Genomic DNA, 54050 nt, shown 5'->3' with positions numbered 1-54050 from the left:
GGGCAAGCCCGGTTGGGGCTGGCACCCTGGCCACGGCGGCTGGGATCCGGACGACGGCAAGTCGGACGGCTGCTGAGCCCTTGCAATGACACCGTGGCCGTCGCTTTCGCGGCGGCCACGGCTTCCTGACGCTAATTCAATACTTCGTCGAAGAACGACAGCATCGCGTTCCAGCTCTGACGATCGGCGCTGGCATCGTAGCCGATCGCGGCCATTCCCCGCTCATCGCTTCCCGGATCGGTGAACCCGTGACGGACGCCCGAGTAGGAATGGAAGTGCCAGTTGGCCCCGGCACGGTCCATTTCCTCCCAGAATCCGATCACCTGCTCGCGAGGGACGAGGGGATCGGCATCGCCGTGACAGACCAGGATACGCGCCTTGATCGCGCCCGGTTCGGCGGGAGTGGACGTCGAAAGTGTGCCATGGAAACTGACGGCGGACAGCAGATCCTCGCCGGCACGGGCCGCTTCGAGAACGGCCTGACCGCCCATGCAATATCCGATGCCGAGCAACGGCAGCCCCTCGGCCTCCGGCACGCCACGCAATGCGGCGATGGCGGCGGCAATTCGGCCACGATAGTGGCCACTGTCGGCGCGCAGCTTCTCGGCCAGCGGGAACGAGGCTTCGAAGCTCGCCACCGGTTCTCCGTAGAAGTCCGCGATCAGCGTCAGGTAGCCGAGACCGGCGAGCATCTTCGCGCGCCGCTCGGTGGCTGCGGTTGCGTTGGCGATGGTCGGGAAGATGACGACGGCCGCGCGCGGCGTTCCTGCGGGGCGTGCCAGGTGGCCGGTCAGATCCTGACCGGCGTGGCTGTAGGCGATCGTTTCGAGCATGGTCATTCCGGCAGGAAGTCCGGTACCGAAAGGTAGCGCTCGCCGGTATCGTAGTTGAAGCCGAGCACCCGGCTGCCCTCGGGAAGCTCCTTGAGCTTTTGAGCGATGGCCGCCAGGGTGGCGCCGGAGCTGATGCCTACCAGCATGCCTTCCTCGGTGGCGCAGCGACGCGCCCATTCCTTGGCGTCGGCGGGATCGACCTGCAGCGCGCCGTCGATCGACTGCGTGTGAAGGTTGGCGGGCACGAAACCGGCGCCGATGCCCTGGATCGGGTGCGGGCCGGGCTGGCCACCGGATATGACCGGGGAGAGCGTCGGCTCCACGGCATAAGCCTTGAGCGAGGGCCAGGACTTCTTGAGCGTTTCCGCGCAGCCGGTGAGATGGCCGCCGGTGCCGACGCCGGTGATCAGCACGTCGATCGGAGTGTCGGCGAAGTCTGCGAGGATTTCCTTCGCGGTCGTCTCGACGTGGATTTCCACGTTCGCCGGGTTCTCAAACTGCTGCGGCATCCACGAACCGGGGATGGTTTCCAGCAGTTCCTTGGCGCGCTCGATCGAGCCCTTCATGCCCTTTTCACGCGGCGTCAGGTCAAAACTGGCGCCATAGGCCAGCATCAGGCGGCGACGCTCGATCGACATCGATTCCGGCATCACGAGCACTAGCTTGTAGCCCTTGACCGCGGCGACCATGGCAAGGCCGATGCCGGTATTGCCCGAAGTAGGCTCGACGATCGTGCCGCCCGGCTTCAGGGTGCCATCGGCCTCGGCCGCCTCGATCATGGCGAGGGCAATGCGGTCCTTGATCGAGCCGCCGGGGTTGGTGCGCTCTGCCTTTACCCAGACTTCGTGGTCCGGGAACAGGCGCGAGAGGCGGATATGCGGCGTGTTCCCGATCGTGGCGAGAATGCTGTCGGCCTTCATTGTTCAAGCTCCCATCGTGGTGAGAAAGTTCGGGCGCGGCGGATCTCGGGAAAGGTCCAGGCCCAGATTGCAGTGATGACTATGGCAGCGCCGCCACCGAAAACAACAGCCCCGGTCGCGCCGAGCAGGGCCGCCGCGATGCCGGATTGCATCTCGCCCAGCTCGTTGGAGGCCGAGATGGCAAGGCCGGATATGGCCGAAACCCTGCCGCGTTTGTCGTCAGGCGTGCGCAGTTGCACCAGCGAGCTGCGGATGAAAACCGAGACCATGTCCGCCGCGCCGAGCAGCGCCAGGAAGCCCAGCGACACCACGAAGCTCCGCGACAGCCCGAAGCCTACCGTCATCGCGCCGTAGGCCGCCACCGAAAGCAGCATCTTCACGCCGACATCCTTGGCGAGCGGCTTGAACGACAGCATCACCGCGACGATAGCGGCGCCGGCGGCGGTTGCGGCGCGCATCTGCCCGAGCCCCTCGGGGCCGACGTGGAGGATATCTCGCGCGAAAACCGGCATCAGCGCCGTCGCACCGCCCAGCAGCACCGCGAAAAGGTCCAGCGTGATGCAGCCGAGCAGAAAACGCTCTTTCCAGATGAAGTGGAAACCGTCGATGATCTGGCGCACCGGATGATCGCGGCGGGCTTCCTTCGGGACCGGCGGCAGATTGCGGATGTTCGTTATGCTGAAAGCGGCCAGCGCCATCAGCACGGAAGCTATCCAATAAGGCGTGGCGTGATGCCGCGCGAACAGGAAGCCGAAGGCGGCGGGGCCGATGATGGTGCCGGCCTCGATGGCGATCGAGTTGAAGGCGATGGCGCGGGGGATGAGTTTGACCGGCACGATGTTCGGCGCGATCGCCGTCATCGATGGGCTGACGAAGACCCGCGCAATGCCGTGCAGCGCCGCAAAGACGTAAAGAACCGGCAGGCTGCGCAAGTTCATTTCGGTGACGAGCGCAAGGCCGATGGCAACCAGCACGTCCACCGACATGGCGATCCCCGCAACCTTGCGCCGGTCGAACCTGTCGGCGATGACCCCCGCGACCGGGGTCAGCAGGAAGATCGGCAGAAACTGCGCGAAACCCAGAAGTCCCAGCTGGAACGAGGCTTCCGCGATCGACATGCCGTAATCGGAGCGGGCGACGTCATAGAGCTGATAGCCGATGATGACGACCATGCCGGTCGAGGCGAATACCACTGCGAAGCGGGCAAGCCAGAACTTGCGATAATCGGCGATGCGCAGCGGGGAAGTCGGCTCTGCCGACGCCGGGGGGCTGGGGGTCTCTGTAGTGCTCACGGATGGCTGCATGGCAGCATGTCAAAGCATTGCCAAGACATGCTGCTTATGAGAATTTTTTGCAGCTTCGGGTTTTCGTTCAGTACGTGAACCGCGCGGTGAGGCGCACGTCACGACCGGCGATGGGCACGAAGTCCCGCGTTTCCGAAGCGGCGAGGCGGCCCGTCACGTCCAGCAGGTTGTCCGCCGCCAGGATGAGCGAGAGCGGGCCCTTTTCGCCCCACGGGCGCCAGGTCGCGCTGGCATTCACCAGCGTGAAGGCGTCGGTCGGGTTCTCGTTCTCGGTGACGCGGGTCTGCTTGGCGTTCCATTCCACTTCGCCGCGCAGGGTGAAGGCGGACGAATCGAATTCCAACCCGCCGCGAGCGCGCAGCGGCGGGATGCGGGGCACGGGGCCCATGTCGACCAGACGGGCACGGGTGTAGTCCACGCCGCCATCGGCCTTGATGGCCTTGTCGCCGCCCCATCGCGCGAAGGTCACGCCGCCTTCCGCCTCGATGCCACGGAAGCGGGCAGGGGCCTGGAGGTACTGATAGACCGGGAAGTCCTCGATCACCTCTCCCGTGGGAACGGCGGTGATGAAATTCGAGAAGTTGGTGCCAAACACCGTCACCGAACCCGCGATATCGCCGCCATTGTAACGGAGCCCGGCTTCGATGCCGTCGCTCTTCTCCACCTTGAAGTTCGGATTGCCGCGCTCGTAGGACTGGGTGGCGTCATGCATGCCGTCGACGAAGAGTTCCTCGGCCGATGGCGCACGCTCGCCGTGCGAATAGTTGACCGACAGCGTGACGGTATCGGTAGGATGCCAGGCCACGCCCGCTACACCGGCATATTGGTCGAAGTTGCGACGCTCGCTGGCTGGAACCGTGCGGATCTGCGTGTTCTCGTAGCGCAGCGCACCTTCGAGGTCGAACTGCCCCACTTCCAGGCGTTGCAGGGTGAACACCGCGAAGCGATCGGTGTTGTTGTTGGGCAGCAGCTTTTCATCGCCGGAAATGTCGAGTTGCGAGGACGAGAACTGAACCCCGCTGGAGCCGCTCCAGATGCCGCGCTGGTTCTGGTCCGCCTGAAGCCTGACTTCCATGGCCTTGTTGTGGAACTGGGTGCCGATCTCGCCGCCCTCTATTTCGGCATGCTCGTAGTCCCCGAAAGCGCCGCGTACTTCGAGACGCTTCAGGAAGCCTTCGAGGTTGAGCCCGGCGCGCAAGTCCACGCGGGTCTGCCGCAGGGAAATGCTGGTCGCTTCGGGATCGGCCGAGGGGCGGGGCGGAATGCCGTAATCGTTGGCGAGGCGCTGCACGGAAACGCCGATATCGCCGCCGTCGTCGATGAAGGCCAGACCGCCGCCGAAGGTCCAGCCTTCGGTTCCGCTGTTGGCGATCTTGCCGCGCTGGTTGGCCTGTGCCGTCAACGTTGCTGCGCCGGTAAGGTCACCGGCGTCTGCCAGAGTGCTCGCCTGCGCCAGGGTTTCCGCTCGCAGTTCCGGCGAGAGCACATTGCCACCGACATGAAGGTCGTCGCTGTGGAAGTAGGACGCATCGAGATGGGCAACGAGGCGGCTCGCCAGGCGCACGTTCGTGGCGATGCCGCCGTTCACCATGTTCGCGGCGGTGCCGAAGGAGCCTAGTGCGTCGAGGGTGAAAGCCTTGTCAGGCACTTGCCGGGGAATGCGCTTGTCGATGGCGTTCACCGCGCCGCCCGAAGGGTCGCTGGCGTAAAGCAGGACGCGGGGACCATGGAGAACTTCGATGCGATCGACGTTCAGCGTATCGAGGGAAACGGCGTGGTCGGCCGAAACCGAAGAAGCGTCGAGCGAGCCGATACCGTCGAGAAGCACCTGCACGCGCGGGCCGTCGAAGCCGCGAAGGACGGGGCGCGACACGCCCGGCGCGAAACCGGTACTGGAAACGCCCGGCAGGCTCGCCAACATCTCGCCGATCTGCGGCTTGAGGTCGCGGGTGAGCGCTTCGCCGGAGAGGATGACGGGCGCCGCGATCGGATCGGCGTTGCCCGATATCAGGCGACCGGTAACGATGATTTCCGGCCCGGCTTCCTGCGGGTGGTTGCCCTTGTCATCGGCAGGCGCGACATTTGTCCCAGGCGCGGTTTGCGCGATGGCGGTTCCAGGAATGAGGGCAAGGCTGGAGCTGAGGGCACTGGCCGCTGCCAGCAGGGCGATTCGGGCTACCGGGAAGTTCATGTCGCCTCGCTAATTGCGAGGATATAACATATCAATGCTGAAGTGTTTCCGTCCGGTGAGCCGTTACCTGCGTGAGGCAGGCCGAATTTATCCGGTTAACGGCGCGGACGAAGGCGTGGGTTGGGCTGAACGGTGTCCACCAGCTTGAGGAAATCGTCGATGCGGATGATACGCTCGAACTGGAAACCCGCGCGGCCTTCGTGAGACCAGATCATGTGCGCTTCGATCCGCCCCACCACGGGCAGGCGCATGACCAGCCGCTCGCCGCGATCCAGCGGCAGTTCGCCCTGGGACATGAAACCCTGAGCCGAAAGGTTCACGATGTGGAGATGCAGGTCGCCAAGCTGGCGGTGTTCCGCAATCACTTTGTGCTCGACAGGATGCCGCGCCGCGCGACGTTTGTCGGTTACAGTGAGCTGCGCTCCTGCAGTCATTTCTTTCGCCTCTGTTCTGGTCGTGAGCAGGAACAGTGCATCAAAATGGCAAAGAAACGGTAAACCTGTTCACTTCTGAGCGCAGGAAGGCGGCAAAACGTGCCTACCTAGCGGCAGAACGCCTCGGTTCCGGGGAACCGAGGCGTTTTACTTAGGGAGTGCGCTTTGCCGGACGGGGCTGCGTGGCCCTTACGCCGACTTCAGGACCGCGTGCTTCTTCTTGCCGAGGCTGAGCTTCCGGGAGGCGCCGGGCGACACTTCGATCAGGAAGGCCGGATCGTCCATCGTCACGTCGTCGATCTTCACCGCGCCCTCGGCAATCTTGCGCTTCGCTTCGCCATTGGAGGCGGTGAAGCCCAGTTCGGTAAGCGCCGCGCCGAGGCGGATGCCGTCTGCTGGCACTTCCAGGGTCGGCAGGTCTTCGCCCAGGCCGCCGCCAGCGAAGGTGGTTCGCGCGGTAGCTTCCGCCGCGACGGCGGCGTTCTCGCCGCGGCACAGCTTCGTCACTTCGTTGGCAAGGACGACCTTGGCGTCGTTGATCGCCGCGCCCTCCAGCGCTTCGAGACGCACGATCGCGTCGAGCGGCAGATCGGTGAACAGGCGCAGGAACTTGCCGACATCGCGGTCGTCGCAATTGCGCCAGTATTGCCAGAAATCGTAGGAAGGCAGCATTTCCTCGTTCAGCCACACCGCTCCGGCAGCGGTCTTGCCCATCTTGGCGCCGTCCGCCGTGGTGAGCAGCGGCGTCGTCAGGCCGTGGACTTCCTTGCCATCCATGCGGCGCGTCAGTTCCATGCCGTTGACGATATTGCCCCACTGATCGGAGCCGCCCATCTGCAGAAGGACGCCCCGTTCCTTGTTGAGATGGCGGAAGTCGTAGCCCTGGAGGATCATGTAGTTGAATTCCAGGAAGGTCATCGGCTGTTCGCGCTCGAGGCGCAGGCGCACCGAATCGAACGAAAGCATGCGATTGACCGTGAAGTGCGTGCCCACTTCCTGAAGAAGCTGGATGTAGCCGAGCTGGCCGAGCCAGTCCTGGTTGTTGACCATTACCGCGTCGGTCGGCCCATCACCGAACTTCAGCAGGCGCGAGAAGACCGAGAAGATGCCCTTGATATTGTCGGCAATGGTTTCGTCCGACAGCATCTTGCGGCTCTCGTCGCGGCCGGTGGGATCGCCGATGCGCGTGGTGCCGCCGCCCATCAGCACGATCGGCTTATGGCCGGTCTGCTGGAGGCGGCGCAGCATCATGATCTGGACCAGACTGCCGATGTGGAGCGACGGCGCCGTGGCGTCGAAGCCGATATATCCAGGCACGACCTGCTTGGCGGCAAGAGCGTCGAGGCCCTCGGCGTCCGTCATCTGGTGGATGTAGCCGCGCTCTTCGAGCGTGCGGAGCAGGGATGAATTGTAGGTCATGATGGCCCAGTGCTTCTTGGCTTGGATGGATCGGAGGGGCCGCCTAGCACGAGGGGCGCACAAGATGAAGCGGTTGGTCGCCGGCATCCGCATTTCGGCCGAATCCGGATTGCCAAGATCCGGCCGCTACCTCTAGGCCTCACGCATGGCCGACCTGACCTGCCACCCGGCACATCCTCCCGCCCTTGTCCGCTCCATCGAAACCCGCGTTATCGGGTTCGACGCAAGTTGGCTGCGCATCCGCTGGCGCATACTCGGCGCACAGAAGCTGGTGGTCCCGTCCTTCGCCGGCAAGGGCAGGGCGAACGACCTGTGGCAGACGACCTGCTTCGAACTGTTCCTCCAGCAACCGGGAGGCAGCGGCTACATCGAGTTCAATCTCTCCCCTTCGGAGCGCTGGAACGCCTACGATTTCTCCGGGCGGCGCGAAGGCATGACCGAGCGGCCGATGCCGCGCGAGCCGGAATGCACGATGCGCAAGGGTTCGGATATCGCGGTTTTCGATGTCGCCATTCCCGCCGCCGGCCTGCCGGAGGGACCAATGTTGAGCGCAGTTACGGCGGTCATCGAGGAAGAGGGCGGCGTGAAGAGTTATTGGGCCATGCTCCATAGGGCCGATGTTCCGGACTTCCATGATCCGGCTTGCTTCACGGTTCCGCTTGCGGCACCCACCGGCACATGAAATTCGGTATCGATCGCCTGCTGGCGGACCCTGAACTGCGTAAGCCCCTGGAAGGCCGCCGCGTTGCGCTCGTAGCCCATCCCGCATCGGTGACCGAGGATCTCGTCCATTCGCTCGATGCCCTGATTTCCGCAGGCGTCAACGTGACGAGCGCCTTTGGTCCGCAGCACGGGCTGAAAGGCGACAAGCAGGACAACATGGTCGAGACCGCCGACGAGCGCGATCCGACCTACGGCATTCCGGTCTACAGCCTTTACGGGGAAGTCCGTCGCCCAAGCGCGGCGATGATGGACAGTGCCGATGTGTTCCTGTTCGATCTCCAGGATCTCGGCTGCCGCATCTACACATTCGTGACCACGCTGCTCTACTTGCTGGAAGCGGCGGAAAAGCAGGGCAAGAGCGTGTGGGTGCTGGATCGCCCCAATCCTGCCGGTCGCCCGGTCGAGGGGTTTACCCTGTTGCCGGGACAGGAGAGCTTCGTCGGCGCCGGGCCGATGCCGATGCGTCATGGATTGACGCTGGGCGAGATGGGGCTCTGGTTCATACGGCACTTCAAGCTCGACGTGGATTACCGCGTCATTGCGATGGAAGGCTGGGAGCCCGAAGGTCCGGGTCATGGATGGCCGCTGGACCGGGTGTGGATCAATCCCAGCCCCAATGCCGCCAACCTCAACATGGCTCGCGCCTATGCCGGTACGGTGATGATCGAAGGGGCCACGCTTTCGGAAGGCCGTGGCACCACCCGGCCGCTCGAAGTGCTGTTCGGCGCGCCGGATATCGACGCCAAGGCCGTACTGGCGGAAATGCAGCGCTTCGCTCCGGAATGGCTGACCGGTTGCGCCGTGCGGGAATGCTGGTTCGAGCCGACCTTCCACAAGCATGGCGGAACCTTGTGCAGCGGCCTGATGATCCACGCCGAAGGCAAGTTCTACGATCATCACGCCTTCCGGCCGTGGCGCCTCCAGGCCCTGGCGTTCAAGGCGATCCGGAACCTTTACCCGGATTATCCGATCTGGCGCGACTTCCCGTATGAATACGAGTTCGAGCGCCTGGCCATAGATGTGATCAACGGTGGACCAGGCCTGCGCGAATGGGTCGATGATCCGGCCGCGCTTCCGGCCGATCTCGATGACGCTGCTCGCCGGGATGAAGCCGCGTGGAAAGAGGACGTCGCGGACCTGCTGCTCTACTGAGTTCCGCTAATGGGCCGGTGACTGGCGTGCCGGCCCATCGTTGAACGCCGGCGGCGCCTTGAGCTTGCCGTCGGCCATCATCAGCACCGGGCACCCATCCAGCCGCTTGTCCACCGCGCGGATCAGCGCTGGCTTGCCGTCGTCCGCCTTTGGAGTCGTTCGCCCAGCCGCCGCATTGGCGAGCTGGATGACGTAGCCGCACTTCACTTTGGTGTTTGCGGCGGCGTCCGACTCGTTCGGCGGAGCAGCCGCGAGACTCAGAACGCCCATCGTCAAAATCAGTGCAACCTGCTTCATCGTCGCGCTCCCTTCAAGGGTTGATACGATGATCGCGCAGAACCGAGGGGCCGTAAAGCGTTCCTGTTCTTCCGTCGTGCGAGCGTCAGGGTCGGTCACCCCTTCTTTCGCGTCAGTTCGCGCATGGCGGCGTCCAGGCCGTCCAGCGTCAGCGGGAACATGGCGCCGCCCATGATGTCGCGGATCATGCGGGTCGAGGACGAATAGCTCCACTGGATTTCCGGCGTGGGATTGAGCCACGCCGTGGCCGGATAGGTCTGCGCAACGCGGCCTAGCCAGGTTGCACCGGATTCCTCGTTCATGTGCTCAACCGAGCCGCCCGGATGGCTGACTTCGTAAGGGCTCATCGCCGCATCGCCCACGAAGATAACCTTGTAGTCGTGCCCGAACTTGTGAAGCAGATCCCAGGTCGGAGTACGCTGCGACCAGCGTCGGCGATTGTCCTTCCAGACGCCTTCGTAAAGGCAATTGTGGAAGTAGAAGAATTCCATGTTCTTGAACTCGGCGCTCGCGGCGCTGAACAGCTCTTCCATCAGTTCGATGTAAGGATCCATCGATCCGCCGACATCGAGGAAAAGCAGGACTTTCACGGCGTTGTGCCGTTCGGGGCGCATGCGGATATCCAGCCAGCCCTGCCGGGCCGTGCCCTGGATCGTCTCGTCGAGGTCGAGTTCCTCAGCGGCGCCTTCGCGGGCGAAGCGGCGCAACCGGCGCAGCGCGACCTTGATGTTGCGCGTGCCGAGTTCGCGGGTGTTGTCGAGATTGGCGAATTCGCGTTTCTCCCAGACCTTGACCGCGCGCCCGTGCCTGCCTTCCCCCCCGATGCGGATGCCTTCCGGATTGTAGCCCGAATGGCCGAATGGCGAAGTGCCGTTGGTGCCGACCCATTTGTTACCGCCGGAGTGACGTTTTTCCTGTTCTTCCAGACGCTTCTTCAGCGTTTCCATGATCTCGTCCCAGGATCCGAGCCCTTTGACCTGCTCCATTTCCTCCTGCGAGAAATAGCGTTCGGCAACCTTGCGGAGCCAATCCTCGGGTATCTCGACGGGCTGCTGGCCGTAATCGGTCAACACGCCCTTGAAGACTTTCTGGAACACTTGGTCGAACCGATCGAGCAGGCCCTCGTCCTTCACGAAAGTGGCGCGGCTGAGATAGTAGAACGCTTCGGGTGTACGTTCGATCACCTCGCGTTCCAGCGCCTCCAGCAGCACGAGATGCTCCTTGAGCGAGGCCGGTATGCCAGCGGCGCGCAGCTCTTCCACGAAGTTCAGCAGCATGTGACATCTCGATCGGCAAGAAAACGGCAAGTCATGCCCCTGCATACCCCAGGCCGCACGTCACGGGAAACGCCTGCCCGATCTTCAGAGGGTAAGCGGAGAGCCGGCATGCTGCTCGTTTCTGGTTCGGGGACGATGGACCAGCGCCACCAGCACGAAGGATATGTACATAAGCAGGTACCATGCGCCGAGCTTGCCCCAGTGAACCATCGCCCAGCCATGCTTCTGGCTCGGATAAACCCAGGCGCGCGAGAACGTGGCGAGGTTTTCCGCGAACCAGATGAAAAGAGCCACCAGGAACCAGCCGAGGAGAAGCGGCATCCATCGGTCTTCCCGCCAGACCCGGAACCAGATGCGGGTGCGCAGGAAAAGAACGCCCAGCGCCGCGAAAAGCGGGATGCGCAAGTCGGGCAACCAGTGATGCGCGAAGAAATTGACGTAGATCGCCACGGCCAGCGCCACTGAGATCTTCTCCACCGGATAGCCAGTGAACCGGAAATCGAAGATCCGCCAGACGCGCGCGATATAACTGCCGACGGCTGCGTACATGAAGCCCGAGAACAGCGGAACGTCTCCGATCCGCAGGAAACTGGCTTCCGGATATTCCCATGAGCCATGCGCCGTCTTGAACAATTCCATCACGGTACCCACCAGATGAAACGCCAGGATGACCTTGGCTTCGTCCAGCGTTTCCAGCCGCAAGGCCAACATGGCGATCTGGATCGCAAGTGCCGCGCAAGTCAGGAAATCATAGCGGGCGAAGGCAGCATCGGCGGGATAGAACAGGTGCGTGGCCACAAGCAGGGCGAGCAAAAGCGCGCCGAACAGGCAGGCCCAAGCCTGCTTGAAGCCGAACAGCAGAAATTCGTATGCCCATGCAGCCGCGCCCGGATGCGGCTCGAACGCCTCCAGGCGCGTCCGGATCGCCGCGAAACGGGTATGCGCCGTGACCGGAGCTTGCCCCGAAGGCGTCATCACGCAGTGGGCGGCGGGGGTGGCTGCCGCGGCCAGCTTTCCAGTGCGGCGTCGAAGATCGCCCAATCTGGAGCATCCTCGGTCCAGATCACCGCGTCCGGCCGCAGACCGTGGCCCGCATCCAGCGCACCGAGACGGAATGTCATCAGATGCGGCCGCGCCGAGCTTTGCGCGTAGATCTGCGTTCCGCAATTCGGGCAGAAATGGAAGGTGAGGGTATTGCCGCTCGCCGAGTTCCAGGTCGACGAACCGAGCCGGCCCTCGATCGAGGCGTCCTCCACCTTGAAGATCGCATTGTTGGTCGGACCGCCGGCGGCGAGTTGCTGGCATTGGCGGCACCAGCATTGGCGCGTGGCCACCGGCTCCCCCCTCAGGCTGAGCGAAATGGAGCCGCAGGCGCATCCGCCCGAATATGGTGCCGTCATGACAATCAGTTCCCCCGGCGCGCCATGAAAGCGAGCCTTTCGAACAGCATGACGTCCTGTTCGTTCTTCAGCAAGGCCCCATGCAGAGGCGGGATCGCCTTCGTAGCGTCCTGATTCTGGAGCACCTCCAGCGGCATATCCTCGCTCAACAGCAGCTTGAGCCAGTCCAGGAGTTCGCTGGTGGAAGGCTTTTTCTTCAGGCCCGGCACGTCGCGAAGCTCGTAGAAGATCTCCATCGCCCGCGTGACCAGCGTCTTCTGGATACCGGGGAAGTGAACGTCGACGATCGCCTGCATCGTCTCGCGGTCGGGGAACTTGATGTAGTGAAAGAAACAGCGGCGCAGGAAGGCGTCCGGCAGATCCTTCTCGTTGTTGGACGTGATGACCACGATCGGCCGCTCTACGGCGGCGACATGCTCGCCGGTTTCATAGACGTCGAATGCCATGCGATCGAGTTCGGCCAGAAGGTCGTTGGGGAACTCGATGTCGGCCTTGTCGATCTCGTCGATCAGCAGCACCGGCAGGCGGGGCGAGGTGAAAGCCTCCCACAGCTTGCCCCTGCGGATGTAGTTGTTGATGTCGTGCACGCGCGCATCGCCCAATTGGCCGTCACGCAGACGGCCGACCGCATCGTATTCGTACAGGCCCTGATGGGCCTTGGTGGTGGATTTGACGTTCCAAGTGATGAGCGGGGCATTCAGCGAGGCCGCGATCTGCTCGGCCAGCACGGTCTTGCCGGTGCCGGGCTCTCCCTTCACCAGAAGCGGTCTACGCAACAGGACGGCGGCATTGACCGCGACCTTCAGGTCGTCGGTGGCGACGTAGCTGCTGGTACCTTCGAAACGCTGCATGTTCGCCTCTTGAATGCCTCGGGCCTTAACCGTTCGCTTAAGCTCTATGGGTGGCGGCGCGGCATGGCAAGCATGGAGCCGGTTGCCTCGCCCCGCCCATGGACTTCGCCGCCGGGGCGTTGCAGACAGGCGCCATGGGGGCTGATTTCCTGAGACGCATGGATTGGTTGGGCGCGCGGCGCGTCACGGCATATCTTCGGCTGTTCGCGGCGGTCAACGCGATCATGCTCGTATGGCTGGTAGCCACTTCGCACGACGGCGTGGACCTGAACGGCTATCTGCTCGGAAGCGACTTCATCAGTTTCTGGACGACCGGGCATATGCTGGTCGATCATGCCAATCCCTATGACGGCGCCGCGCATATCCTGGCGCAGCGGACCTATTATTCGGCGGAAGGCGCTTACACTGCCTTCTATTATCCGCCCTCGTTCCTGCTGTTCTGCTGGCCGCTCGGCTGGCTGAGCTATTTTCCGGCGCTTGGACTTTGGCTGCTGGCGACGGGGGCGTTCTATCTTGCCGTTCTGCGCCGCTGGTGGCGCGATGCCGGGACGGGTGTGCCGCTCTGGTTGCTGTTCGTGGCCTTTCCGGCCGTTCCCATCGTCGTCACACACGGCCAGACGGCCTTCCTGGTGGCGGGCCTGCTTGGGCTTGGAGCATGCCTCGTCCCGGCCAGGCCGTGGCTGGCCGGGGTGCTTTTCGGGCTGGCTACGATCAAGCCGCAGTTCGGCCTGCTGCTGCCGCTGGTCCTGCTGGCGACGTGGGAATGGCGGGTGATCGCGGCGGCCGGAGTGACGGCGCTCCTGCTGGCGCTGCTGTCTGCCGGGCTGTTCGGGGGACAGGCCTGGATCGATTGGCTGGGCGCCAGCGAAAGGGCGCAGGTAGCGATGGCCCACGGCCAGATCGGCTATGGCAAGATGATGAGCCCGTTTGCGGCGTTGCGGCTGCTGGGGGCATCGATGACGGTGAGCTACGTCGTGCAGGCCGTGACGACGCTGGCCGTGGCCTTGCTGGTGCTCAAGGCTTCATGGCGTCGGGACTGGACGCAGGGACTGGCCGCGCTAACCCTGGCGGGGGCGCCGCTCGCCACACCTTATGTGCTGGACTACGACATGGTGATCCTGGCGTTCCCTATGCTCTGGTTGGTAGGGCAGGGGCTCCATGGAAGTTGCCCGGGCGAAGGATGGCGAGACTGGGAACGTCTTGCCCTGTTCGTGGCTTTCGCCGCGCCGGCGCTGGCGCGGCCGTTGGCTCTCCAGATCGGCCTGCCGATCATGCCGCTCGCGATGCTGCTGCTGTTCTGGACCATCCGGCGCCGCGTAATGGCAGCGCCGAGCTGACCCGAGCAGGCCTTACGCGTCGATCAGTTCCGGATCGATCTCGCCCGCCCGGTTCTGGATGAACTGGAAACGGTGTTCGGGATTGCGGCCCATCAGGCGGTCCACCAGATCCTTCACCGCCGCACGGTCCTCATACTCGGGAGGCAGGGTGATCCGGATCAGCGAGCGGCTTTCAGGGGACATCGTCGTTTCGCGCAGCTGGCCGGGGTTCATTTCGCCAAGGCCCTTGAACCGGCCCACTTCGACCTTCTTGTTCTTGAACACCGTCGCTTCCAGTTCGGCACGATGGGCATCGTCGCGGGCGTAGGCCGAAGTCGAGCCCGCCGTCAGCCTGTAGAGCGGCGGCTGGGCGAGGTAGAGGTGGCCGCGCCGCACGATGTCCGGCATCTCCTGGAAGAAGAACGTCATCAGCAGGGTGGCGATATGCGCCCCGTCCACGTCGGCGTCGGTCATGATGATCACGCGGTCGTAGCGCAAGTTGTCGGCGTTGCAGTCCTTGCGCGTCCCGCAGCCGAGCGCGAGGCCGAGGTCCGCGATTTCCGAGTTCCCGCGAATCTTGTCAGCCGTGGCCGAGGCGACGTTGAGGATCTTGCCGCGGATCGGCAGGATCGCCTGGGTTTTTCGGTTACGCGCCTGCTTGGCAGAGCCACCTGCCGAATCGCCTTCGACGATGAAGAGTTCGGTTTCGCCCTCGCCTTCGCCCGAACAGTCGGTGAGCTTGCCGGGAAGGCGCAGCTTGCGCGCATTGGTGGCGGTCTTGCGCTTGACCTCGCGCTCCGCTTTCCTGCGAAGCCGTTCGTCCATGCGCTCCATCACCGAGCCGAGCAGCGCCTTGCCGCGTTCGAGGTTGTCGGTGAGGAAATGGTCGAAGTGGTCGCGCACCGCCGCCTCCACGAGGCGCGCGGCCTCCGGACTGGTCAGTCGGTCCTTGGTCTGGCTCTGGAACTGCGGATCGCGGATGAAGACCGAGAGCATGATCTCGCTGCCGGTCACCATGTCGTCTGGCGTGATGTCCTTGGCCTTCTTGGCCTGCCCCACGAGGTCCGCGAAGGCGCGGATGCCCTTGGTCAGGGCTGCGCGCAGGCCCTGTTCGTGGGTGCCGCCATCCGGCGTGGGGATGGTATTGCAGTACCAGGAGTACGCGCCATCGGAATAGAGCGGCCAGGCGATGGCCCATTCCACGCGGCCCTGTTCGGAGCCGTCATCCCCGCGCGGGAAATCCTGCGTGCCGGAAAAGAACTGCGCAGTCACGCATTCGCGGCTGCCGACCTGCTCGGCCAGATGGTCGGCCAGGCCGCCGGGGAACTGGAAGGTGGCTTCGGCCGGAACGTTGTCATCCGCCAGCGAAGGGGCGCATTTCCAACGGATTTCCACCCCGGCGAAGAGATAGGCCTTGGAGCGGACCAACTTGAACAGCCGTGCGGGTTTGAACTGCTGGTCCCCGAAGATTTCGGTATCGGGCGTGAAGGCCACGGCGGTGCCGCGCCGGTTGGGCGCCGCGCCGACCTTCTGCAAGGGCCCCAGCGTCGCCCCGCGCGAGAATTCCTGCGCGAAAAGCTCCTTGTTGCGGGCCACTTCGACGCGGGTATGGCTGGACAGCGCATTGACCACCGAGATGCCGACGCCGTGAAGACCACCGGAAGTGGCATAGGCCTTGCCCGAGAACTTGCCGCCCGAGTGCAGCGTCGAGAGGATCACTTCCAGCGCCGACTTGCCGGGGAACTTGGGATGCTCGTCCACGGGAATGCCGCGACCGTTATCGGTGATCGTCAGGCGGTTGCCCTCATCGAGCGTGACCTCGATGCGGTTGGCGTGACCGGCCACGGCCTCGTCCATCGCATTGTCGAGCACTTCGGCCGCGAGGTGGTGCAGGGCACGTTCGTCGGTGCCGCCGATATACATGCCGGGTCGGCGGCGGACGGGCTCGAGCCCCTCCAGAACCTCGATCGCGGAACCGTCGTAGGATTCCCCGGCCGAGGACGGGAGCTTGTCGAAGAGGTCGTCGGACATGGAGGGGACTATAGGGTGCCTAAACCCGCGATCAAGCACGGGTTTGAGCTTATCCGCAATGAGATGTTCGCTTTCTGATCCTTTCGCTCCCGGAGAGGGGCAATTACTTGGCGAAGCCGCTGGGTGCCGCGCTGATCACCTTGACCGCGCCGCCTTCCACCGCGCGCACTTCCAGGGCGCGCTCGATCAGGCCGGTCTTGCCGAAGCGGAACGGTCCGTCGACGCCGAGGAAACCGCCGGGATCGAGCATCTCGGCAGCCGGGAAGGCCTTGCCGGGAACCCAGTCCCGCGCGACGCGCAGGGTCAGGAGCACCGAATCGTAACCCAGCGTGGCGATCCGGAACGGCGCCGCGCCGAAGCGGGCGCGGTAGCTTTTGGAGAACTGCGCGAAGCGGACATCGGACACGGTGGAGAACCATGCTCCGTTCAGAGCGGGGCTGGTCGCCAGTTCACGCTCGCCACCCCAGAGTTCGGTTCCGAGCAGCCGCACGCCCGCGCCGCCGCCCGCAGCGCGGTAGGTAACCGCTGCCTTGGCCGAAAGGCTGCCGCTGTCGGCAATGAGCAGGGCACCGTATCCGCTCTTGGCCTTGATCCGGTTCGCGGCGGCGCTGATCGAGGCAGCCGAACGGTCGTAATTCTCCATGGCGACCACCGTGCCGCCGGCCCCGCGCACCGAGGCGAGCAGCGAGGTGCTGACACGCTCGCCGTAATCGCCCTTGGGGACCAGCGCGGCGAAAGTGGTCACGCCCTTGCCGCGCGCATAGGCGACGGTACGGGCGATCGACTGGCCGGGGAGGTTCCCGATGATGAAGACGTCCTTGCTCGCGGCCTTCTCGTCGTTGGAGAAGGAGATCAGCGGCACGTGCGCGGGCTTCGCGACTGCCGCCACCGCGGCGATGTCGTCCGAGAGCAGCGGTCCGAGAATCAGCTTGTTGCCGTCGGCCAGGGCACGGCGTGCGGCTTCGCCCGGATTGGTGCCGGTATCGTAAGTGGTGATGCGCAGGTTCTTCGCGCCGGTATCGAGCAGCGCCATGTTGGCGGCATTGGCCAGCGACTGGCCGACGCCTGCATTGGGCCCGGTGGTGGGCACCAGCAGGGCCACGCGGTGATGCTGGGTATCGGTGGGGATATCGCCTTCCGGCTGCGTGGGCGCCGGGGCAGGCGCCGGGGCGGGTGCCTTGGGGACCACGGCGCAGCCCGCCAGGGCCGCCATCGCTGCCGCCGCGAGAAGATTGCGTCGGTTGAGGCGATTATAGAACATTGCTTGCCGCTCCCCTAGTACCTGGGCCATGAGTTCCCGTGATGGAACACACTCTCTCTTCAGGCCTCTACATAGTGGCCACCCCGATTGGCAACCTCGGGGACATTACCTTTCGCGCCGTGGAGATTCTCAAGGGCGTTAGCGCGGTAGCCTGCGAGGATACGCGCGTTACCGGAAAGCTGCTGCACCACCTCGGCATCAAGCAGAAGATGATCCGCTACGACGATCATGCCGGGGAGGGCGATCGCGAGCGCCTGCTGGCATTGATGGAGAGCGAACCCGTCGCCCTCGTCAGCGATGCGGGGACGCCGCTGATATCCGATCCCGGCTACCGGCTCGTGAAAATCGCGCGCGAGCGGGGCATTCCGGTCACCAGCCTGCCGGGCGCCAACGCGGCGGTGATGGCGATGACGCTCTCCGGGCTGCCCAACGACCGTTTCCTCTTCGCCGGATTCCTGCCGAACAAGGCCAAGGCCCGCGAGACGGTGCTGGCGGACCTCGCGAAAGTCCCGGCAACGCTGATCTTCTACGAAACGGCACCGCGACTGGAGGATTCGCTGGAGGCGATAGGATCGGTGCTGGCCGGTCGGGAAGTTTCGGTGGCGCGCGAACTGACCAAGAAGTTCGAGGAATGCCGCACCGGCACGCCGGTAGACCTTATCGCCCATTACGCCGCGCATCCGCCGAAGGGCGAGATCGTCCTCATGGTCGGGCCGCCGGGCGAGGAGCCGATCGGCGAGATCGACGTCGATGCCCTGCTGCGGGCCGAGCTTGCACAGGCAAAACCCTCTCAGGCAGCGTCGAGCGTGGCGAAGGCGACCGGGCTCGACCGCAAGATGCTCTATGCCCGGGCCATGGAGCTGAAATGAGCGAATGGCGATGAGCCAGCGCCGCGCGGAGGCGGAGCGCAAGGGGCGGCGCGGCGAAGCCATGGCCGCGTGGTACTTGCGGCTGACGGGCTGGAGCATCCGTGCCACGCGGGTGAAAACCCCGCGCGGCGAAATCGATATCGTGGCCCGGCGCGGCCGTACCCTGTGCTTCGTCGAGGTGAAGTGGCGGGCGCGTCAGGCCGATCTCGACCAGGCGATCGATGGTTATCGCCTGCGCCGCGTGGCCGCCGCTGCCGAGGCTGTCGCCCACCTTCACCAGAGGCCCGGCGACGACCTGAGGATCGATGTCCTGTTGCTGACGCCGCGTCGTTGGCCACGCCGTATCCTCAATGCCTGGCAGCCGGGGGCATGAGGCGCCGCGAAACCATTCGCGCCCGCCGCCGATTTTGACTAAGCCGCATTTCCGTAAGATACCGCTTGGTACATATCCGCGAGGACCAGACTTTTCATGACCTTACGCATCGCTGTTCAGATGGACCCGCTGGAATCGATCAAGATCGCGGGTGATTCCTCTTTCGCGCTCATGCTCTCGGCACAGGCGCGCGGGCACGAACTGTTTCATTACGACGTGCGCACGCTCGCCTATGACGCGTCTTCCGGCGCTGCGGGGCGGCTGACCTGCTGGGGGGCGCCGGTGACGGTGCAGCGCATGCAAGGCGCGCATTTCACGCGGGGAGAATACCGCCTGATCGACCTCGTGGCCGACATCGACGTCGTGCTGATGCGACAGGATCCGCCTTTCGACCTCGGTTACATCACCGCCACGCACTTGCTGGAACGGCTGGCCGGGCAGACGCTGGTGGTCAACGATCCCGTCTCGGTCCGCAATGCGCCCGAGAAGGTCTTCGTGCTGGACTACGCGCGGTTCATGCCGCCGACCTTCATCGCCCGCCGCATCGAGGACGTGCGCCTGTTCCAGCAGCGCAACGTGGAAGCCGGGTTCGGAGGCGACCTCGTGATCAAGCCGCTCCATGGCAACGGCGGCAAGGCGGTGTTCCGTGTCCCCGCCGATGGCAGCAACCTCGGCGCGCTGATCGAGATGTTCGAGAACGCCTGGGTGGAACCGTTCATGGTCCAGCCGTTCCTTCCCGATGTCGCCGAGGGGGACAAGCGCATCGTGCTCGTCGACGGCGAGTTCGCGGGCGCCATCAACCGCAAGCCGGGCGCGGGCGAGTTCCGCTCCAACCTGGCGGTGGGCGGTTCGGCCGAGGCCACCGGGCTCACTTCGGCGGAAGAGGAAATCTGCGCGGCGCTTGCCCCGGAACTCAAGGCGCGCGGCCTTGTTTTCGTGGGCATCGACGTGATTGGCGGAAAATGGCTGACCGAAATCAACGTGACCTCCCCCACGGGCATCGTCGCCATCGACCGGTTCAATGGAACCGATACCGGTGCGAAGATCTGGGACGCGATCGAGGCACGCCACGCCGCGATGTAAGCATTCCGGCGGAGCCGACAGGCCATGAATGAGTGGGTCTTCTCGCTCATCGAGGGAGGGGGATACTGGGGTATCCTCTTCCTCATGATGCTTGAGAACATCGTGCCGCCTATCCCGTCCGAGCTGATCATGGGCGTTGCCGGCATTGCCACGGCAAAGGGCCGCATGGATTTCGCGCCCGTTCTGGCAGCGGGAACGGCGGGATCGACACTGGGCAACTACGTGCTCTTCCTCGCGGCCGATCGCCTCGGCTACGAGCGCCTGAAGCCCTTCGTGGACCGCTGGGGGCGCTGGCTGACGATGGACTGGCATGAAGTGGAGCGCGCGGGATCGTATTTGCGCAAGCACGGACACTGGGTGGTATTCGTGGTGCGTTTCATGCCGATGTTCCGATCGATCATCTCGATCCCCGCCGGGCTCGCGCATATGCGCCACGGGACGTTCCTGCTCTATACCGCTGCGGGCGCGGCGATCTGGAACACGTTGCTCATCCTGGCGGGCCGGTGGCTGGGCCAGCGCTTCGTCGAAGCTGAAACCTGGATCGGCTGGGCGACGCTTGTCTTCGCCGTGGCGGCGGCAGTCTGGTACTTCTGGCGGGTGTTGACCTGGAGACCTTCCGCAAATGGCGGAAAAGACCAGTAAGGGTAATATTGATCAGATTCGTACAAGAGCTACGGTATCGCCCCTAGAAACAATCCCGTAGTATTCGCTGCGCAACCATTTGGGAGCGGGGTTTATGTCCAAGAGATTGGCAGCGGAATTCTTCGGTACTTTCTGGCTCGTATTCGGCGGCTGCGGTTCAGCGGTCCTTGCAGCGGCCTTTCCCGATCTTGGCATCGGCTTCGCCGGCGTGGCTCTGGCTTTCGGCCTTACGGTCGTGACCATGGCCTACGCGGTGGGCGGCATTTCGGGCGGGCACTTCAATCCGGCCGTTTCCCTGGGTCTGGCGGTGGGAGGCCGGCTCGACTGGAAAGATCTCATTCCCTACTGGGTCGCGCAAGTGCTTGGTGCCATCGTTGCGGCAGCGGCACTTTATGCCATCGCTTCCGGCAAGGCGGACTGGACCGCCGGAGGTTTCGCCACCAATGGCTACGGCGAACTCTCTCCGGGCGGCTACGCGCTCTCTTCAGCCCTTCTGATCGAGACGATCCTGACGGCGGGCTTCCTTATCGTCATCCTGGGTTCCACGTCCAAGATCGCGCCAGCCGGTTTCGGCCCGCTCGCGATCGGACTGGCACTGACGCTCATCCATTTGGTCGCGATCCCGGTCACCAATACTTCGGTGAACCCCGCACGTTCGACGGGCGTCGCCCTTTTCGCGGAGACGGCGGCGCTCGGCCAGCTATGGGTGTTCTGGGTGGCTCCGCTGATCGGTGCCGCAATCGGCGCGCTGATCTGGCGCGGCCTGCTGGCGCCCGACGAAGGCGCTCTCTGACTGACCGCCAAGGACGGATGGCAATTCAGGTCAGGTGGAGCCGAGAAGTGTGATTTTCGAGTATCGGAGCGCAGCGGACTTTCGGTCCGTGAGCACAGAAACGCAGGAAATTGCGCTTCGCAGGCCCGCATGGGCTGAATTGCTGTCCGTCTACCCCTGCTCGCGCGGATGGGCGTTGCGGTAGACGTCGAGTAGGGTAGCCGCATCCACCTTGGTGTAGATCTGCGTGGAGCCGAGGCTGGCATGGCCGAGCAGTTCCTGAAGGCTGCGCAGGTCCGCGCCCGCACCCAGCAGATGCGTGGCGAAGCTGTGGCGCAAGGCATGGGGCGTGGCGCTGGCCGGTAGTCCCAGCAGGACGCGGGCGCGGGCGACGGCTTTCTGGACCATGCCTTGTGATAGTGGCCCACCCTTGGCGCCCCGGAAGATCGGCGCGTCTGCGGCCATCGGCCAGGGGCACTGCCGCAGATAGTCCGCCACGCCCTCGCGCACGATCGGCAGGAGCGGGGCCATGCGCTGCTTGCCGCCCTTGCCGGTCACCATGAGCGTCTCGCCCAGCGGCAGAGCCGCTCCGGTGACGGCAAGAGCCTCGGCGATGCGCAGGCCCGCGCCGTAGAGCAATAGCAGCACGGCCCGATCGCGCGCGCCGATCCATGGCTCGCGGGCCTCTTCCTCGACCATCGCGGCGAGATTGACGGCTTCGTCCGGCGTGACCGGGCGCGGCAGGCCCTTCTTGACGCGCGGCCCGCGCAGGCGCGGCGCGGCGGCATGAGCCACGCCCGCCTGCTCGCGGGCGAAACCAAGGAAGCTCTTGAGCGCGGAAAGCTCACGCGCGGCGGAGGTATTGCCGATCCCGTCCTCGCGGCGCTCGGCCAGGTGAAGGCGCAGTTCCGTCGCTTCCAATCGTGCGAGTGCCGCCCAGTCGGCAGGCCTGGCGCTATCGATAAGCCGCGCGGCGGTAGCCACATAGGCCCGTACCGTGTGCGGGCTGCGCCGCCTGCCGTTCTTGAGGTGGTTGCCCCAGGCTTCGAGCAGGTCGGCCTTGGTCATGGACCTCAGGGCTCCACCAGATCGAGGGGTACGATCTCGCCCAGCAGTCCGTCGAGCAGCGGCATGCCCTGCTCGGTGACATGCAGCCTTGCCCCCTGGCGCCGAACGAGGCCCTGCTTTTCGTAGAACGCCGCCTTGGCGGGATCGCAAAGCTCCACAGCGTCCAGACCGAAGCGCGCTGACATGGCATCGAGATCCACGCCTTCGCGCAGGCGCAGACCCATGAGCATGGCCTCGCTCGCCTGCTCCCGGCGACCGAGATCGCGATGCTCGTTGATGCCGTGTGCGCGGAGGTCGATGGCTTCGAGCCAGTTTTCGGGCTTGCGGTGGCGGGTGGTGGCAACGCCGCCGCGCCGTCCATGAGCGCCGGGCCCGATGCCGCAATAGTCCTGATAACGCCAGTAGGTGAGGTTATGGCGGCTCTCTTCCCCCGGACGGGCGTGATTGCTGATCTCATAAGCCGGAAGGCCCGCGCTGGCCGTCATCTCGCGGGTCAAGGCGAACATGTCGGCACAAGCGTCTTCGTCCAGCGGCTCGAATTCGTGCTGGCGTACCATGGTGGCGAACTTCGTGCCCGGCTCGATGGTGAGCTGGTAGAGCGAGAGGTGTCCCGTGCCGTAGGACAGGGCATGGGACAGTTCGGCCTGCCACTGGTCCAGCGTCTGGCCCGGACGCGCGTAGATCAGGTCGAAGCTGACGCGGGAGAAGCGCTTCTGCGCCACTTCCAGCGCCTTCAGCCCCTCTTGCGCGTCGTGCAGCCGGCCGAGAAAGCGAAGGGTCTGGTTGTCGAGCGCCTGCAGGCCCAGCGAGACGCGGTTGACGCCTGCCGTGGCCAGCGCCTCGTAGTTGCCCGCCTCGACCGAGGAGGGGTTGCCCTCCAGCGTGATCTCGATCCCGTCCGAAAAGCCCCAGAGCTTCTCCGCCTCGTCCAGCAGGCGCGCGACGAGGGCAGGGGGCATCAGCGAAGGCGTGCCGCCGCCGAAGAAGATCGAATCGAGCTTCTCCCCACCCGCGACCTCGTGCTCGCGGCGCATGTCCGCCAGCAGGCCGGCCTGCCAGCGGTCATGCTCCACCCGCTCGCGGACATGGCTGTTGAAGTCGCAATAGGGGCACTTTGCGAGGCAGAACGGCCAGTGGATATAGAGCGCGCGGGCCATCGTGTCAGATTAGCCCGGGAACTGCTCCGCGACCAGCTTGGCGAAAGCGTCGGCGCGGTGGCTGATCTCGTGCTTCTTCTCGGGCGCGATCTCTGCGAAAGTCTGGTCGAGGCCGTCCGGCACGAAGCAGGGATCGTAGCCGAAGCCCAGCTTGCCGCGCGGCGGCCAGGTGAAGGCGCCGTTGGAGCGACCTTCATAGACCATTTCCTCGCCGTCCGGCCAGGCGATCGCCAGGACGCAGGAGAACCAGCAAGAGCGGTCCACATCCGGTCCCTGTTCGCAGAGCAGGCCTTCGACCTTGCCCATGGCCATGAACCAGTCGCGACCGGGTTCACCCTCGAACCACTGCCGCTCAGCCCAGTCGGCGGTGTAGACGCCGGGCCTTCCGCCCAGCGCCGTTACCGAGATGCCGCTGTCGTCGGCCAACGCGGGAAGCTGCGCGGCCTTGGCGGCGGCATGGGCCTTGAGCAGCGCGTTCTCGACGAAGGTGGTGCCGGTCTCTTCGGGCTCGGGCAGGCCGAGGTCTCCGGCGGAAACGCAGTCGATGCCGAAGGGCGCGAGCAGTGCGGAAATTTCCCGCAGCTTGCCCGCATTATGCGTGGCAATGACGAGGCGTTCTCCGCCCAGGCGGCGATTGCTCACCGGCCGACGGCCTTGGCCTGGGCGGCGAAGATGCCGTCGCAACCGATGCGGGCAAGGCGGAGCAGGCGCAGCAGGCCTTCCTCGTCGTAAGTGGCGCCTTCGGCAGTTGCCTGGGCTTCGGCGATCTTGCCGCCTTCGATCAGCACGAAGTTGGCGTCGGCATCGGCGGCGCTGTCCTCGATATAGTCGAGATCGAGCACCGGCGTGCCCTGGCAGATGCCGCAGGAGATCGCAGCGACGCGGCCGGTGATCGGATCTTCCTTGATCTTGCCTTCGGCCATCAGCTTGTCGACGGCGAGGCGCAGCGCCACCCAGGCGCCCGAGATCGAGGCGGTGCGGGTGCCGCCGTCTGCCTGGAGCACGTCGCAGTCGAGCACGATCTGTCGCTCGCCGAGCTTCTTCATGTCCACCACGGCGCGAAGCGAGCGACCGATCAGGCGCTGGATTTCCTGCGTACGGCCGGACTGCTTGCCCTTGGCGGCTTCACGGCTGCCGCGCGTGTGGGTGGCGCGGGGAAGCATCGAGTATTCGGCCGTGACCCAGCCTTCGCCCTTGCCGCGCAGGAACGGCGGAACCTTTTCCTCGACCGAAGCCGTGACGAGAACGCGGGTATCACCGAAGGAAATCAGCACCGAACCTTCGGCATGCTTGGTGAAGCCGGTCTGGATGTCGATAGCGCGCATCTCGTCGGGGGTACGGCCTGAAGGTCGCATGTGTGATCCTTTGCTCAAGTTCTGATCGTCGATTACCCGCGCGCCCCTAGAGCATTTTCGCGGCGAGTGGAAACACCTCGGACGAGAAAATGCGCGCAATCGAATGGCTCCCGCGCATTTGCCTTGAGACGCCCGGTTTACGCCCTAGATTGTGCCGGAGATGCCGACACCTCCGATCACCGAACTGTCCGATCGCGCCCGCGAGATTTTCCGCCTGGTGGTGGAGGGATATCTGGCGACCGGAACTCCGGTCGGGTCCAAGACCCTGGCCGGGCCGGGCGGAGTCAGGCTGTCCTCGGCCTCGATCCGGTCGGTGCTGGCCGACCTCGAATCGTTCGGACTCCTTGCGGCGCCGCATACGAGCGCGGGACGCTTGCCCACCGAGGCCGGGCTGCGCCTGTTCGTGGACGGCATCATGCAGGTGGCCGAGCCGACCGTGGAAGAGCGCCTGGCCATCGAAAGCCGGATATCCTCGCCCGGTCCGATCGAGGCCGCGTTGGAGGCGACCAGTGCGCTGCTCTCCAATCTTACATCCGGCGCGGGCGTCGTCATGGTGCCGCGCCGCGAGCCGCGGTTGATGCATCTCCAGCTCGTGCCGCTGGGGCCGGGGCGGGCGCTTGCCGTGCTGGTGGGGGAAGACGGCGCGGTGGAGAACCGCATTGTCGAGTTCCCCGCCACATTGCCGCCGGGCGCGCTGGAGGAAGCCTCGAACTACATCACCGCGCATCTGGCCGGTCGCACGCTCGGCGAAGCGGCTCGGGCCATGCAGGCGGACATCGCCACGGGCAAGTCGGCGCTCGATGCCGCAAGCCGCGATCTGGTCGAGCGCGGCCTTGCGGTGTGGAGCGAGGATGCCATGGCCCGCCCCGTGCTGATCGTGCGGGGGCAGGCCAACCTGCTGGACGAAACGGCGCTGTCGGACCTCGAACGCGTGCGCTCCCTGCTGGACGACCTCGAAAACAAGCAGTCGGTGGCCGAGCTGCTGGATCTGGCGCGAGAGGCCCAGTCAACGCGCATCTTCATCGGCTCGGAGAACCGGCTTTTCGCCCTTTCCGGCTCCTCGGTGATCGCTTCTCCCTATCGCGACCGCGATGGCCGAGTGGTCGGCGTGGTGGGGGTAATCGGGCCGACCCGGTTGAATTATGCGCGCGTCGTCCCCATGGTGGACTTTACTGCCCAGAGCCTGGGCAAGCTCATCGGATAGTTGGAACCTTACACTAATGACTGACGACAAGACCCAGCCGCCAGAGGGTCGGACTGTAGATCCCGCCATCGCGGAAGAACTGAAGGGCGTGCCTGAAGACATGATCGACAGCGAAAACGATGGCGGCGAACTCGCCAAGCTCCGTGAGGAACTGGAAGTCGCAAAGCAGGACATGCTTTACGCGCGCGCGGAAACGCAGAACGTGCGTCGCCGGCTCGAAAAGGACATCGCCGACACCCGCGCCTATGCCGCGACTGGCTTCGCCCGCGACATCCTCTCGGTGGCCGACAACCTGACCCGCGCGCTCTCCGCCATCCCGGCGGACCTGCGCGAGGATGAAAAGCTGAAAGGCATCGTCGCCGGCATCGAGGCGACTGGCCGCGAAATCGACAAGGTCTTCACCAATCACGGTATCACCCGCGTGGCGGCCGTAGGCCTTCCGCTCGATCCCAACCAGCACCAGGCGATGATCGAAGTACCCTCGGCCGATGCCGAGCCCGGCACCATCGTGCAGGAGCTTCAGGCCGGCTACATGATCAAGGACCGCCTCCTGCGTCCGGCCATGGTGGCCGTGGCCAAGAAGCCGGACTGATCCGGGGGGCGCTGAGCGTTTTGGGAGGGTTTTGAGAGCACTTTGGAACCCTCCCGCATTGGGGCCGTTGAACAGGTAGGAACCTGATTTCAGCGGAGAGATCCCATGCGAATGCTCATTCTTCCCATCCTCGCCGCCGGTGCCCTCGGCATGGCCGGTTGTGCCAGCAACTATGGCGGCGAAGGCGCTCTGGCCGGTGGCGCGCTTGGCGCGGGCGTCGGTGCGCTGGCCGGCGATGCCGTTGCCGGTGCCGCCGTTGGCGCCGCTGCCGGTGCAGCAGTGGGTTCGACCCAGAAGAAGAACGACCGGGGCTGCTACCGCTACGATCGTCGGGGCGATCGCTATTGGGATCGCGACTGCTGATCCACAAGCCGGCATTGCCGGATACATGAAAAAGGGCGCGAGGGAACTCGCGCCCTTTTTCATGAACGCGCTCCTCAGAACGGCAGGATGCCGTCGTAACTCGCGAACGGTGGTGCGCCCGGCACCTGGAAGCCGCGTTCCAGCAGGAAGGCGTGGCGTACGATTTCGGCCTGCTGCTCGATCCCGTACCGACCCAGGGTCCAGCCCGGTCTCAACGCGTAATCGTACCGACAGAACGGATGGCGCATGAGCGGCAGATACCAGCGCCCTTTCTGCTGGGACTGCCATACATGGGTCATCTCATGAATGAAAAGACCCTGGAGCCCTATCGGCGCCGTGGCGAAATCGTCGCTGTAGAGGCGCGACTGCCGATGAAAGTGAAGGTGTCCGCAAGGCGCCATCACGACATTGGCGGGCTGGAAGGGGAACCACTTGCGCCTCCGGATGCGCACCGGCCTGCAATCGACGGCGCTACCGAAGACCGCGCGCACCAATTCGATCTCGCCCCGTGTCAGGTGACGCTCTGCACCGGCGGGGCAAGCCGCCGGGTGCGTCGACGCGTCGTCCTTGCGGATCGCGCGCGCCGTCAGTGCTCCATTCCCGGCATGTCGCCCATGCCGTCTCCGCCCATGCTTTCCACGCGCAGCGGCATCGAGAGCTTGTCGCCGTCCGAGAAGGTAAGGGTCAGTTCCGCGGTTCCGCTGGCTTTCACGCTATCCTCGATGTCGAAGACCATGACGTGCATGCCGCCTTGCTTGAATTCGACTTGCGCGCCGGGCGCGATGTCCAGCGAATCGATGGCGGTCATGGTGCCGCCGTCCGTCTTGTGCATCTTTGCGCTGCCCGACCCGCTGACATGTACGCCCACCAGTTTCGCTGCGGCAGGGCCATCGTTGCGCACCGTGAAGTAGACGGCACCCGGTCGGCCAGGCACGACGGGGAGGAACAGATGGCCGTCGCTGGCACTGATACCCGGCTTGGCGGCAGGCCCGGTTCCGTCTGTGCCGGTGGCTGTTGCTGCTTCGCTCTCATGGGAAACCGGGCTTTCCGCCTGCTTGCAACCGGCGGTGGCGGCAAGAATGCCCGCCGCACCGACAAGGGCAAGCACGCGGAAGGAGGCAGGCAAACGCACGAGCTTCTGGGCAGACATCACGACCGATCGATCCTCTCGGTAGAGCCCCTGAGGCCAAACGGTTTGGGGGGCTGAAAATTTCCACCGCGTAATGCCATTGCGACAGACTTGTTCCAAGCGAAACCGCACCTATATGCCGCTCCGACGACTTTGAACGTCATCGAGCTATGCAAGCCGCCTTGCCTTGTGGAGGGAGGCGATCCGCATAGTGTCATCCACTGACGTGAGGAATGGGGATAATGGCAAAAGTAATTGGTATCGACCTTGGCACCACCAACAGCTGCGTCGCCGTCATGGACGGCGGCAAGCCCAAGGTTATTGAGAATTCCGAAGGCGCGCGCACCACGCCCTCGATCGTCGCCTTCACCAAGGATGGTGAGCGCCTGATCGGGCAGCCTGCAAAGCGCCAGGCCGTGACCAACGGCGACAACACCATTTTCGCGGTGAAGCGCCTGATCGGCCGCCGCTTTGACGACCCGGTGACCAAGAAGGACACCGAGCTGGTTCCGTACCACATCGTCAAGGGCAAGAACGGCGACGCCTGGGTCCAGGCCGGCGGTGAAGATTACAGCCCGTCGCAGATCTCGGCCTTCACGTTGCAGAAGATGAAGGAAACCGCCGAATCGTACCTCGGCGAGACCGTGACGCAGGCCGTCATCACCGTGCCCGCCTACTTCAACGACGCGCAGCGCCAGGCGACCAAGGACGCCGGCCAGATCGCCGGCCTTGAAGTGCTGCGCATCATCAACGAGCCGACTGCCGCGGCGCTGGCCTATGGCCTCGACAAGCAGGACGGCAAGACCATCGCCGTCTACGACCTTGGCGGCGGCACCTTCGACGTCTCGATCCTCGAGATCGGCGACGGCGTGTTCGAAGTGAAGTCGACCAACGGCGACACGTTCCTGGGCGGTGAAGACTTCGACACCAAGCTGGTCGAATGGCTGGCCGACAAGTTCAAGGCCAAGGAAGGCATGGACCTGCGCAGCGACAAGCTCGCTCTCCAGCGCCTGAAGGAAGCGGCCGAGAAGGCGAAGATCGAACTGTCGTCCACCGCGACGACCGAGGTCAACCTGCCGTTCATCACCGCACGCATGGAAGGCGGCGCCACCACCCCGCTGCACCTCGTCGAGACCGTCACCCGCGCCGACCTTGAAAAGATGGTTGCTGACCTGATCCAGCGCACGCTGGAACCCTGCCGCAAGGCGATCGCCGATGCAGGCCTTTCGGCCAAGGACATCGACGACGTCGTGCTCGTGGGCGGCATGACCCGCATGCCCAAGGTGCGCGAAGTCGTGAAGGACTTCTTCGGCAAGGAACCGCACACCGGCGTGAACCCCGACGAAGTCGTGGCCATGGGCGCCGCGATCCAGGCCGGCGTGCTCCAGGGCGACGTCAAGGACGTGCTGCTGCTCGACGTGACCCCGCTGTCGCTGGGCATCGAGACGCTTGGCGGCATCATGACCAAGATGATCGACCGCAACACGACGATCCCGACCAAGAAGAGCCAGGTCTACTCGACCGCCGAGGACAACCAGCAGGCGGTGACCATCCGCGTGTTCCAGGGCGAGCGCGAGATGGCGCAGGACAACAAGATGCTCGGCCAGTTCGACCTCGTCGGCATCCCGGCCGCGCGTCGCGGCGTGCCGCAGATCGAAGTCACCTTCGACATCGACGCCAACGGCATCGTCAACGTGTCCGCCAAGGACAAGGGTACCGGCAAGGAACAGCAGATCCGCATCCAGGCTTCGGGCGGTCTGTCGGACAACGACATCGACCAGATGGTCAAGGATGCCGAGAAGTTCGCCGAAGAGGACAAGAAGCGTCGTGAGGCCGCAGAGGCCAAGAACAACGCCGACAGCCTCGTCCACGCGACCGAGCAGCAGATCGCCGAACATGGCGACAAGATCGATGCCGGCCTGAAGGCCGAAGTCGAAGCGGCCATCGCCGAGACGAAGACGGCGATCGAAGGCGGCGAACCCGCCGAGATCACCGCCAAGTCGCAGGCGCTGACCGAAGTCGCCATGAAGATGGGCCAGTCCATCTACGAGAAGGAACAGGCTGCGGGCGCTTCGCCGGAAGCCGCTCCGGCCGGCGGTGACGACGATGTCGTCGATGCCGAGTTCTCGGAAGTCGACGAAAACAACAAGGGCTGATCGGTCCTCATGACAAGCGTGGCCGCCATCGTCGCCCAGTGTGATTCACATTGGGAGGGTGGCGGCCAGGTCGCACGCGGGGAATAACGAGACGTGTCAGCTACCGAAATCGACTATTACGAACTGCTCGAAGTAGAGCGCAGCGCCGACGACAAGACCATCAAGTCGTCCTATCGCCGCCTTGCGATGCGCTACCATCCGGACAAGAATCCCGGATGCGGCGACAGCGAAGCGCGCTTCAAGCAGATCAGCGAGGCTTACGATTGCCTCAAAGATCCTCAGAAGCGGGCGGCCTACGATCGTTACGGCCATGCCGCGTTCCAGCAAGGCATGGGTGGTGGTGGTGGACATCCCGGCGGCGCCGAGTTCGGCGACATCGGGGACATCTTCGAATCCATCTTCGGCAGTGCCTTTGGTGGCGGCGGTCGCCAGCAGGCCCGTCGCGGCGCCGACTTGCGCTACGATATGGAAGTGAGCCTGGACGAGGCCTTCCACGGCAAGCAGACCGAAATCACCATCGAAGTCTCGCAGAGCTGCGAGCCGTGCAACGGTTCCGGCGCTGAACCGGGGACGGGCAAGCGCGGCTGCAACATGTGCGGCGGCCACGGCAAGGTCCGTGCGCAGCAGGGCTTCTTCGTGGTGGAGCGCACTTGCCCGACCTGCCATGGTCGCGGCGAAGTGATCGAGAAGCCGTGCCGTTCGTGCGGCGGCGAAGGCCGGGTCGACAAGCCGCAGGCCTTGCAGGTGGAAATCCCGCCGGGCGTGGACTCGGGCACCCGGATCCGCCTTTCCGGCAAGGGCGAGGCCGGACCGTTCGGCGCGCCTCCAGGCGACCTCTATATCTTCCTGCACGTCAAGCGGCACAAGGTGTTCGAACGGGACGGCACGACGCTGATCACGCGCGTTCCGATCACGTTCACCACCGCGGCGCTGGGCGGCTCCATCGATATTCCGGGCATGGACGGCGAGAATCTCTCGATCGACATTCCGGCCGGGATCCAGTCCGGCAAGCAGCTCCGCAAGCGCGGCGCAGGCATGCCGGTGCTCCAGGGTCGCGGACGCGGCGATCTCGTCATCGAGATCAGCGTGGAAACGCCGACCAGGCTTTCTGCACGTCAGAAGGAACTGATCCGCGAGCTACAGGCTACCGAAACCGGCGATGAATGCCCGCAGTCAAAGGGTTTCTTCGACCGGATCAAGGAAGCCTGGAGCGATCTGACCGAGTAGAATTAGATTGATACGTCGTCCCGGGCTTGACCCGGGACCGCTGGCAATACTTTAGGCGATACCTTGCGCGCGGACGCCGCGCCTGAAGACGGCCAGCGGTCCCGGATCAAGTCCGGGACGACCTAGTACCGCCCGACGTAATACCGCGCATCACCCACCGCGCAGCACTTCGTCCCGCACATTGCGCACCAGCGCCGGATCGGCGTTCAGTCGATCTTCCTCTTCGTCCAGCACCGCCAGGAATGCTTCTCGCTTGAAGGTCCAGAGTTCACCTTCCAGCAGGGCGTGCTCACCTTCGGCCGTCGAGGCGATCAGGTCTATCATCCGCTCGGCGCCGTGAAGCCGTCCCCAGAGATAGTCGTTCTCGCGATAGGCGCGGCTGAAGAAGGCGCCGAAGTTGAAGAACTCCGTCCCGCGCAGCACCGGCCCCTTGCGGATCATGTGGCAATCTTCGGGCGAAATGCGGTCGACCCGGATCGGGTCAAACTCTGTCAGTCCTTCGCCGCGCAACAGGGGCAGGGTGACGGTGTCGTAGAACGGAAACCCGAGGTAGGCGAGCAGCACGCGTCGCCGCAAGGCTTGCGGCATTTCGGCAAGTGCCTCGGCCAGCAGGACGTCCACTTGCCCGTCGATTTCGGCCAGTTGGCGAACGGCCTCGACATGATCGATCGCTGCTCCGGGATCGGTAACCACGCCCGCTGCCAGGGTCGGGAATTCCTCTCCCATGGCCGATACCGGCTCGCAATCGAGATAGAGCGCCAGGGCTGCGTAGATCGCCTCGCGCGCCTTGTCCCGTTCGGTCTCGGTAACGCTGGCTTCCTGCTGCCATTCCTGCGTGACGCGCCGGGCCAGCAGTCGAAGGCGCCGGATGCGGAAGGCCAGATCGTGGCGGCGGAAGAAGTCGATCATGCCGGGCGATCCGTCGCCTTTCAGCCCGTGGATACGGTCCAGCCCCTGGCTGGCGAAATGCTCGTGCAGGCGCAGCGCGATCGCGTCGCTGGATGACAGCCCCAGTTCCGGGGCGGCGTCATGGATAAGCCGCGCCAGCTTGCCGACGATTCCGGAGAATTTGACCTGAACATAGCCATGATAGGCGAAGCCCGCCTGTTCCAGCGCGGCCCGCTGCGCCTTGTCGCGCCAAGCTGAGAGCCGCTTCGGCGTGGGCCGGTCGAGGAAGAAGGTATTGCCGAACAGCCGGTCAACGGTTTCCTCGATCTCCGGACGCATGGCCAGGACGATGGCGCGCAAGGTGGCGACTTCCTGGGAATCGCGTTCCAGCGCCTCCAGGTTGTCGCGTATCGGCTGTTCCCGGGGAATCGATGAAAGCGAGCCGAAGATCGTCGAGAAGAACCCCGGCGCCTTGCGCTCCTGTCGCAGCGCCGCACCGATCCTGTCGGGCGTGGGATCGATATAGACGAAGCGGCGGTCCACCTCGCGCGTCGCAGGACGGTCTCGTAGCACGCTCATGGCGTCGGCGAATGGGGCGTTGTTGAGCACCGAGCCGTCGATGAGCGCCACGTTGCCGATATCTCCGCGCTGGCTGTGTTCCGGCATGACGCGGCGGAAGAACGCATCGCGATCGGGCCAGGCGATCCCCAGTTCGTCGATCAGTCCGTCTATCTCCTCGATCTGGAGCGGCGGGAATGCACCGGGAAAACTCGCTGTCGAACGGGCCGCGAGCAGGAGTTCCGGCAACGATGCAAGAGAAGCGGAGCCGGCGCGCGCTTCGAAGCCGATGCTGAGGCGATGCTCGCTTTCCAGCACCAGTTCCGGCGAATGCAGCCGCAGGGTTTCAAGGTGCCCCTTGAAGTCCGTCGCGGTGACGAAGAGGTTGATCGGATGCCCATGCGGCAGCAGCGGCGGCCCCGCCTTGCTCTCTGCCATGGCCGTAAAGGCACCGGCGAGCAGGCGCGAAAGACCCACGCCGCTGAAAGGAGGCTCGAACCAGCGCGAACGGATCAGGCGCGACAGCTTCTCCCGCACCTCTTCCCGAGTCTCCGGCGCGACGCTGGTGGTTACGGCATTGCCGGGCCGGTGCAGCAGGTAGGAAACGATCGGCCTTGCCCAGAATTTCGTGACCTGGCTGCGTGCCCGCGCCTCCGGATCGAGCAGCACGTCGACGTCGGCGTTTTCCAGCCACAGTTCGGTGAGCGGTTCGAGCGACTGGCCGGAATGGATGGCCTGCGACAGGAAGACGCTGTTGATACCGCCGGCGCTCGCGCCCGCGACGATGTCGGTGAGAATCCGAAGCCGCAGGTTGCTGCCTGATTCCAGCCTTTGCAAAAGCTTGCGATAAACGGTCGCCGTACCTGGAGGCGCCTCTGCGCCGCTCCAGAATGCCTGACTGGCCTGAAGCGCCTTCCAAAGCTCCTTGGTGACCCCGTGCATGTAGACGGCAAGGCTGATGCCGCCGTAGCAGACCAACGCGATCCGCAGTTCTTTTTGCCGCATTGCTCCATGTTGGCGCGATCCTGCAGGAAAGGCAATTGCGTTCTCATTCCGTTCCAGATAATCGAAGCGGCATGGCAAAGCCCAAACGTCGATATGTCTGTCAGGCCTGCGGGGGCGTTTCGTCCCGCTGGCAAGGTCAATGCCCCGACTGCGGGGAGTGGAATACCTTGGCGGAAGAAGCGCCGCAGACGGTGTTCTCCTCCAAGCATGACCTGTCATCCGGGGGGCGGCCGATCCTTTTCACGCCGCTCGATGCGCCCGGGCAATTGCCCCAGCGCCGTGCCAGCGGATTTGCGGAGTTCGACCGGGCGCTGGGCGGCGGCCTCGTGCCGGGTTCGGCGATCCTGATGGGCGGCGATCCCGGCATCGGGAAATCGACCCTGCTGCTTCAGGCTTCGGCCCATATCGCCATGGCCGGCGGCAGCGTCGTCTATGTCAGCGGAGAAGAGGCGGCCGGGCAGGTGCGTCTGCGCGCGGAACGGCTGGGGCTTTCCAAGGCGCCCATCCAGCTCGCATCGGCTACCTCCGTTCGGGATATCCTCACCACGCTCGGCATGATGGAAGCGCCGACGCTGCTGGTGATCGATTCGATCCAGACCATGCATTCCGACACGATCGAGGGTGCGCCCGGCACTGTCAGCCAGGTTCGCGGCTGCGCTTTCGAACTGATCCGCTATGCGAAGGAGAACGACGTCACCCTGGTCCTGGTGGGCCACGTCACCAAGGACGGCACGATCGCAGGCCCGCGCGTGCTGGAGCACATGGTGGACGTCGTCATGGCTTTCGAAGGGGAACGCAGCCACCAGTATCGTATCCTGCGCAGCCTGAAGAACCGGTTCGGTCCCGTCGACGAAATCGGGGTCTTCGCAATGGAGGGCGCGGGGCTGGCCGAGGTCGGCAATCCTTCGATGCTGTTCCTGTCCGGTCGCGACGAGGAAATGGCCGGAAGCGCGGTCTTCGCCGCGATGGAGGGAACGCGCCCGGTGCTGGTGGAAATCCAGGCCCTGATCGTCCGATTGCAGAGCGGGGCAACCCCGCGACGCGCCGTGGTAGGATGGGATTCGGGCCGCATGGCCATGCTTCTGGCGGTGCTGGAGGCGCGCTGCGGGCTCAATTTCTCCAGCGCGGAGGTCTATCTGAACGTGGCGGGCGGCTATCGCCTGGCAGACCCCGCCGCCGATCTTGCCGTCGCCGCCGCGCTGATCTCGGCGTTGGGTGACAAGCCGCTGCCCAAGAATGCAGTATGGTTCGGGGAAGTCTCCTTGGCCGGAGAGATCCGTCCGGTTTCGCATTCATCGATCCGTCAGCGCGAATCGGCCAAGCTGGGATTCGGGCGCGCGATCGGGCCAGCGGGAGGCGCCAATGGCGAGGGCGCGCCAAAGGGTATCGACTTCACCGGCCTGACCATGTTGCCCAATCTCGTTGACCGTATCCTGACGGATGCCTAGTTCGGGGCCTTATGACCGGTTTCGATATTGCTGTTCTGGTGTTCGTCGGCCTCGGCGCCGCCATCGGATTTCTGAGAGGTTTCGTTCAGGAGATCCTCGCGCTGGGCGCGTGGATCCTTGCAGTGTTCGCGATCCGGACGCTGCATACGCCGCTATCCGCCTGGCTTGAGCCTTATTCCGGCTCTGGGACGGCGACGCCGGTGATCGCCTTCGCGGTCCTGCTGCTGGTTCCTTTCATTGTCGTGAAACTGGTGGCCGGCTGGGCCGGAAAGCAGAGCCGCGCCTCGGTGCTGGGGCCGATCGATCGGGTGCTTGGCTTCGGATTCGGTGCCGTGAAGGGCGTCATCATCGTGATACTGGGCTTTTCGGTGCTCGTGCTGGGCTATGACACCGTGTGGGGACCGGGCGGCCGGCCCGACTGGATGAAGGAGGCGCGGACTTATCCCTTCGTCAACGCGAGCAGCGAAGCGCTCGTCAAGATGATCTCCGAACGTCGCCGCGAGGCGCGGGAAGCAGAAGCCGCGGAAAGCTGATGTCGACCACTGTGCTCTACACGCCCGATGTGCTCGGCCTGACGATCCGGTTGGCAGCCTATCCTTGGGACGAGGCTCTGCCGTTCAAGGGGGAAGCGCGATCGCAAAGTTGCGGCTCCACGATCGCATTGGGCCTGGCACTGGACGCCCGGCATTATGTGGAACGGATCGGCATTCGCAGCCAGGCCTGCGCCATCGGTCAGGCTGCCGCGGCCATCTTTGCCGATGCGGCGCTCGGACGCTCCCCCGATGATCTGGAAAAGACAGCCGAGGCGATCACCCTCTGGCTGTCCGGCAATGGCGCGCTTCCGGAATGGCCGGGGCTGGAAACGATCGCGAAGGCACGGGACTACCCCGCACGCCACGGAGCGGTTCTGCTTCCCTGGCATGCGGCCATCCAGGCACTTTCGAGCAAGCACCAGCAACGCTAGACTTCCCGCTACTACTTTGGCGGTTTCCTTCCGCTGATTTCCAGCTACATGGTCGCGAGCAGCGACAACCCATACCAGGGGTTCTGGGCCTACCAGCGGCTCTGGTATACATGAGGCGTTGTCGCGATGGCCCTCGTCGTCTCGCTTTGGGGGCTGCGAGGCGGCCCTCCGCGCGACTATGGTGAAAATGTTTCCTGAGTTTCCTGCTTCCGCCCTTCGACTTGCTTTCGACCGTGACGCCTTGCGCTCGAACTGGCAGGCGCTCGACCGCCTGTCCGGAACCGCCCGCGCCGGTGCGGCAGTGAAGGCGAACGGCTATGGCCTTGGCGCAAGGGAAGTCGTTCCGGTACTTCACGCCGCCGGCTGCCATGACTTCTTCGTCGCGCATTGGGGCGAGGCGCAGGACTTGCTGGGCTGCGTCAGCCCGGCGGCTCTTTCCGTCCTGCACGGCCCCCTGACCGCACAGGACGCCGCTTTCGCGCGCGAAACGGGCATCACGCCGGTCATCAATTCGCTTGCTCAGGCCCGTCGCTGGACCGAGGCAGGAGGCGGACGTTGCCACCTCATGGTCGATACCGGCATGAACCGGCTCGGCATTCGTCTGGAAGAGCTGGGCGACGAAGCCATCGCGGCGCTCGATATCGACGTGCTGATCTCGCACCTTGCCTCGGCCGAGGAGGAAACCGACCTCAATGCCGCGCAATGCACCCGCTGGCAGAGCGCGTGCAAGCAAGTGCCCCATGTTCGCGCCAGCCTGGCCAACAGCGCCGGCATTGCCCTTGGGAGCGATTACCACGGTGACCTGACCCGCCCCGGCATTGCGCTCTACGGCGGCGTCCCCCGCGCGGAGATGGCGAAGGACTTGCGGCAGGTGGTTCGTCCCGAAGCGGCGATCCTCCAGGTTCGCGATGTCCCCGCGGGCGAGACGATCGGCTACAACGCCACCTTCACGGCCGCCATGCCGATGCGGGTTGGCGCCATCGCGCTGGGCTATGCGGACGGTTATCTGCGTTCATGGTCCGGAAGAGGCATGTTCCGCGCCAAGGGCCATGAACTGCCGGTGCTCGGCCGCGTGAGCATGGACCTCACCGTTGTCGACCTGACCCATGCTCCGGATGTGGGCGAGGGCGACTGGATCGCGGCGGACTATGCGCTTCCCGAGGCAGCGGCGCAGTCCGGGCTTTCCCAGTACGAACTGCTTACCCTGCTCGGGCGAAGGTTCGGCCGCTAGGGTTACTTCCTTAGAGTTTTGCTGCGCAGCAATTTGTGTTGCGTTGCGACAAGGCCGGGTGGTAACCTGTTGTCATACTGGCCGGGAATAGGCGGATTGGGGATTGGCAAATGGCTGATACGGCGTCGCAGGACGACAACACGGTAATCATAAAAAAATACGCTAACCGTCGTCTCTACAATACACGTTCGTCGAGCTACATCACGCTCGATCACCTTGCGAAAATGACGCGCGAAGGCGTGGATTACAAAGTGCTCGATGCCAAGACCGGCACCGACATCACGCACACGATCCTGACGCAGATCATCATGGAGGAAGAATCGAACGGAGAGCAGATGCTCCCGGTCAACTTCCTGCGCGAACTGATCAGCATGTACGGCAATTCGATGCAGTCGCTGGTGCCGCACTATCTCGAAGCCTCGATGGACAATTTCCGGGCCAACCAGACGAAGCTGCACAAGGCTTTCGAGGATAGCCTGGGCAATAATCCGCTGGCGAAGCTGGCCGAACAGAACATGGCGATGTTCAAGGCCGCCGCCGCCGCCTTCATGCCCGGCGCCGAGAAGCCCGAGGCCAAGGCGCCGCCGGCCGAAGACGCCGGAGACCTTTCGGCACTGCGCGATCAGATGGCCGAAATCCAGAAGAGGCTTGACGCGCTGGGCAAATAAGGGTCTGCGCAGGTGCTCTCGCGGCGCGCAACGTGCCGCGACTTGCCTAGAATGCAACGGATGGTCCGTCGCATCGCTCAGTTCAGGAAGAAGCACCCGTGTCCGCCATTCGCCACGCCCTCTCCACCAAGCGCGAGGACGACTTCGCCCAGTGGTACCAGGAAGTCATTTCCGAGGCCGAGATGGCCGAGGAATCGGGTGTTCGCGGGTGCATGGTCATCAAGCCGTGGGGCTACGGCATCTGGGAGCGTATCCAGCGCCTCATGGATGACCGCATCAAGGCGGCGGGCGTCACCAACTGCTACTTCCCGCTGTTCATCCCGCTGTCCTACTTCGCCAAGGAAGCCGAGCACGTCGAAGGCTTCGCCAAGGAAATGGCGGTCGTCACCCACCATCGCCTGGTCGGAGACGGCAAGGGCGGCCTCGTTCCCGATCCCGAAGCGAAGCTGGAAGAGCCGCTGATCGTGCGTCCCACTTCGGAAACGGTGATCGGCGCCGCGATGGCGCGCTGGGTACAGTCGTGGCGCGACCTGCCGCTCATGGTGAACCAGTGGGCCAATGTCGTGCGCTGGGAAATGCGTACCCGCATGTTCCTGCGCACCAGCGAATTCCTCTGGCAGGAAGGCCACACGGCCCACGCCGACCGCGACGACGCCATGACCGAGACGCTGCGCGCCCTCGAAATGTACCGCGACTTCGCGGAGACCGAGCTGGCCATGCCGGTGATCGCCGGTGAAAAGCCGGAGAACGAACGCTTCCCCGGCGCCGTCGCGACCTATTCGATCGAAGCCATGATGCAGGACGGCAAGGCGCTTCAGGCCGGTACGTCGCATTACCTGGGTACGGGCTTCGCCGAGGCGGCGGGCATCCAGTACCAGGACAAGGAAGGCACGCAGCAATACGCCCACACGACCAGCTGGGGCACGTCCACGCGCATGGTCGGCGGCGTCATCATGACCCATGGCGACGACGACGGCCTTCGCGTGCCGCCGATGATCGCACCGCACCAGATCGTGATCCTGCCGATGCTGCGCGACAACGACGAGGACGAAGCGCTGCTCGCCTATTGCGAGGAACTGCGCAAATCGCTCGTTACCCAGTTCGCGCTGGGTGAGCCGCTGCGCGTCCTGCTGGACAAGCGTCCGGGCAAGGCCACGCAAAAGCGCTGGGCATGGGTCAAGAAGGGCGTCCCGCTCATTCTCGAAATCGGCGGCCGCGATGCTGCGGGCGGCCAGGTTTCGATGCTGCGCCGCGACAGGCTCTGGAACGAGGCGGCCAAGGCCAACTTCGTGGGACTGGCAAAGGAAGACTTCGTCACCCGCGCCGCCGCCGAGATCGAGTCCATCCAAACCTCGCTCTTCACCGAAGCCAAAGCCAAGCTCGAAGCCAACATCTCTCGCGCTGCCGGCTTCGACGAGCTTGCCGCTGCCTTCGCGGAAGACAAGCGCTATCCTGGCTGGGTCGAAGTCGAATGGTCGCGTCCGACCGGCTCGGCTCTCGAAGCCGTGGTGCAGAAGCTCAGGGCGCTCAAGCTCACCATCCGCAACACGCCGCTCGATGCCGCGCCCGTCACCGGTCAGTGCGTGTTCACCGGCGATCCGGCAGTGGAACGCATCTACGTCGCGAGATCCTACTGATCTGAAAGGAGCAAGAGGGCGTGCTGGGATCGATCAAGTACAATCTGACGAACCTGCTGAACTTCAAGGGCCGTGATGCGCGGCAGACCTTCTGGTTCTACGTCCTCTTCCTCGTCGTGATCCAGTATGCAGCGGGCATGGTGATTGCCATGCCGATGATGGGCGGGATCATGAAGGGCGCTTTCGTCGCCGCGCAGCAAGGCGTCACCGCCGAAGACATGAATGCGCGCGTCATGGCCCAGATGGCCGGGTACATGCGTACCTCGATGACGCTTTCGACGATCGTCTCGCTGACGGCCGGACTGCTGTTGCTGGCCTCGTTCGCGCGCCGGCTTCACGATTCCGGCAAACCGGGCTGGATCTCGGTCCTGACGTTCCTGCTTTCGCTGACCTCGAAGGCGATCGTCTGGTCCAGGATGGACGAGATTGTCTCCACGATGCAGCGGGTTTCGGCAGACAATCTCGAGACCGCCTTCGCCATGCAGTCGAAGGTCGTGGCCGCCAGCCTGCTCGGTTATGCGGCGATTCTCATCGTGATCGTCTTCGGAATCTGGCCGTCCAATCGGGGCCCGAACCGCTACGGAGAAGCTCCGGTTCGCTTCTGACCTCTTGCCATTCGGGCAGTCCGGCGTGACAAGCGCCTCCATGAACAAGATTCTGGTCGCAGCCGCACTTTCCGCCACGTTTCTCCCAGCGCTTCCTGCCGGAGCTGCGGATTCTGCGGCCGATTCGGCGGACACTTCACGGAACGGCACTGAGGGGCAGGTCTCCGAAGCTCGGATGCGCGCGGATGTCGAGAAGCTGGTTTCCTTCGGCACGCGCCACACGCTTTCCTCCGATACCGATCCGAAGCGCGGGATCGGCGCCGCCCGTCGCTGGGCCGCCGACGAGTTCCGCAAGACCTCGAAAGCTTGCGGGAACTGCCTTGAGGTCGTCATGCCCGAGACCATGGTCAGCGGCACCCGGATTCCTACCCCGGTGAAGATGGTCGATGTCGTCGCCATCCAGCGCGGCACCGAGCGTCCCAACGAAGTGGTGATCGTCCAGGGCCATATCGACAGCCGCGTGACCGACGTGATGGATGCGAAAAGCGACGCGCCCGGCGCCAACGACGATGCTTCGGGCACTTCGCTCGTGCTGGAAGCCGCACGCGTCCTCTCCAAGCGCAAATTCGCCGGTACGATCGTCTACGCCGCGCTTTCGGGCGAGGAGCAGGGGCTCTACGGCGGCAAGCTGCTCGCGGATTATGCCAAGCAGCAGGGCTGGACGGTAAAAGCGGTGCTCAACAACGACATCGTCGGCGGCACTCACGGGTCGGACGGCCTGATAGACGACCGCAACGTGCGGCTGTTTTCCGAAGGTCCGCGCGCAGACGCCACCGACAAGACCCGCGCAGACGCCCGCCGTTTCGGCGGAGAGAACGACAGCCCCGGCCGCAATATCTCCCGCTTCATCGCGGAACTGGCGGGCGGCGTGCAGGAGGATCTCGCCGTCCGCCAGGTCTGGCGCGCCGATCGCATGGGGCGCGGCGGCGACCAGTTGCCTTTCCTCGAACAGGGCAACCCCGCCGTGCGCTTCTCCGTGGCGATCGAGGACTACGAGCACCAGCACCAGGATCTGCGCACCGAGAACGGCATCAAGTACGGTGACACCATCGACGAGATGGACTTTCCCTATCTCGCCAAGGTGACCCGCCTCAACGTGGCGGCGTTGGCCGCACTGGCCGCCGCACCCATGCCGCCCACGGCGAAGGCCGACGCTGCCGTCAAGACCTGGACGGACGTCAAATGGACGCCGGTTGCGGGAGCGACCGCCTATTCGGTATGGCGCCGCCGCACCGACGCCGCGGAATGGGAACCGCAGCCACTGGTTGCCCGCACAACGCAGACCAGCGTCAAGCTTGACGGGCTGCGCGGCGATGACTGGATTCTGGGCGTTCGCTCGATCGCGGCGGATGGCAGCGTCAGCCCGATCGCCGCAGCCGTGCCGGGCGGAGGGTTTACCCCGCTTGCCCAATTGCCTTGACTTCCCCCATGATCGAATTTGCCCGCATGATCGAATTTGGATCATGGGATAACGGGATGGGGAAAGGTGCGATTACATCTATCGTGAACGATGCCTGCAGCGCGATACTTGCTGGCAGGCTGGCAAGGAAAACTATGTTGCCGGGTCGAAGCCGGCGTGACAACCGGCCTTCACAGACGGCGCGAGGCCGCAGTAACGACCAGGCCGTTTCGGCCAAGCAGTTCGGAGAGTGGGCGATTTCGGGCAACGGTGAGCAGACATGGCGTTGACGCAGCATTTTGACTATCTGCACGTCTTCGCGGGAATGCTCGTTGGCGTGCTCGTGGGGCTGACAGGCGTTGGCGGCGGCTCGCTCATGACGCCGCTGCTGGTGCTTCTCTTCGGGGTCAGTCCGCAAACGGCGGTCGGCACGGACCTGCTGTTCGCGGCCATGACGAAGATCGTCGGTTCGGTGGTCCACGGCAAACGCGAGACGGTGGAGTGGCGCATCGTGCGCCGCATGGCCTGCGGCAGCGTGCCGGCGGCGATCGTGACGCTCGGCTTCCTGTCCTGGTTCGGGAAGGTCGGAAATTCCACCGAGCACCTGATCATGGTGTCGCTCGCCGTCCTGCTGGGCATTACGGCGGTGGCGGTGATAGGCCGCAAGTGGCTGCTCCGCCTTGCTCGGGACATCGATCCGAACCAGCCCCGTTCACGGGTGCTGGGCAGCACCATACTGCTCGGTGCTGCAATCGGCATCGCCGTTTCCATCTCCTCGGTCGGCGCAGGCGCGATCGGCATGACGGTGCTGCTGGTGCTCTATCCCAAGCTGCCTGTCGCCCGTATCGTCGGTTCGGACATCGCCCATGCCGTACCCCTCGCGCTTATCGCCGGGTTCGGCCACTGGATGATCGGCGATGTCGACTTTGCGCTTCTGGGCGTGCTGCTGATCGGCTCCGTTCCGGGCGTCGTGATCGGCAGCTACCTGTCCTCGCACGCTTCCGACCGCATTCTCCAGCCGCTGCTTGCCTGCGTGCTAGCCGTGTCGTCCTGGCAGCTGTTCCTCAAGGCGAATACCGCGGACAAGCACGCGCAGGCTCCCGCCACGGCGCAAGGGGTCTCGATTGCCGGGGAGGCCGCGGCAAAGCAGCCCTAAGCCGTCAGCCGCATGCGGCGCCATTGCATTAGCGCGCATTCCGGCGCATGGCGGAAACCATGCCTTCCAAGAACCGGCCTGCGACGGGCCTGCCGACGCGCCAGCAAATCCTCGACCTTATCCAGAACTCGGCCGAAGCTGTCGGCAAGCGCGAGATTTCGCGCGCGTTCGGGCTGCAAGGCCATGAGAAGATCCAGCTCAAGGCGCTCCTCAAGGACATGGCCGAAGAAGGGCTGATCGACGGCAAGCGAACAGCGTTCCACCGCATGGGCGGCCTGCCGAAGGTCACGGTACTGCGGGTGGTCGATGTGGACGAAGGCGAACCCGTCGCCATCCCCGATACCTGGACGCCGGACGACGCCGCGCCGCCGCCGCGCATCCGTCTGATCGAGAAGGGCCGTTCCGCGCTGCGCAAGGGCGATCGCGTCCTGGCCCGCACGGAAGAGACCGCCACTGGATGGCGCGCCTATCCGATGAAGAAACTGATGCTGCGTTCGGAACAGATGCTCGGCGTCGTCGAGATCGACGGCGCGGGCAAGCCGTGGCTCGCCCCGGTGGACAAGCGCATTCGCAATTCCTCGCCCATCTCGGACCTCGGCGGCGCCGAAAAGGGAGAACTGGTGTTGGCCGAGCCGATCGGCCGCTCGGCGCGTCCTTCCGTCAAGGTGACAGAAGTGCTGGGTGAGCCGCTGGCGCCCAAGGCCTTCAGCCTGATCGCGATCCACAAGCACGGCATTCCCAACCACTTCGACGGCGAGACCATCGCCGAGGCCGAGCGCTCCGCGAAAATGCCGCTCAGCCACGACAAGCGCGAAGACTTGCGGCACCTTCCCATCGTCGCGATCGATCCTTCGGACGCGCGCGACCATGACGATGCCATCTGGGCCAAACCCAACGAGGAGGGCGGCTTCGACGCGCTCGTCGCTATCGCGGACGTTTCCTTCTACGTCCGGCCCGGCGGCCATATCGACCGCGAGGCGCGGCGGCGCGGCAACTCCGTCTATTTCCCGGACCGGGTCGTGCCGATGCTGCCCGAAGTGCTCAGTGCCGACGTCTGCTCGTTGCGCTCTGGTGAAGACCGCGCGGCGATGGCCTGCCATCTGAAGATCGACGGACAGGGCAAGGTGACCGAATGGCGCTTCACCCGCGCCCTCGTTCGCATCGACGAAGTCATCGCCTATGAAGAAGCGCAGGCCCGCATCGACGAGGGCCGCGCTCCGCAACACCTACAGGACTTGTGGGCCTGCTGGAAATTGCTGGCCAAGGCACGTTCGGATCGTGACCCGCTGGAACTGGATCTTCCCGAACGCCGCGTGAAGCTGGACGAGCAGGGCCGCATCACCGAGATCGCCATTCGCGAGCGGCTCGATGCGCACCGCGTGGTCGAGGATTTCATGATCTCCGCCAACGTGGCCGCTGCGAAGGCTCTCGAAGCCAAGGTGGCGCCGGTGGTCTACCGCGTCCACGAGACGCCGAGCCGCGAGAAGCTGACGTCGCTTAAGGACTATCTCGCGACGTTCGGCCGCAAGCTCTCGCTCGGCCAAGTCATTACGCCGGGCCTGTTCAACCGCATGCTTAAGGACATCGCGGACGAGAGCGAGAAGGCGCTGATCATGGAAGCGGTGCTGCGCAGCCAGACCCAGGCCTATTACGGCCCGCGCAACGAGGGCCACTTCGGCCTCGCGCTCGGCTCCTACGCGCACTTCACTTCGCCCATCCGCCGCTATGCAGACCTTCTGGTGCACCGCGCGCTCGTCGATGCATATGGCCTGGAGCAGCCCAAGCCCGATGGCGATATCCCCGCAGCTTCGGGCCTGTCCGACCGGGATCGCGACGACCTCGGTCGGGTCAGCGAGGCGATCAGCAATTTCGAACGCCGCGCCATGGAAGCCGAGCGCGAGACGATCGACCGTTACGTCGCCGCCTGGCTTTCGGGCCGCGTTGGGCAGGTGTTCGACACGCGCATTACCGGCGTGCAGAAATTCGGTTTCTTCGCCACGATCATCGGGCTTGGCGGCGACGGTCTGGTACCCGTCTCGACACTGGGCGACGAACGCTTTGCCTATGATGAAAAGGCACAAGTGCTGGAAGGTGAGGGCACCGGCACCACCTTCGGCATGGGCCAGATCCTGCGCTTGCGACTGGCGGAGGCCAACCCACTGACGGGAGCGCTGAAGTTCGAGCTGGAAGAGGGCGGCGGCCGCATCGAGCAGCGCGGCAAGCCGGTTGCGCTCAAGAAAAAAGGCAAGCACTTCGTCTCGCCGCGCGGACGGCCAGGGAACATCCGGCATCAAGGGCGGAAGAAGAAGTAAGGCGCGGAAGAAGAAGCCTCGTCGTCCCGGACTTGATCCGGGACCGCTGGCGGTCTTGAGAAGCCGCGCTGTCAGAACGGCGCTTTTCGGATAGTTGGGCGATGCTCGGCCAGCGGTCCCGGATCAAGTCCGGGACGACGGCTGTCTTCCCTAGCTCAGCCGCTCGATCGCATCTGCATCGAGCGTGCCGGGGATCACGAAGACCGGGCAGGGCATCTGCCCCAGGCCGGCGCCGGTGAAGTGCGTCACCAGCGGCCCCGGTCCGCCTTCCTTCGCCGCGCCGAGCACGAGCGCGGAGACCTCTCCGTTTTCCTTCAGGTATTCGCGCACGATCTTGATGTCTTCTCCCATGCGAACGGAGATGACCGGCATCTTAGCGCCTTGTGATAAAAGGTTTCCGGCAGCGGCTGTCACCAGCGTTTCGGCACGGGCCCGCGCCTCTTCCTCGATGGTCGCCTGGACGCCGCCGAAGGCATTGAATGGCTGGGGAGGGACGATGGCGAGAAGATGGAGGGCGCCGTCCGTCTTGGCCGCGCGGCGCGCGGCGAATTGCAGCGCCACCAGCGCTTCTTCCGTTTCGTCGACGATGACCAGGTAGATGCGCATGGGTTTCCTCTCGAAGGCGGCTTATCGGGCTATTCAGGTCATGGTGCAAGCCATCACGATTGCGAAAAAAGGATCGTGAAGGCGCTTGTGTGTGCGCGTCAACTTGTCCAAGGAAAGGCGGACCCCGCATACCTCCCCAAGGAAAACAAGGGACACACAAGCTTCCATGCCCATCGACATCAAGATGCCCGCCCTGTCCCCCACGATGGAAGAAGGGAAACTGGCAAAATGGCTGGTTAAGGAAGGCGACACCGTCAGCTCCGGCGACATCATGGCCGAAATCGAGACCGACAAGGCCACCATGGAATTCGAAGCCGTGGACGAAGGCGTCATCGGCAAGATCCTCGTGGCCGAAGGCACCGACGGCGTGAAGGTCGGCACCGTGATCGCCGTCCTTGCCGGTGAAGGCGAAGACGCCAGCGCCGTTGCCGCCGCACCTGCCAAGACCGAAGCGCCCAAGGCTGCCCCCAAGGCCGCCGAAGCCGCTCCGGCGCCTGCTGCCGCCGCACCTGCTCCTGCCGCCCCTGCCACCGCTTCGAAGGAAGGCCGCGTCGCAGCCTCGCCGCTCGCCAAGCGCGTCGCCGCCGACAAGGGCGTCGACCTTGCGAGCGTGAAGGGCTCCGGCCCCAACGGTCGCATCGTTCGCGCGGACGTCGAAGGCGCCAAGGCCGCTCTGGCCAAGCCTGCCGCCGCTGCTCCGGCTTCAGCCGCTGCCGCCACCGAAGCCAAGGCTCCGGCCGTCGACATGGCGCCCGAAACCCGCGCCCTGCTCGACGACCGCGTCCCGCACTCGGTCGAGAAGCTTTCGGGCATGCGCAAGGTCATCGCCAAGCGCCTGACCCAGTCCAAGCAGGAAGCACCGCACATCTACCTCTCGGTCGATGTCAACCTCGACAAGCTGCTGGCCCTGCGCGGCGAGATCAACTCCATGCTCGAAAAGCAGGGCGTGAAGGTCTCGGTCAACGACATGCTGGTGAAGGCGCTCGGCCGCGCACTGGTCGATGTGCCGGAATGCAACGTCACCTTCGCCGGCAACGAGCTGATCAAGTATGCCCGCGCCGACGTTTCGGTGGCCGTCTCGATCCCTGGTGGCCTGATCACCCCGATCGTCACCGACGCCAGCGGCAAGTCGTTCTCGCAGATCGCGCGCGACATGAAGGATCTTGGCACCCGCGCCCGTGAAGGCAAGCTCGCCCCCACCGAGTATCAGGGCGGCACCGCCTCGATCTCGAACATGGGCATGATGGGCATCAAGCAGTTCTCGGCCGTGATCAACCCGCCGCAATCGACCATCATGGCGATCGGCGCGGGCGACAAGCGTCCCTGGGTCATGCCCGACGGCACCCTGGGCGTCGCCACCGTCATGACCGCAACCGGCAGCTTCGACCACCGCGCGGTGGACGGTGCCGATGGCGCCCGCCTCATGGCCGCTTTCCGCGAATACGTGGAAACGCCGCTGAGCATGGTTGCCTGAAGTGACCGATGCACGACGTGACCCGGTGATCCGGGTCACGGCCATGCCGGCCGACGCCAATGCCTACGGAGACATCTTCGGCGGCTGGCTGATGAGCCAGATGGACATGGGTGCCGGCCTCGTCGCCGCCCGTCGCTCGCGCGGGCGCGCGGTGACGGTGGCGATGGACGGCATGCAGTTCCACCTGCCCGTAAAGGTAGGTGACGAAGTCTCGGTCTACGGCGAAATCCAGCGCGTGGGCCGCACGTCGCTGACCATCGCCATCGAGGCCTGGCGCCGCCACCGGCACGAAGAGGAAGAAGTGAAGGTGACGCAGGCCGTGTTCACCTTCGTCGCGGTGAACGAATTCGGCAAACCGCGCGCCATCGATCAGGAGAAGTAAGACAGTGGCTGATACCTACGACGTCATCGTCCTCGGTTCGGGCCCCGGCGGCTATGTCGCGGCCATCCGCGCCGCCCAGCTGGGCCTGAAGACCGCCATCGTCGAGCGCGAGCTGCTCGGCGGCATCTGCCTCAACTGGGGCTGCATCCCGACCAAGGCGCTGCTGCGCTCGGCTGAGGTGTTCCACCAGATGCAGCATGCCAAGAACTACGGCCTGGCCGCGGACAACATCACCGCCGACCTTGCCGCCATCGTCAAGCGTTCGCGCGGTGTTGCAGCCCAGCTCAACGCAGGTGTCACGCACCTGATGAAGAAGAACAAGATCACCGTCCACATGGGCACCGGCAAGCTGGTGGCCAAGGGCAAGCTGGCTGTGACCGACAAGGACGGCAAGACCGCCGAAGTCTCCGCCAAGCACATCATCGTCGCCACCGGCGCGCGTGCCCGCGAACTGCCCTTCGCCAAGGCCGACGGGAAGCGTATCTGGACCTATCGCCACGCGATGACCCCGTCCGAGATGCCGACCAAGCTGCTGGTCATGGGTTCGGGCGCGATCGGCATCGAATTCGCCAGCTTCTACAACGACATGGGCGTTGACGTCACTGTCGTCGAAATGCTCGACCGGATCGTGCCTGTCGAGGACAAGGACGTCTCCGCGTTCCTCGAAAAGGCCCTTACCAAGCAGGGCATGAAGATCATGACCGGCGCCGGCGTCGAGGCGATCACCGCCAACGACAAGGGCGTGAAGGCCAAGATCAAGGGCAAGGACGGCAAGGTCGTCGAGCACGACTTCAGCCATGTCATCTCGGCCGTGGGCATCGTGCCCAACACCGAGGAGATCGGCCTGGAAGCACTCGGCATCAAGGCCGACCGCGGCTTCATCCAGATCGACGACTACGGCCGCACCAATGCCGCCGGGATCTGGGCCATCGGCGACTGCACGCCCGGACCCTGGCTCGCCCACAAGGCCAGCCATGAAGGCGTGACCGCTGCCGAATCGATCGCCAAGGAACTCGGCAACAAGGACGTGCATCCGCACGGCCTCGACCGGAACAACATTCCGGGCTGCACCTACTGCCACCCGCAGATCGCTTCGGTCGGCATGACCGAGGAAAAGGCCAAGGAAGCGGGTTACACCGTCAAGGCCGGCACTTTCCCGTTCATCGGCAACGGCAAGGCGATCGCGCTGGGCGAACCGGAAGGCTTCGTGAAGACGGTGTTCGACGCCAAGACCGGCGAACTTCTGGGTGCCCACATGATCGGCGCGGAAGTGACCGAGATGATCCAGGGATATGTGGTGGGCAAGACGCTGGAAACCACCGAGGCGGAACTGATGCAGACCGTGTTCCCGCATCCGACGATCTCGGAAGCGATGCACGAATCGGTGCTGGCCGCTTACGGACGCGCGATCCACATCTGAGCCTTCGCCAGAGACGCAAAAGAGAAGGGCGGGCTTGCATGGGCTCGCCCTTTTTCTTGTTGGCGCTCGGTGTGGATATTCGCTTCAGAACGTCCGTGAGAGGATGACCAGCGTCGGGTCTCCGATAAACGGTTCCGGGATGAAGCCCTTGTCGCGTTCCACTTCGATGGCGGCGCTGTTCTCGCGGCTCTCGATCGCGATCACACGCTTGCAGCCGCGCTTCTCCGCCTGCTTGCCGAGGAAATCGAGCATGGCCCAGCCCACACCCTTGCCCTTGTGGTCTGCGCGCACCGAAATCGCGACTTCGGCCGTGTCTCCCTGATCGTCGAAGGCCAGAACGCCCGAGGCGATGATCTCTCCACGATCCGAGAAGCCCAGCCACGATTCGGTCTGGTAGTGATCCGCCTTCACGATCGGCGCGATCTGCTGGGGGCTCACCCGGTCGGCAGCCGCGAAGAAGCGGAAGCGGCGGTCGTCGTCGGTCACATGTTCGAAGAACTGCGAGAGGGCCTCGGCGTCGTCTTCCCGGGCCGGGCGAACGTCGAGCGCGATGCCCGAGCGAGTGGGCAGCGTGATGGCGTCATTCAAGGACATGGATCGAGACTCCGGTTGACTGGTATCGGATTCCTAAGCCTTTCTAACACGCAAGGTCTTGATCGGGATCATTATCCCTGCGCGTAGAGGCGGCAAGGCTAACACAGCCTGTCGCTTATGTCCCGCTGGCGAGACAGATCATGGGAAGACGGTGGCGTCCGCCGATTCATCGGTTAAGGTGGCGAGGAAACGGCGGTGCCCAAGTCCGCCGGGAACGAGTTCTGCCGGAGAGGATGCCGGCGAGAGGAGAAGGACATCATGGTCGAGGCCATCTATCCCGTGCCCAGCGAATGGGCGAAGAACGCCCTGATCGACGAGGCGCGCTACCAGGAGATGTATGCGCGCTCCATAGAAAATCCCGAAGGATTCTGGGCCGAGGAAGCGCAGCGGGTCGACTGGATCAAGCCGTTCAGCGTGGTGAAGCAGACCAGCTTCCACGAAGCCGACTTCGGCATTTCCTGGTTCACCGACGGCACGCTCAACCTCTCCGCCAACTGCCTCGATCGCCACCTTGCGGAACGCGGCGATGCCTTGGCGATTCTCTGGGAACCGGACGATCCGAAGAACCCGGAACGCCGCATCACCTACCGCGAACTCCACGAATCCGTGTGCCGCTTCGCCAACCTGCTCAAGGCCAGGGGCGTGAAGCGCGGCGAGCGGGTGACGATCTACCTGCCGATGGTGCCCGAGGCCGCCGTCGCCATGCTCGCCTGCGCGCGCATCGGCGCGATCCACTCGATCGTCTTTGCCGGCTTCTCTCCCGACGCGCTGGGCGGGCGCATCCAGGACTGCGACAGCCGCATCGTCCTGACCTCGGACGAGGGCCTGCGCGGCGGCAAGAAGATCGCGCTCAAGGCCAATGTCGATGAAGCGCTCAAGGCCTGCCCGGGTGTGGAAAGCGTGATCGTGCTGAGCCATACCGGTGCCGATGTACCGATGGTCGAAGGCCGCGACATCGACTGGGCTTCCGCCGTGGCGGAGCAGTCCCCGGACTGCGCGCCAGAGGAAATGAACGCGGAAGACCCGCTGTTCATCCTCTATACGTCCGGATCCACGGGCAAACCCAAGGGCGTGCTCCACACCACCGGCGGCTATTCGGTCTGGGCTTCGATGACCCACGAATATGTCTTCGACTACCGCCCAGGGCAGATCTACTGGTGCGCGGCGGATATCGGCTGGGTGACCGGCCATTCCTATGTCGTCTATGGTCCGCTGATGAACGGCGCGACCACGGTCATGTTCGAAGGCGTGCCCAACTTCCCCGATCCGAGCCGCTTCTGGCAGGTGGTCGACAAGTTCCAGGTCGAGATTTTCTACGGTGCCCCCACCGCTCTGCGCGCGCTGATGCGCGAGGGCGACGACTGGGTGAAGAAGACCTCGCGCAAGAGCCTGCGCCTGCTCGGCTCGGTGGGAGAGCCGATCAATCCCGAGGCCTGGTCCTGGTATCACGAAGTGGTGGGCGAGGGGCGCTGCCCGATCGTCGACACCTGGTGGCAGACCGAGACGGGCGGGGCGATGATAACGCCGCTGCCCGGCGCCACCGCGCTCAAGCCGGGCTCGGCCAGCAAACCGCTGTTCGGCGTGAAGCCGATGCTGCTCGATAACGACGGCTCCGTGCTGGAGGGCGCAGCGGACGGCTGCCTTGTCATTGCCGACAGCTGGCCCGGACAGATGCGTACAGTCTGGGGCGATCACGAGCGCTTCTTCCAGACCTATTTCACGACCTTCCCGGGCTATTACTTCACCGGCGACGGCTGCCGCCGCGACGAGGATGGCTATTTCTGGATCACCGGCCGCATCGATGACGTCATCAACGTCTCGGGCCATCGCATGGGCACGGCGGAAGTCGAATCCGCGCTCGTGGCGCATCCCGCCGTGGCCGAGGCGGCGGTCGTGGGCATGCCGCACGAGATCAAGGGGCAGGGCATCTATGCCTTCGTCACCTGCAACGCCGAAATCGAGCCTGACGAGGATTTGCGCCGCGAACTGATCAAATGGGTCCGGCACGAGATCGGCCCGATCGCGACGCCCGACGTGATCCAGTTCACGCCGAGCCTGCCGAAAACCCGCTCGGGCAAGATCATGCGCCGCATCTTGCGTAAGATCGGCGAGAATGACTTCTCGAGCCTCGGCGACACCTCCACGCTCGCCGATCCTTCGGTGGTCGACAACCTGATCGCGGGACGTCCACAACCGGCAGCCGCCTGAAGGACGCCAGACGGCCTCGCTCCGTCGGCAGGGATGGTTCGTCCCGAAATGGGGCTACCGAACCTGCCGACGCAGCAAATATGTCATGGAAGATACGTAAGGTTTCCGTCTCGTAAACTGAGGCGAATCCATGAACGCGACGCTTGCTGCCCCCTCAGCCACTATCAGGCCGGATCTTGAAAAAGGGCTCGGAGCCGCAGGAAAGATCGGCTTTGGCGCAGCCATCGTCGCGGCCTTGCTCTACGTGGCCTACAGCGTCTACTCCGACGCTGCGGCGGTCGGGGTAGAGCCCACGACCTATCTTCCGTTTCTGCTGCTGTTCGTGGCTCTCCTGATCGCGCTCGGGTTCGAGTTCGTGAACGGCTTCCACGATACCGCAAATGCCGTCGCCACGGTGATCTACACCAATGCCATGCCGGCCAATATTGCGGTGGTATGGTCGGGGTTCTTCAATTTCCTCGGCGTGCTGCTCTCGACCGGAGCCGTAGCCTTCGGCATCGTTTCGCTGCTGCCGGTCGAACTGATCCTGCAAGTAGGGTCGAACGCCGGCTTCGCGATGGTCTTCGCGCTGCTGCTGGCCGCGATCATCTGGAACCTGGCGACCTGGTGGCTGGGCATTCCCTCATCGAGTTCGCATACCCTGATCGGCTCCATCATCGGCGTCGGCGTGGCCAATGCCATGATGCACGGCAAGGGCGGCACGGCAGGCGTGGACTGGAGCAAGGCCACCGAGATCGGCCAGGCACTGCTGTTCTCGCCGCTGATCGGCTTCGGCGTGGCGGCGCTGCTGTTCCTCGCGATGAAGGTTCTCGTGCGCAAGCGCGAACTCTACGAGGAACCCAAGGACGGCCTGCCGCCGCCGCTCTGGATCCGCGCCTTGCTGATCTTCACCTGCACCGGTGTCAGCTTCGCCCATGGCTCCAACGACGGCCAGAAGGGCATGGGCCTGATCATGCTCATCCTGATCGGCACGGTGCCGACCGCCTACGCGCTCAACCGCGCCGTGCCGGAACGCTATACCGCCGAATTTCACGCCCGCTCCATCGCCGCCGAGACGACCCTGAGAGCTGCTGTTGGAACTGGAACCGGCGCCGACCTCGATCCCACGGAAGCACGCCGCCAGGTCACCGCCTATATCGCCGAAAAGAGTTTCACGCCCGAGACGCTCCCGGCTCTCTCTGCGCTTGTCCACCACGTCGATTCGCAGGTGATGGCATACGGCTCCCTCGCCAAGGTGCCGGCAGCGGCGGTGAGCAATATCCGCAACGACATGTACCTTGCCTCGGAAGCGATCAAAGGGCTGGGCAAGCAGAAGCCACGCGAACTATCCGAAACGGCGCAGGAAACCCTCGCCACCTACAAGTCCTCGCTGGACGCCGGCACGCGCTTCATCCCCACCTGGGTCAAGGTTGCGGTTGCCTTCGCACTGGGGCTTGGCACCATGGTGGGCTGGCGCCGCATCGTCGTGACCGTGGGCGAGAAGATCGGCAAGACGCACCTCACTTACGCCCAGGGCGCAGCCGCGGAACTGGTGGCGATGGGCACGATCCTGGGCGCCGACCACCTGGGACTGCCGGTTTCCACCACGCACGTCCTGTCCTCGGGCGTAGCGGGGACGATGGCCGCCAATCGGTCCGGCTTGCAGATGAGCACGGTCCGCAACCTGTTGATGGCCTGGGTGCTTACGCTGCCGGTCTCGATCGTCATCGCCGGCGGGCTTTACATGATCTTCTCCCAGGTCTTCTGATCATCGCCGTCTGAACGACAGGAAGGCGCCATGGCGAAGGACTCGCCGGAACTGATCCCGATCCAACCGTCCCATGGCGACATGGGACCGGGGCTGATCTGGGGCATGGACGTCAGCCCCGCCGGGGCCTTTGCGGTTGCCGATTGCGCGATACCGGCTGAAGGCGGCTTCCGCTGGCTCCACCTGAATCTGGCGCATCAACGGACGAGAAGCTGGATCGAACAGTTCGCGCTGCTGCCCACGGCGGCCCGGGAGTTGCTCCTTTCTGCCGATACCCATCAGCGCGCCTTGGTGGACGGGGATACGATCGCCTGCGTCCTCCACGATTTCGAGCGCGACTTCGACGTCG

Annotated in this window: 52 protein-coding genes and 1 pseudogene (1 of these 53 cut by a window edge); 31 read left to right on the top strand and 22 right to left on the bottom strand. The window is 64.5% G+C overall.

Going from position 1 to position 54050, the window contains the following annotated elements; all coding sequences use genetic code 11:
• Window positions 1–131: 131 nt before the first annotated feature.
• The 6 genes from ACI3K3_RS04455 to tyrS all read right to left on the bottom strand — a co-directional run bounded on the left by ACI3K3_RS04455 (window position 132) and on the right by tyrS (window position 7101).
• On the bottom strand, window positions 132–839 hold the full coding sequence (locus tag ACI3K3_RS04455) for a dienelactone hydrolase family protein (RefSeq protein ID WP_404912360.1): 708 nt from the start codon (window positions 837–839) through the stop codon (window positions 132–134).
• Complete coding sequence (gene cysK / locus ACI3K3_RS04450; protein WP_404912359.1) at window positions 836–1753, bottom strand: cysteine synthase A; 918 nt, start codon at window positions 1751–1753, stop codon at window positions 836–838. Before cysK ends, ACI3K3_RS04455 begins: the two co-directional genes overlap by 4 nt.
• The gene (locus ACI3K3_RS04445; protein WP_404912358.1) at window positions 1750–3057 is read right to left on the bottom strand and encodes an MFS transporter; all 1308 of its coding nucleotides are present in this window, start codon (window positions 3055–3057) and stop codon (window positions 1750–1752) included. The genes cysK and ACI3K3_RS04445 overlap by 4 nt, the downstream gene beginning before the upstream one ends.
• A 67-nt stretch (window positions 3058–3124) precedes the next feature.
• Window positions 3125–5248: a TonB-dependent receptor gene (locus tag ACI3K3_RS04440; protein WP_404912356.1), complete on the bottom strand. Its 2124-nt coding sequence runs from the start codon at window positions 5246–5248 to the stop codon at window positions 3125–3127.
• A 95-nt stretch (window positions 5249–5343) separates the two neighbouring features.
• Window positions 5344–5682, bottom strand: coding sequence for a PilZ domain-containing protein (locus tag ACI3K3_RS04435; RefSeq protein ID WP_313440018.1), 339 nt, complete (start codon window positions 5680–5682; stop codon window positions 5344–5346).
• A gap of 189 nt (window positions 5683–5871) precedes the next feature.
• Window positions 5872–7101: a tyrosine--tRNA ligase gene (tyrS, locus tag ACI3K3_RS04430; RefSeq protein ID WP_404912354.1), complete on the bottom strand. Its 1230-nt coding sequence runs from the start codon at window positions 7099–7101 to the stop codon at window positions 5872–5874.
• Window positions 7102–7246: 145 nt separating this feature from the next.
• Between tyrS and ACI3K3_RS04425 the strand changes: the two genes are divergently transcribed.
• On the top strand, window positions 7247–7783 hold the full coding sequence (locus tag ACI3K3_RS04425; RefSeq protein ID WP_404912353.1) for a DOMON-like domain-containing protein: 537 nt from the start codon (window positions 7247–7249) through the stop codon (window positions 7781–7783).
• Entirely contained in the window at window positions 7780–8976 is a 1197-nt protein-coding gene (locus ACI3K3_RS04420; protein WP_404912352.1) for an exo-beta-N-acetylmuramidase NamZ domain-containing protein, read from the top strand. The genes ACI3K3_RS04425 and ACI3K3_RS04420 overlap by 4 nt, the downstream gene beginning before the upstream one ends.
• 6 nt (window positions 8977–8982) lie before the next feature.
• Here ACI3K3_RS04420 and ACI3K3_RS04415 read toward each other — a convergent pair whose 3' ends face one another.
• From ACI3K3_RS04415 to ACI3K3_RS04395, 5 genes are all read right to left on the bottom strand, one after another.
• On the bottom strand, window positions 8983–9273 hold the full coding sequence (locus ACI3K3_RS04415; RefSeq protein ID WP_404912350.1) for a hypothetical protein: 291 nt from the start codon (window positions 9271–9273) through the stop codon (window positions 8983–8985).
• 95 nt (window positions 9274–9368) lie between these two features.
• Complete coding sequence (locus tag ACI3K3_RS04410; RefSeq protein ID WP_404912348.1) at window positions 9369–10550, bottom strand: vWA domain-containing protein; 1182 nt, start codon at window positions 10548–10550, stop codon at window positions 9369–9371.
• Window positions 10551–10634: 84 nt separating this feature from the next.
• Window positions 10635–11525 (bottom strand): DUF817 domain-containing protein, encoded by an 891-nt coding sequence (locus tag ACI3K3_RS04405; protein WP_404912346.1) that lies wholly within the window; start codon window positions 11523–11525, stop codon window positions 10635–10637.
• On the bottom strand, window positions 11525–11884 hold the full coding sequence (locus ACI3K3_RS04400) for a GFA family protein (RefSeq protein WP_404912345.1): 360 nt from the start codon (window positions 11882–11884) through the stop codon (window positions 11525–11527). The genes ACI3K3_RS04405 and ACI3K3_RS04400 overlap by 1 nt, the downstream gene beginning before the upstream one ends.
• Before the next feature lie 71 nt (window positions 11885–11955).
• The gene (locus ACI3K3_RS04395) at window positions 11956–12801 is read right to left on the bottom strand and encodes an AAA family ATPase (RefSeq protein ID WP_404912344.1); all 846 of its coding nucleotides are present in this window, start codon (window positions 12799–12801) and stop codon (window positions 11956–11958) included.
• Window positions 12802–12899: 98 nt separating this feature from the next.
• On the opposite strand from ACI3K3_RS04395, the gene ACI3K3_RS04390 reads away from it, so the two are divergent.
• The gene (locus ACI3K3_RS04390; protein WP_404912343.1) at window positions 12900–14138 is read left to right on the top strand and encodes a glycosyltransferase family 87 protein; all 1239 of its coding nucleotides are present in this window, start codon (window positions 12900–12902) and stop codon (window positions 14136–14138) included.
• A gap of 12 nt (window positions 14139–14150) precedes the next feature.
• Here ACI3K3_RS04390 and parE read toward each other — a convergent pair whose 3' ends face one another.
• Entirely contained in the window at window positions 14151–16148 is a 1998-nt protein-coding gene (gene parE, locus ACI3K3_RS04385) for a DNA topoisomerase IV subunit B (protein ID WP_404912341.1), read from the bottom strand.
• A 103-nt stretch (window positions 16149–16251) separates the two neighbouring features.
• On the bottom strand, window positions 16252–17409 hold the full coding sequence (locus tag ACI3K3_RS04380; RefSeq protein ID WP_404912340.1) for a penicillin-binding protein activator: 1158 nt from the start codon (window positions 17407–17409) through the stop codon (window positions 16252–16254).
• Between the two features lie 41 nt (window positions 17410–17450).
• On the opposite strand from ACI3K3_RS04380, the gene rsmI reads away from it, so the two are divergent.
• The 5 genes from rsmI (at window position 17451) to aqpZ (ending at window position 21169) form a co-directional block, all read left to right on the top strand.
• Entirely contained in the window at window positions 17451–18278 is an 828-nt protein-coding gene (gene rsmI / locus ACI3K3_RS04375) for a 16S rRNA (cytidine(1402)-2'-O)-methyltransferase (protein ID WP_404912378.1), read from the top strand.
• A gap of 10 nt (window positions 18279–18288) precedes the next feature.
• A complete protein-coding gene (locus ACI3K3_RS04370; RefSeq protein ID WP_404912338.1) occupies window positions 18289–18651 on the top strand; it encodes a YraN family protein in 363 nt (120 codons plus the stop codon).
• A 96-nt stretch (window positions 18652–18747) separates the two neighbouring features.
• Window positions 18748–19734 carry a glutathione synthase gene (gene gshB, locus ACI3K3_RS04365; RefSeq protein ID WP_404912337.1) on the top strand — a complete coding sequence of 329 codons (987 nt, stop codon included), beginning with the start codon at window positions 18748–18750 and terminating at the stop codon, window positions 19732–19734.
• 24 nt (window positions 19735–19758) lie between these two features.
• Window positions 19759–20376: a DedA family protein gene (locus ACI3K3_RS04360; protein ID WP_404912335.1), complete on the top strand. Its 618-nt coding sequence runs from the start codon at window positions 19759–19761 to the stop codon at window positions 20374–20376.
• A gap of 94 nt (window positions 20377–20470) precedes the next feature.
• Entirely contained in the window at window positions 20471–21169 is a 699-nt protein-coding gene (gene aqpZ, locus ACI3K3_RS04355) for an aquaporin Z (RefSeq protein ID WP_404912334.1), read from the top strand.
• Between the two features lie 150 nt (window positions 21170–21319).
• Here the strand turns inward: aqpZ and ACI3K3_RS04350 are convergent, their stop codons facing one another.
• The 4 genes from ACI3K3_RS04350 to rph are packed head-to-tail and all read right to left on the bottom strand — an operon-like array spanning window position 21320 to window position 24728.
• Window positions 21320–22216 (bottom strand): tyrosine recombinase XerC, encoded by an 897-nt coding sequence (locus ACI3K3_RS04350; RefSeq protein ID WP_404912333.1) that lies wholly within the window; start codon window positions 22214–22216, stop codon window positions 21320–21322.
• Between the two features lie 5 nt (window positions 22217–22221).
• Entirely contained in the window at window positions 22222–23373 is a 1152-nt protein-coding gene (gene hemW, locus ACI3K3_RS04345; RefSeq protein WP_404912332.1) for a radical SAM family heme chaperone HemW, read from the bottom strand.
• A 9-nt stretch (window positions 23374–23382) separates the two neighbouring features.
• Complete coding sequence (gene rdgB / locus ACI3K3_RS04340; RefSeq protein ID WP_404912331.1) at window positions 23383–24015, bottom strand: RdgB/HAM1 family non-canonical purine NTP pyrophosphatase; 633 nt, start codon at window positions 24013–24015, stop codon at window positions 23383–23385.
• Entirely contained in the window at window positions 24012–24728 is a 717-nt protein-coding gene (gene rph / locus ACI3K3_RS04335; RefSeq protein WP_404912329.1) for a ribonuclease PH, read from the bottom strand. Before rph ends, rdgB begins: the two co-directional genes overlap by 4 nt.
• A 160-nt stretch (window positions 24729–24888) precedes the next feature.
• Here rph and hrcA point away from each other — a divergent pair, with 160 nt between their 5' ends.
• The 3 genes from hrcA (at window position 24889) to ACI3K3_RS04320 (ending at window position 26887) form a co-directional block, all read left to right on the top strand.
• A complete protein-coding gene (gene hrcA, locus ACI3K3_RS04330) occupies window positions 24889–25932 on the top strand; it encodes a heat-inducible transcriptional repressor HrcA (RefSeq protein ID WP_404912327.1) in 1044 nt (347 codons plus the stop codon).
• 16 nt (window positions 25933–25948) lie between these two features.
• Entirely contained in the window at window positions 25949–26524 is a 576-nt protein-coding gene (locus ACI3K3_RS04325) for a nucleotide exchange factor GrpE (protein WP_404912326.1), read from the top strand.
• 105 nt (window positions 26525–26629) lie between these two features.
• Entirely contained in the window at window positions 26630–26887 is a 258-nt protein-coding gene (locus tag ACI3K3_RS04320; RefSeq protein ID WP_313443366.1) for a hypothetical protein, read from the top strand.
• Between the two features lie 74 nt (window positions 26888–26961).
• Here the strand turns inward: ACI3K3_RS04320 and ACI3K3_RS04315 are convergent, their stop codons facing one another.
• Window positions 26962–27381, bottom strand: a complete 420-nt coding sequence (locus ACI3K3_RS04315; protein WP_404912324.1) for a vgr related protein — start codon at window positions 27379–27381, stop codon at window positions 26962–26964.
• Window positions 27382–27473: 92 nt separating this feature from the next.
• Window positions 27474–28037, bottom strand: coding sequence for a copper chaperone PCu(A)C (locus ACI3K3_RS04310; protein ID WP_404912323.1), 564 nt, complete (start codon window positions 28035–28037; stop codon window positions 27474–27476).
• Between the two features lie 221 nt (window positions 28038–28258).
• Here ACI3K3_RS04310 and dnaK point away from each other — a divergent pair, with 221 nt between their 5' ends.
• Complete coding sequence (gene dnaK / locus ACI3K3_RS04305) at window positions 28259–30172, top strand: molecular chaperone DnaK (protein ID WP_404912321.1); 1914 nt, start codon at window positions 28259–28261, stop codon at window positions 30170–30172.
• A 93-nt stretch (window positions 30173–30265) separates the two neighbouring features.
• A complete protein-coding gene (gene dnaJ, locus ACI3K3_RS04300) occupies window positions 30266–31399 on the top strand; it encodes a molecular chaperone DnaJ (RefSeq protein WP_404912319.1) in 1134 nt (377 codons plus the stop codon).
• A gap of 150 nt (window positions 31400–31549) precedes the next feature.
• Here dnaJ and ACI3K3_RS04295 read toward each other — a convergent pair whose 3' ends face one another.
• Complete coding sequence (locus tag ACI3K3_RS04295; protein ID WP_404912317.1) at window positions 31550–33850, bottom strand: patatin-like protein; 2301 nt, start codon at window positions 33848–33850, stop codon at window positions 31550–31552.
• Between the two features lie 71 nt (window positions 33851–33921).
• Between ACI3K3_RS04295 and radA the strand changes: the two genes are divergently transcribed.
• The 12 genes and pseudogenes from radA (at window position 33922) to ACI3K3_RS04235 (ending at window position 45270) form a co-directional block, all read left to right on the top strand.
• Complete coding sequence (gene radA, locus ACI3K3_RS04290; RefSeq protein ID WP_404912316.1) at window positions 33922–35298, top strand: DNA repair protein RadA; 1377 nt, start codon at window positions 33922–33924, stop codon at window positions 35296–35298.
• A gap of 11 nt (window positions 35299–35309) precedes the next feature.
• The gene (locus ACI3K3_RS04285) at window positions 35310–35831 is read left to right on the top strand and encodes a CvpA family protein (RefSeq protein WP_404912314.1); all 522 of its coding nucleotides are present in this window, start codon (window positions 35310–35312) and stop codon (window positions 35829–35831) included.
• Window positions 35831–36262 (top strand): iron-sulfur cluster assembly scaffold protein, encoded by a 432-nt coding sequence (locus ACI3K3_RS04280; protein ID WP_404912313.1) that lies wholly within the window; start codon window positions 35831–35833, stop codon window positions 36260–36262. The genes ACI3K3_RS04285 and ACI3K3_RS04280 overlap by 1 nt, the downstream gene beginning before the upstream one ends.
• A 12-nt stretch (window positions 36263–36274) precedes the next feature.
• A pseudogene (locus ACI3K3_RS04275) lies at window positions 36275–36460 on the top strand (MFS transporter); the annotation flags it as partial.
• Entirely contained in the window at window positions 36450–37493 is a 1044-nt protein-coding gene (gene alr / locus ACI3K3_RS04270) for an alanine racemase (protein WP_404912376.1), read from the top strand. The pseudogene ACI3K3_RS04275 and the gene alr, both read left to right, overlap by 11 nt.
• A gap of 110 nt (window positions 37494–37603) precedes the next feature.
• Window positions 37604–38161 (top strand): polyhydroxyalkanoate synthesis repressor PhaR, encoded by a 558-nt coding sequence (gene phaR / locus ACI3K3_RS04265; RefSeq protein WP_404912311.1) that lies wholly within the window; start codon window positions 37604–37606, stop codon window positions 38159–38161.
• Between the two features lie 98 nt (window positions 38162–38259).
• Entirely contained in the window at window positions 38260–39798 is a 1539-nt protein-coding gene (gene proS / locus ACI3K3_RS04260; protein ID WP_404912309.1) for a proline--tRNA ligase, read from the top strand.
• Window positions 39799–39818: 20 nt separating this feature from the next.
• On the top strand, window positions 39819–40403 hold the full coding sequence (locus ACI3K3_RS04255) for a DUF805 domain-containing protein (protein ID WP_404912307.1): 585 nt from the start codon (window positions 39819–39821) through the stop codon (window positions 40401–40403).
• A gap of 40 nt (window positions 40404–40443) precedes the next feature.
• On the top strand, window positions 40444–41823 hold the full coding sequence (locus ACI3K3_RS04250) for a M28 family peptidase (RefSeq protein WP_404912306.1): 1380 nt from the start codon (window positions 40444–40446) through the stop codon (window positions 41821–41823).
• Window positions 41824–41831: 8 nt separating this feature from the next.
• A complete protein-coding gene (locus ACI3K3_RS04245; RefSeq protein WP_404912304.1) occupies window positions 41832–42092 on the top strand; it encodes a hypothetical protein in 261 nt (86 codons plus the stop codon).
• Complete coding sequence (locus ACI3K3_RS04240; RefSeq protein WP_404912303.1) at window positions 42083–42958, top strand: sulfite exporter TauE/SafE family protein; 876 nt, start codon at window positions 42083–42085, stop codon at window positions 42956–42958. Before ACI3K3_RS04245 ends, ACI3K3_RS04240 begins: the two co-directional genes overlap by 10 nt.
• Before the next feature lie 59 nt (window positions 42959–43017).
• Window positions 43018–45270, top strand: a complete 2253-nt coding sequence (locus ACI3K3_RS04235; protein WP_404912301.1) for a ribonuclease R family protein — start codon at window positions 43018–43020, stop codon at window positions 45268–45270.
• A gap of 150 nt (window positions 45271–45420) precedes the next feature.
• Here ACI3K3_RS04235 and ACI3K3_RS04230 read toward each other — a convergent pair whose 3' ends face one another.
• Window positions 45421–45876, bottom strand: coding sequence for a universal stress protein (locus tag ACI3K3_RS04230; protein ID WP_313441408.1), 456 nt, complete (start codon window positions 45874–45876; stop codon window positions 45421–45423).
• 166 nt (window positions 45877–46042) lie between these two features.
• Between ACI3K3_RS04230 and ACI3K3_RS04225 the strand changes: the two genes are divergently transcribed.
• Genes ACI3K3_RS04225 through lpdA form a run of 3 tightly spaced genes read left to right on the top strand, consistent with a single transcriptional unit; the run spans window position 46043 to window position 49152 of the window.
• Window positions 46043–47350, top strand: coding sequence for a pyruvate dehydrogenase complex dihydrolipoamide acetyltransferase (locus ACI3K3_RS04225; protein WP_404912298.1), 1308 nt, complete (start codon window positions 46043–46045; stop codon window positions 47348–47350).
• Between the two features lie 43 nt (window positions 47351–47393).
• Window positions 47394–47732, top strand: coding sequence for an acyl-CoA thioesterase (locus tag ACI3K3_RS04220; protein ID WP_081673882.1), 339 nt, complete (start codon window positions 47394–47396; stop codon window positions 47730–47732).
• A gap of 4 nt (window positions 47733–47736) precedes the next feature.
• Entirely contained in the window at window positions 47737–49152 is a 1416-nt protein-coding gene (gene lpdA, locus ACI3K3_RS04215; RefSeq protein WP_404912297.1) for a dihydrolipoyl dehydrogenase, read from the top strand.
• An 84-nt stretch (window positions 49153–49236) separates the two neighbouring features.
• On the opposite strand, the gene ACI3K3_RS04210 is transcribed toward lpdA, so the two are convergent.
• Window positions 49237–49746 (bottom strand): GNAT family N-acetyltransferase, encoded by a 510-nt coding sequence (locus tag ACI3K3_RS04210; RefSeq protein WP_404912295.1) that lies wholly within the window; start codon window positions 49744–49746, stop codon window positions 49237–49239.
• A gap of 258 nt (window positions 49747–50004) precedes the next feature.
• On the opposite strand from ACI3K3_RS04210, the gene acs reads away from it, so the two are divergent.
• The 3 genes from acs to ACI3K3_RS04195 all read left to right on the top strand — a co-directional run.
• Window positions 50005–51954, top strand: a complete 1950-nt coding sequence (gene acs / locus ACI3K3_RS04205; RefSeq protein ID WP_404912293.1) for an acetate--CoA ligase — start codon at window positions 50005–50007, stop codon at window positions 51952–51954.
• 130 nt (window positions 51955–52084) lie between these two features.
• Window positions 52085–53701 carry an inorganic phosphate transporter gene (locus tag ACI3K3_RS04200; protein ID WP_404912291.1) on the top strand — a complete coding sequence of 539 codons (1617 nt, stop codon included), beginning with the start codon at window positions 52085–52087 and terminating at the stop codon, window positions 53699–53701.
• Between the two features lie 30 nt (window positions 53702–53731).
• On the top strand, window positions 53732–54050 hold the 5' end (the start) of the coding sequence (locus ACI3K3_RS04195) for a transporter (RefSeq protein WP_404912289.1). It continues 692 nt past the right edge of the window; only the first 319 of its 1011 coding nucleotides appear in the window; it begins with the start codon at window positions 53732–53734; the stop codon falls past the right edge of the window.

Origin of the sequence: Novosphingobium sp. ZW T3_23, from assembly GCF_044987305.1 — a bacterium.
Taxonomy (GTDB): domain Bacteria; phylum Pseudomonadota; class Alphaproteobacteria; order Sphingomonadales; family Sphingomonadaceae; genus Novosphingobium.
This window is presented reverse-complemented; position numbering and strand designations above follow the sequence as displayed.

Excerpts from the sequence above, each read along its gene's own strand:
- ACI3K3_RS04455 (WP_404912360.1), bottom strand. The coding sequence starts at position 839 with ATGACCATGCTCGAAACGATCGCCTACAGCCACGCCGGTCAGGATCTG.
- cysK (WP_404912359.1), bottom strand. The coding sequence starts at position 1,753 with ATGAAGGCCGACAGCATTCTCGCCACGATCGGGAACACGCCGCATATC.
- ACI3K3_RS04445 (WP_404912358.1), bottom strand. The coding sequence starts at position 3,057 with ATGCAGCCATCCGTGAGCACTACAGAGACCCCCAGCCCCCCGGCGTCG.
- ACI3K3_RS04440 (WP_404912356.1), bottom strand. The coding sequence starts at position 5,248 with ATGAACTTCCCGGTAGCCCGAATCGCCCTGCTGGCAGCGGCCAGTGCC.
- ACI3K3_RS04435 (WP_313440018.1), bottom strand. The coding sequence starts at position 5,682 with ATGACTGCAGGAGCGCAGCTCACTGTAACCGACAAACGTCGCGCGGCG.
- tyrS (WP_404912354.1), bottom strand. The coding sequence starts at position 7,101 with ATGACCTACAATTCATCCCTGCTCCGCACGCTCGAAGAGCGCGGCTAC.
- ACI3K3_RS04425 (WP_404912353.1), top strand. The coding sequence starts at position 7,247 with ATGGCCGACCTGACCTGCCACCCGGCACATCCTCCCGCCCTTGTCCGC.
- ACI3K3_RS04420 (WP_404912352.1), top strand. The coding sequence starts at position 7,780 with ATGAAATTCGGTATCGATCGCCTGCTGGCGGACCCTGAACTGCGTAAG.
- ACI3K3_RS04415 (WP_404912350.1), bottom strand. The coding sequence starts at position 9,273 with ATGAAGCAGGTTGCACTGATTTTGACGATGGGCGTTCTGAGTCTCGCG.
- ACI3K3_RS04410 (WP_404912348.1), bottom strand. The coding sequence starts at position 10,550 with ATGCTGCTGAACTTCGTGGAAGAGCTGCGCGCCGCTGGCATACCGGCC.
- ACI3K3_RS04405 (WP_404912346.1), bottom strand. The coding sequence starts at position 11,525 with ATGACGCCTTCGGGGCAAGCTCCGGTCACGGCGCATACCCGTTTCGCG.
- ACI3K3_RS04395 (WP_404912344.1), bottom strand. The coding sequence starts at position 12,801 with ATGCAGCGTTTCGAAGGTACCAGCAGCTACGTCGCCACCGACGACCTG.
- ACI3K3_RS04390 (WP_404912343.1), top strand. The coding sequence starts at position 12,900 with ATGGACTTCGCCGCCGGGGCGTTGCAGACAGGCGCCATGGGGGCTGAT.
- parE (WP_404912341.1), bottom strand. The coding sequence starts at position 16,148 with ATGTCCGACGACCTCTTCGACAAGCTCCCGTCCTCGGCCGGGGAATCC.
- ACI3K3_RS04380 (WP_404912340.1), bottom strand. The coding sequence starts at position 17,409 with ATGTTCTATAATCGCCTCAACCGACGCAATCTTCTCGCGGCGGCAGCG.
- rsmI (WP_404912378.1), top strand. The coding sequence starts at position 17,451 with ATGGAACACACTCTCTCTTCAGGCCTCTACATAGTGGCCACCCCGATT.
- ACI3K3_RS04370 (WP_404912338.1), top strand. The coding sequence starts at position 18,289 with ATGAGCCAGCGCCGCGCGGAGGCGGAGCGCAAGGGGCGGCGCGGCGAA.
- gshB (WP_404912337.1), top strand. The coding sequence starts at position 18,748 with ATGACCTTACGCATCGCTGTTCAGATGGACCCGCTGGAATCGATCAAG.
- ACI3K3_RS04360 (WP_404912335.1), top strand. The coding sequence starts at position 19,759 with ATGAATGAGTGGGTCTTCTCGCTCATCGAGGGAGGGGGATACTGGGGT.
- aqpZ (WP_404912334.1), top strand. The coding sequence starts at position 20,471 with ATGTCCAAGAGATTGGCAGCGGAATTCTTCGGTACTTTCTGGCTCGTA.
- ACI3K3_RS04350 (WP_404912333.1), bottom strand. The coding sequence starts at position 22,216 with ATGACCAAGGCCGACCTGCTCGAAGCCTGGGGCAACCACCTCAAGAAC.
- hemW (WP_404912332.1), bottom strand. The coding sequence starts at position 23,373 with ATGGCCCGCGCGCTCTATATCCACTGGCCGTTCTGCCTCGCAAAGTGC.
- rph (WP_404912329.1), bottom strand. The coding sequence starts at position 24,728 with ATGCGACCTTCAGGCCGTACCCCCGACGAGATGCGCGCTATCGACATC.
- hrcA (WP_404912327.1), top strand. The coding sequence starts at position 24,889 with ATGCCGACACCTCCGATCACCGAACTGTCCGATCGCGCCCGCGAGATT.
- ACI3K3_RS04325 (WP_404912326.1), top strand. The coding sequence starts at position 25,949 with ATGACTGACGACAAGACCCAGCCGCCAGAGGGTCGGACTGTAGATCCC.
- ACI3K3_RS04320 (WP_313443366.1), top strand. The coding sequence starts at position 26,630 with ATGCGAATGCTCATTCTTCCCATCCTCGCCGCCGGTGCCCTCGGCATG.
- ACI3K3_RS04310 (WP_404912323.1), bottom strand. The coding sequence starts at position 28,037 with ATGTCTGCCCAGAAGCTCGTGCGTTTGCCTGCCTCCTTCCGCGTGCTT.
- dnaK (WP_404912321.1), top strand. The coding sequence starts at position 28,259 with ATGGCAAAAGTAATTGGTATCGACCTTGGCACCACCAACAGCTGCGTC.
- ACI3K3_RS04295 (WP_404912317.1), bottom strand. The coding sequence starts at position 33,850 with ATGCGGCAAAAAGAACTGCGGATCGCGTTGGTCTGCTACGGCGGCATC.
- radA (WP_404912316.1), top strand. The coding sequence starts at position 33,922 with ATGGCAAAGCCCAAACGTCGATATGTCTGTCAGGCCTGCGGGGGCGTT.
- ACI3K3_RS04285 (WP_404912314.1), top strand. The coding sequence starts at position 35,310 with ATGACCGGTTTCGATATTGCTGTTCTGGTGTTCGTCGGCCTCGGCGCC.
- ACI3K3_RS04280 (WP_404912313.1), top strand. The coding sequence starts at position 35,831 with ATGTCGACCACTGTGCTCTACACGCCCGATGTGCTCGGCCTGACGATC.
- alr (WP_404912376.1), top strand. The coding sequence starts at position 36,450 with ATGTTTCCTGAGTTTCCTGCTTCCGCCCTTCGACTTGCTTTCGACCGT.
- phaR (WP_404912311.1), top strand. The coding sequence starts at position 37,604 with ATGGCTGATACGGCGTCGCAGGACGACAACACGGTAATCATAAAAAAA.
- ACI3K3_RS04250 (WP_404912306.1), top strand. The coding sequence starts at position 40,444 with ATGAACAAGATTCTGGTCGCAGCCGCACTTTCCGCCACGTTTCTCCCA.
- ACI3K3_RS04245 (WP_404912304.1), top strand. The coding sequence starts at position 41,832 with ATGATCGAATTTGCCCGCATGATCGAATTTGGATCATGGGATAACGGG.
- ACI3K3_RS04240 (WP_404912303.1), top strand. The coding sequence starts at position 42,083 with ATGGCGTTGACGCAGCATTTTGACTATCTGCACGTCTTCGCGGGAATG.
- ACI3K3_RS04235 (WP_404912301.1), top strand. The coding sequence starts at position 43,018 with ATGCCTTCCAAGAACCGGCCTGCGACGGGCCTGCCGACGCGCCAGCAA.
- ACI3K3_RS04230 (WP_313441408.1), bottom strand. The coding sequence starts at position 45,876 with ATGCGCATCTACCTGGTCATCGTCGACGAAACGGAAGAAGCGCTGGTG.
- ACI3K3_RS04225 (WP_404912298.1), top strand. The coding sequence starts at position 46,043 with ATGCCCATCGACATCAAGATGCCCGCCCTGTCCCCCACGATGGAAGAA.
- ACI3K3_RS04220 (WP_081673882.1), top strand. The coding sequence starts at position 47,394 with ATGCCGGCCGACGCCAATGCCTACGGAGACATCTTCGGCGGCTGGCTG.
- ACI3K3_RS04210 (WP_404912295.1), bottom strand. The coding sequence starts at position 49,746 with ATGTCCTTGAATGACGCCATCACGCTGCCCACTCGCTCGGGCATCGCG.
- acs (WP_404912293.1), top strand. The coding sequence starts at position 50,005 with ATGGTCGAGGCCATCTATCCCGTGCCCAGCGAATGGGCGAAGAACGCC.
- ACI3K3_RS04200 (WP_404912291.1), top strand. The coding sequence starts at position 52,085 with ATGAACGCGACGCTTGCTGCCCCCTCAGCCACTATCAGGCCGGATCTT.